55 protein-coding genes, 1 tRNA gene and 4 pseudogenes are annotated in these 57216 nt (G+C 52.1%); 31 read left to right on the top strand and 29 right to left on the bottom strand.

Annotated features, from left to right (window positions below):
• Positions 1-109 precede the first annotated feature (109 nt).
• Together proP and pmrR are read left to right on the top strand one after the other, a co-directional pair.
• Positions 110-1612, top strand: a complete 1503-nt coding sequence (gene proP, locus K8W53_RS21335) for a glycine betaine/L-proline transporter ProP (protein ID WP_000919710.1) — start codon at positions 110-112, stop codon at positions 1610-1612.
• Positions 1613-1681: 69 nt separating this feature from the next.
• A complete protein-coding gene (gene pmrR / locus K8W53_RS21330; protein ID WP_000844399.1) occupies positions 1682-1771 on the top strand; it encodes an LpxT activity modulator PmrR in 90 nt (29 codons plus the stop codon).
• A 7-nt stretch (positions 1772-1778) separates the two neighbouring features.
• Here the strand turns inward: pmrR and pmrB are convergent, their stop codons facing one another.
• From pmrB to melR, 7 genes are all read right to left on the bottom strand, one after another.
• The gene (gene pmrB, locus K8W53_RS21325; protein ID WP_001212189.1) at positions 1779-2849 is read right to left on the bottom strand and encodes a two-component system sensor histidine kinase PmrB; all 1071 of its coding nucleotides are present in this window, start codon (positions 2847-2849) and stop codon (positions 1779-1781) included.
• Between the two features lie 9 nt (positions 2850-2858).
• A complete protein-coding gene (gene pmrA / locus K8W53_RS21320) occupies positions 2859-3527 on the bottom strand; it encodes a two-component system response regulator PmrA (protein ID WP_000697899.1) in 669 nt (222 codons plus the stop codon).
• Positions 3524-5167 carry a phosphoethanolamine transferase EptA gene (eptA, locus tag K8W53_RS21315; RefSeq protein ID WP_000919290.1) on the bottom strand — a complete coding sequence of 548 codons (1644 nt, stop codon included), beginning with the start codon at positions 5165-5167 and terminating at the stop codon, positions 3524-3526. Before eptA ends, pmrA begins: the two co-directional genes overlap by 4 nt.
• Positions 5168-5300: 133 nt before the next feature.
• Positions 5301-6638 carry an arginine/agmatine antiporter gene (adiC, locus tag K8W53_RS21310; protein ID WP_000093130.1) on the bottom strand — a complete coding sequence of 446 codons (1338 nt, stop codon included), beginning with the start codon at positions 6636-6638 and terminating at the stop codon, positions 5301-5303.
• A 139-nt stretch (positions 6639-6777) separates the two neighbouring features.
• Positions 6778-7539 (bottom strand): AraC family transcriptional regulator, encoded by a 762-nt coding sequence (locus K8W53_RS21305; RefSeq protein ID WP_001217083.1) that lies wholly within the window; start codon positions 7537-7539, stop codon positions 6778-6780.
• 297 nt (positions 7540-7836) lie between these two features.
• Positions 7837-10104, bottom strand: a complete 2268-nt coding sequence (gene adiA / locus K8W53_RS21300; protein WP_001538051.1) for an arginine decarboxylase — start codon at positions 10102-10104, stop codon at positions 7837-7839.
• Between the two features lie 232 nt (positions 10105-10336).
• Positions 10337-11269 carry a transcriptional regulator MelR gene (gene melR, locus K8W53_RS21295; protein WP_000106992.1) on the bottom strand — a complete coding sequence of 311 codons (933 nt, stop codon included), beginning with the start codon at positions 11267-11269 and terminating at the stop codon, positions 10337-10339.
• Positions 11270-11537: 268 nt separating this feature from the next.
• Here melR and melA point away from each other — a divergent pair, with 268 nt between their 5' ends.
• Together melA and melB are read left to right on the top strand one after the other, a co-directional pair.
• The gene (gene melA / locus K8W53_RS21290) at positions 11538-12893 is read left to right on the top strand and encodes an alpha-galactosidase (protein WP_001527488.1); all 1356 of its coding nucleotides are present in this window, start codon (positions 11538-11540) and stop codon (positions 12891-12893) included.
• An 83-nt stretch (positions 12894-12976) separates the two neighbouring features.
• On the top strand, positions 12977-14407 hold the full coding sequence (gene melB, locus K8W53_RS21285; protein WP_023224115.1) for a melibiose:sodium transporter MelB: 1431 nt from the start codon (positions 12977-12979) through the stop codon (positions 14405-14407).
• A gap of 88 nt (positions 14408-14495) precedes the next feature.
• On the opposite strand, the gene fumA is transcribed toward melB, so the two are convergent.
• From fumA to K8W53_RS21260, 5 genes are all read right to left on the bottom strand, one after another.
• The gene (fumA, locus tag K8W53_RS21280) at positions 14496-16142 is read right to left on the bottom strand and encodes a class I fumarate hydratase FumA (RefSeq protein WP_000037190.1); all 1647 of its coding nucleotides are present in this window, start codon (positions 16140-16142) and stop codon (positions 14496-14498) included.
• 95 nt (positions 16143-16237) lie between these two features.
• Complete coding sequence (dcuB, locus tag K8W53_RS21275) at positions 16238-17578, bottom strand: anaerobic C4-dicarboxylate transporter DcuB (RefSeq protein WP_023205263.1); 1341 nt, start codon at positions 17576-17578, stop codon at positions 16238-16240.
• A 146-nt stretch (positions 17579-17724) separates the two neighbouring features.
• Complete coding sequence (locus K8W53_RS21270) at positions 17725-17991, bottom strand: hypothetical protein (RefSeq protein ID WP_001530565.1); 267 nt, start codon at positions 17989-17991, stop codon at positions 17725-17727.
• A gap of 316 nt (positions 17992-18307) precedes the next feature.
• Positions 18308-19027 (bottom strand): two-component system response regulator DcuR, encoded by a 720-nt coding sequence (gene dcuR, locus K8W53_RS21265; RefSeq protein ID WP_000611307.1) that lies wholly within the window; start codon positions 19025-19027, stop codon positions 18308-18310.
• Complete coding sequence (locus tag K8W53_RS21260) at positions 19024-20655, bottom strand: sensor histidine kinase (protein ID WP_000682902.1); 1632 nt, start codon at positions 20653-20655, stop codon at positions 19024-19026. The genes dcuR and K8W53_RS21260 overlap by 4 nt, the downstream gene beginning before the upstream one ends.
• A gap of 355 nt (positions 20656-21010) precedes the next feature.
• Between K8W53_RS21260 and K8W53_RS21255 the strand changes: the two genes are divergently transcribed.
• From K8W53_RS21255 to K8W53_RS21240, 4 genes are all read left to right on the top strand, one after another.
• Positions 21011-23440, top strand: coding sequence for a DMSO/selenate family reductase complex A subunit (locus K8W53_RS21255; RefSeq protein WP_023224116.1), 2430 nt, complete (start codon positions 21011-21013; stop codon positions 23438-23440).
• Positions 23441-23453: 13 nt separating this feature from the next.
• A complete protein-coding gene (locus K8W53_RS21250; RefSeq protein WP_000816143.1) occupies positions 23454-24080 on the top strand; it encodes a DMSO/selenate family reductase complex B subunit in 627 nt (208 codons plus the stop codon).
• Positions 24073-24846 carry a dimethyl sulfoxide reductase anchor subunit family protein gene (locus K8W53_RS21245; protein ID WP_017441232.1) on the top strand — a complete coding sequence of 258 codons (774 nt, stop codon included), beginning with the start codon at positions 24073-24075 and terminating at the stop codon, positions 24844-24846. The genes K8W53_RS21250 and K8W53_RS21245 overlap by 8 nt, the downstream gene beginning before the upstream one ends.
• Positions 24847-24920: 74 nt before the next feature.
• Positions 24921-25514: a molecular chaperone gene (locus K8W53_RS21240; protein ID WP_017441231.1), complete on the top strand. Its 594-nt coding sequence runs from the start codon at positions 24921-24923 to the stop codon at positions 25512-25514.
• A gap of 83 nt (positions 25515-25597) precedes the next feature.
• Here K8W53_RS21240 and K8W53_RS21235 read toward each other — a convergent pair whose 3' ends face one another.
• Positions 25598-26998 carry a DUF1996 domain-containing protein gene (locus K8W53_RS21235; protein ID WP_058654954.1) on the bottom strand — a complete coding sequence of 467 codons (1401 nt, stop codon included), beginning with the start codon at positions 26996-26998 and terminating at the stop codon, positions 25598-25600.
• A gap of 303 nt (positions 26999-27301) precedes the next feature.
• Here K8W53_RS21235 and K8W53_RS21230 point away from each other — a divergent pair, with 303 nt between their 5' ends.
• Positions 27302-28207, top strand: a complete 906-nt coding sequence (locus tag K8W53_RS21230) for an SdiA-regulated domain-containing protein (RefSeq protein ID WP_001268192.1) — start codon at positions 27302-27304, stop codon at positions 28205-28207.
• A gap of 294 nt (positions 28208-28501) precedes the next feature.
• On the opposite strand, the pseudogene K8W53_RS21225 reads toward K8W53_RS21230, so the two are convergent.
• The 3 pseudogenes from K8W53_RS21225 to K8W53_RS21220 all read right to left on the bottom strand — a co-directional run.
• Positions 28502-28639: pseudogene (locus tag K8W53_RS21225) on the bottom strand (hypothetical protein); the annotation flags it as partial.
• Positions 28640-28675: 36 nt separating this feature from the next.
• A pseudogene (locus K8W53_RS24075) lies at positions 28676-28774 on the bottom strand (hypothetical protein); the annotation flags it as partial.
• Positions 28744-28843: pseudogene (locus tag K8W53_RS21220) on the bottom strand (hypothetical protein); the annotation flags it as partial. The pseudogenes K8W53_RS21220 and K8W53_RS24075, both read right to left, overlap by 31 nt.
• Positions 28844-28862: 19 nt before the next feature.
• Here K8W53_RS21220 and K8W53_RS21215 point away from each other — a divergent pair.
• Positions 28863-29045 carry an ATP-binding cassette domain-containing protein gene (locus tag K8W53_RS21215; RefSeq protein WP_072106065.1) on the top strand — a complete coding sequence of 61 codons (183 nt, stop codon included), beginning with the start codon at positions 28863-28865 and terminating at the stop codon, positions 29043-29045.
• Here the strand turns inward: K8W53_RS21215 and rtsB are convergent.
• From rtsB to K8W53_RS21200, 3 genes are all read right to left on the bottom strand, one after another.
• The gene (gene rtsB / locus K8W53_RS21210; protein WP_072103482.1) at positions 29038-29325 is read right to left on the bottom strand and encodes a transcriptional regulator RtsB; all 288 of its coding nucleotides are present in this window, start codon (positions 29323-29325) and stop codon (positions 29038-29040) included. The genes K8W53_RS21215 and rtsB overlap by 8 nt on opposite strands.
• Positions 29322-30197, bottom strand: coding sequence for an AraC family transcriptional regulator (locus K8W53_RS21205; protein WP_023205266.1), 876 nt, complete (start codon positions 30195-30197; stop codon positions 29322-29324). The genes rtsB and K8W53_RS21205 overlap by 4 nt, the downstream gene beginning before the upstream one ends.
• A 265-nt stretch (positions 30198-30462) precedes the next feature.
• A complete protein-coding gene (locus tag K8W53_RS21200; RefSeq protein ID WP_052939504.1) occupies positions 30463-30684 on the bottom strand; it encodes a hypothetical protein in 222 nt (73 codons plus the stop codon).
• Positions 30685-31001: 317 nt separating this feature from the next.
• Between K8W53_RS21200 and K8W53_RS21195 the strand changes: the two genes are divergently transcribed.
• From K8W53_RS21195 to K8W53_RS21185, 3 genes and pseudogenes are all read left to right on the top strand, one after another.
• Positions 31002-31295, top strand: coding sequence for a DUF1778 domain-containing protein (locus tag K8W53_RS21195; protein ID WP_001271379.1), 294 nt, complete (start codon positions 31002-31004; stop codon positions 31293-31295).
• Complete coding sequence (locus K8W53_RS21190) at positions 31292-31783, top strand: GNAT family N-acetyltransferase (RefSeq protein ID WP_000625911.1); 492 nt, start codon at positions 31292-31294, stop codon at positions 31781-31783. The genes K8W53_RS21195 and K8W53_RS21190 overlap by 4 nt, the downstream gene beginning before the upstream one ends.
• Before the next feature lie 214 nt (positions 31784-31997).
• Positions 31998-32246, top strand: a pseudogene (locus K8W53_RS21185) (IS481 family transposase); the annotation flags it as partial.
• A gap of 274 nt (positions 32247-32520) precedes the next feature.
• Here the strand turns inward: K8W53_RS21185 and K8W53_RS21180 are convergent.
• Positions 32521-32748 carry a hypothetical protein gene (locus K8W53_RS21180; protein WP_001112992.1) on the bottom strand — a complete coding sequence of 76 codons (228 nt, stop codon included), beginning with the start codon at positions 32746-32748 and terminating at the stop codon, positions 32521-32523.
• Between the two features lie 586 nt (positions 32749-33334).
• Here K8W53_RS21180 and K8W53_RS21175 point away from each other — a divergent pair.
• From K8W53_RS21175 to K8W53_RS21115, 13 genes are all read left to right on the top strand, one after another.
• Positions 33335-33625, top strand: coding sequence for a PapB/FocB family fimbrial expression transcriptional regulator (locus K8W53_RS21175; RefSeq protein ID WP_000773469.1), 291 nt, complete (start codon positions 33335-33337; stop codon positions 33623-33625).
• 34 nt (positions 33626-33659) lie between these two features.
• A complete protein-coding gene (locus tag K8W53_RS21170; protein WP_000721295.1) occupies positions 33660-34199 on the top strand; it encodes a fimbrial protein in 540 nt (179 codons plus the stop codon).
• 9 nt (positions 34200-34208) lie between these two features.
• Positions 34209-36647 carry a F4 (K88) fimbrial usher FaeD gene (gene faeD, locus K8W53_RS21165; RefSeq protein WP_023224120.1) on the top strand — a complete coding sequence of 813 codons (2439 nt, stop codon included), beginning with the start codon at positions 34209-34211 and terminating at the stop codon, positions 36645-36647.
• A 22-nt stretch (positions 36648-36669) separates the two neighbouring features.
• Entirely contained in the window at positions 36670-37461 is a 792-nt protein-coding gene (locus tag K8W53_RS21160) for a fimbria/pilus periplasmic chaperone (RefSeq protein WP_024137307.1), read from the top strand.
• Between the two features lie 35 nt (positions 37462-37496).
• The gene (locus K8W53_RS21155; RefSeq protein ID WP_000709797.1) at positions 37497-37988 is read left to right on the top strand and encodes a DUF5462 family protein; all 492 of its coding nucleotides are present in this window, start codon (positions 37497-37499) and stop codon (positions 37986-37988) included.
• Positions 37989-38210: 222 nt separating this feature from the next.
• Positions 38211-38981, top strand: coding sequence for a hypothetical protein (locus K8W53_RS21150; protein WP_017441224.1), 771 nt, complete (start codon positions 38211-38213; stop codon positions 38979-38981).
• A 232-nt stretch (positions 38982-39213) separates the two neighbouring features.
• Complete coding sequence (faeH, locus tag K8W53_RS21145; protein WP_017441223.1) at positions 39214-40011, top strand: F4 (K88) fimbria minor subunit FaeH; 798 nt, start codon at positions 39214-39216, stop codon at positions 40009-40011.
• 27 nt (positions 40012-40038) lie between these two features.
• On the top strand, positions 40039-40803 hold the full coding sequence (locus K8W53_RS21140; protein ID WP_017441222.1) for a K88 minor fimbrial subunit faeI: 765 nt from the start codon (positions 40039-40041) through the stop codon (positions 40801-40803).
• The gene (locus tag K8W53_RS21135; RefSeq protein WP_023205270.1) at positions 40790-41065 is read left to right on the top strand and encodes a hypothetical protein; all 276 of its coding nucleotides are present in this window, start codon (positions 40790-40792) and stop codon (positions 41063-41065) included. Before K8W53_RS21140 ends, K8W53_RS21135 begins: the two co-directional genes overlap by 14 nt.
• Positions 41065-41778 carry a hypothetical protein gene (locus K8W53_RS21130; protein ID WP_023224122.1) on the top strand — a complete coding sequence of 238 codons (714 nt, stop codon included), beginning with the start codon at positions 41065-41067 and terminating at the stop codon, positions 41776-41778. The genes K8W53_RS21135 and K8W53_RS21130 overlap by 1 nt, the downstream gene beginning before the upstream one ends.
• A gap of 125 nt (positions 41779-41903) precedes the next feature.
• A complete protein-coding gene (locus K8W53_RS21125) occupies positions 41904-42488 on the top strand; it encodes a hypothetical protein (protein WP_024147934.1) in 585 nt (194 codons plus the stop codon).
• A gap of 72 nt (positions 42489-42560) precedes the next feature.
• Entirely contained in the window at positions 42561-42773 is a 213-nt protein-coding gene (locus tag K8W53_RS21120) for a FaeA/PapI family transcriptional regulator (RefSeq protein WP_000063793.1), read from the top strand.
• 284 nt (positions 42774-43057) lie between these two features.
• Positions 43058-43906 carry an SdiA-regulated domain-containing protein gene (locus tag K8W53_RS21115; RefSeq protein WP_023224123.1) on the top strand — a complete coding sequence of 283 codons (849 nt, stop codon included), beginning with the start codon at positions 43058-43060 and terminating at the stop codon, positions 43904-43906.
• 146 nt (positions 43907-44052) lie between these two features.
• Here the strand turns inward: K8W53_RS21115 and K8W53_RS21110 are convergent, their stop codons facing one another.
• Positions 44053-44805 carry a non-specific acid phosphatase gene (locus K8W53_RS21110; RefSeq protein ID WP_023205271.1) on the bottom strand — a complete coding sequence of 251 codons (753 nt, stop codon included), beginning with the start codon at positions 44803-44805 and terminating at the stop codon, positions 44053-44055.
• A 571-nt stretch (positions 44806-45376) separates the two neighbouring features.
• On the opposite strand from K8W53_RS21110, the gene K8W53_RS24070 reads away from it, so the two are divergent.
• Positions 45377-45436, top strand: coding sequence for a hypothetical protein (locus K8W53_RS24070; protein ID WP_077944498.1), 60 nt, complete (start codon positions 45377-45379; stop codon positions 45434-45436).
• Positions 45437-45515: 79 nt separating this feature from the next.
• Here K8W53_RS24070 and K8W53_RS21095 read toward each other — a convergent pair.
• The 6 genes from K8W53_RS21095 to aspA all read right to left on the bottom strand — a co-directional run bounded on the left by K8W53_RS21095 (position 45516) and on the right by aspA (position 51318).
• Positions 45516-45591: transfer RNA gene (locus tag K8W53_RS21095), tRNA-Phe, on the bottom strand.
• Between the two features lie 115 nt (positions 45592-45706).
• Positions 45707-46282, bottom strand: coding sequence for a transcriptional regulator (locus K8W53_RS21090; RefSeq protein ID WP_001188509.1), 576 nt, complete (start codon positions 46280-46282; stop codon positions 45707-45709).
• A 36-nt stretch (positions 46283-46318) separates the two neighbouring features.
• On the bottom strand, positions 46319-48022 hold the full coding sequence (locus K8W53_RS21085; RefSeq protein WP_023224124.1) for a protein-disulfide reductase DsbD: 1704 nt from the start codon (positions 48020-48022) through the stop codon (positions 46319-46321).
• Complete coding sequence (gene cutA, locus K8W53_RS21080; protein WP_000887832.1) at positions 47998-48345, bottom strand: divalent cation tolerance protein CutA; 348 nt, start codon at positions 48343-48345, stop codon at positions 47998-48000. Before cutA ends, K8W53_RS21085 begins: the two co-directional genes overlap by 25 nt.
• 120 nt (positions 48346-48465) lie before the next feature.
• A complete protein-coding gene (dcuA, locus tag K8W53_RS21075; protein ID WP_000637595.1) occupies positions 48466-49767 on the bottom strand; it encodes an anaerobic C4-dicarboxylate transporter DcuA in 1302 nt (433 codons plus the stop codon).
• A 114-nt stretch (positions 49768-49881) separates the two neighbouring features.
• On the bottom strand, positions 49882-51318 hold the full coding sequence (gene aspA, locus K8W53_RS21070; protein WP_000069440.1) for an aspartate ammonia-lyase: 1437 nt from the start codon (positions 51316-51318) through the stop codon (positions 49882-49884).
• A gap of 340 nt (positions 51319-51658) precedes the next feature.
• Between aspA and K8W53_RS21065 the strand changes: the two genes are divergently transcribed.
• A complete protein-coding gene (locus K8W53_RS21065; RefSeq protein WP_001267291.1) occupies positions 51659-52135 on the top strand; it encodes an FxsA family protein in 477 nt (158 codons plus the stop codon).
• 58 nt (positions 52136-52193) lie between these two features.
• Here the strand turns inward: K8W53_RS21065 and yjeH are convergent, their stop codons facing one another.
• Complete coding sequence (gene yjeH / locus K8W53_RS21060) at positions 52194-53435, bottom strand: L-methionine/branched-chain amino acid transporter (RefSeq protein ID WP_023216535.1); 1242 nt, start codon at positions 53433-53435, stop codon at positions 52194-52196.
• 275 nt (positions 53436-53710) lie between these two features.
• Between yjeH and K8W53_RS21055 the strand changes: the two genes are divergently transcribed.
• From K8W53_RS21055 to K8W53_RS21045, 3 genes are all read left to right on the top strand, one after another.
• Positions 53711-54004, top strand: a complete 294-nt coding sequence (locus K8W53_RS21055; protein ID WP_000027827.1) for a co-chaperone GroES — start codon at positions 53711-53713, stop codon at positions 54002-54004.
• Between the two features lie 43 nt (positions 54005-54047).
• A complete protein-coding gene (gene groL, locus K8W53_RS21050) occupies positions 54048-55694 on the top strand; it encodes a chaperonin GroEL (RefSeq protein WP_000729126.1) in 1647 nt (548 codons plus the stop codon).
• Between the two features lie 243 nt (positions 55695-55937).
• The gene (locus tag K8W53_RS21045; protein ID WP_000558210.1) at positions 55938-56291 is read left to right on the top strand and encodes a DUF4156 domain-containing protein; all 354 of its coding nucleotides are present in this window, start codon (positions 55938-55940) and stop codon (positions 56289-56291) included.
• 47 nt (positions 56292-56338) lie between these two features.
• Here the strand turns inward: K8W53_RS21045 and K8W53_RS21040 are convergent, their stop codons facing one another.
• Positions 56339-57196 carry a YjeJ family protein gene (locus K8W53_RS21040; RefSeq protein ID WP_001229227.1) on the bottom strand — a complete coding sequence of 286 codons (858 nt, stop codon included), beginning with the start codon at positions 57194-57196 and terminating at the stop codon, positions 56339-56341.
• Positions 57197-57216: the final 20 nt, after the last annotated feature.

Genomic DNA, 57216 nt, shown 5'->3' with positions numbered 1-57216 from the left:
GTATGAGGGATAGCGTTCGCGCCCCTCCCTCCGCTCGACGGCGACGCTGGCGCGGTATGCCAGTGCCCGCCGTATATAGCGCTACAGGGCTTAGCCTATGAGGACAGCTATGCTGAAAAGGAAAAAAATAAAACCGATTACACTGGGCGATGTGACCATCATTGATGATGGTAAACTTCGCAAAGCGATTACCGCCGCCTCGCTGGGCAACGCGATGGAGTGGTTTGATTTTGGTGTTTATGGATTTGTTGCCTACGCGTTGGGTAAAGTCTTTTTCCCCGGCGCCGATCCCAGCGTCCAGATGATTGCCGCGCTGGCCACCTTTTCCGTTCCCTTCCTGATTCGTCCGCTCGGCGGGTTATTCTTTGGTATGCTCGGCGATAAATACGGGCGCCAGAAGATCCTGGCGATCACGATTGTGATTATGTCGATCAGTACCTTCTGTATCGGGTTAATCCCCTCTTACGCGACGATCGGTATCTGGGCGCCAATACTGTTGTTGCTGTGTAAAATGGCGCAGGGCTTCTCGGTTGGCGGGGAATATACCGGCGCGTCGATCTTTGTCGCGGAATATTCGCCGGATCGTAAACGCGGATTTATGGGAAGCTGGCTGGATTTTGGTTCCATCGCCGGGTTCGTGCTGGGCGCGGGCGTGGTGGTCTTAATCTCAACGATTGTCGGCGAGGAGAATTTCCTTGAGTGGGGCTGGCGTATTCCGTTCTTTATCGCCCTGCCATTGGGGATTATTGGTCTCTACTTACGCCATGCGCTGGAGGAGACGCCAGCGTTTCAGCAGCACGTAGATAAACTGGAGCAGGGCGACCGCGAAGGGTTGCAGGATGGGCCGAAAGTCTCCTTTAAAGAGATTGCCACCAAACACTGGCGTAGCCTGTTGTCGTGTATCGGTCTGGTGATTGCCACCAACGTGACCTACTACATGCTGCTCACCTACATGCCGAGCTACCTGTCGCATAACCTGCACTATTCTGAAGATCACGGCGTGTTGATTATCATCGCCATTATGATCGGGATGCTGTTTGTGCAGCCGGTGATGGGGCTGCTGAGCGATCGTTTCGGTCGTCGTCCGTTTGTGATTATGGGCAGCATTGCGCTGTTTGCGCTGGCGATCCCGGCCTTCATCCTGATTAACAGTAACGTTATTGGCCTGATTTTTGCCGGTTTGTTGATGCTGGCGGTGATTCTGAACTGCTTTACCGGGGTGATGGCCTCGACGTTGCCGGCGATGTTTCCGACGCATATTCGTTACAGCGCGCTGGCGGCGGCTTTTAATATCTCTGTATTGATTGCCGGTCTGACGCCAACGCTGGCGGCCTGGCTGGTGGAAAGCTCGCAGGATCTGATGATGCCGGCGTATTATTTGATGGTCATCGCGGTGATAGGTTTGATTACCGGTATTTCCATGAAAGAGACGGCCAATCGCCCGCTAAAAGGCGCAACGCCAGCAGCGTCGGACATCCAGGAAGCGAAGGAAATTCTGGGCGAGCATTACGATAATATTGAGCAGAAAATCGACGACATCGATCAGGAAATTGCGGAGCTGCAGGTCAAACGTTCGCGTCTGGTACAGCAACATCCGCGTATCGATGAATAATTTTCGCGCTTAAGGTTCGCTTAATCTCTCGCGGGCATACTCTCCTCCATACCTTTGGAGGAGAGCGTCATGAAAAGCTATATTTATAAAAGTTTGACGACCCTGTGTAGTGTGCTGATTGTCAGCAGTTTTATCTATGTGTGGGTCACGACGTATTAAACGCCTGTTATGCCTTTTTCAACAGTACCCAGGCACGGGTGCCTGTTCTTTCCGTACGGTTTTGCAGGAAAAACTGTCCCTGATGTAGCTGGGTGATGCGGCTGACGATACTCAGCCCCAGGCCAATTCCGCCATAACGGCTGTCCATCCGCACGAACGCTTCGCTTAGCTTCCCGCATTTGCTTTCATCAATACCCGGCCCCTCGTCTTCGACCGCCATAATAGCGTCGGGGTCGGCGCTAATGTGGATAGTGATATGGGTTCCTTCAGGGCTATAGCGATGCGCGTTTTCCACCAGATTTCGCAACAGCATACGCAGTAACGTCGCGTCACCGCGCACCACCACGTCCGCCGCGCTTTCCGGCAGCAACAGAGTTTGCTGGCGCGTTTCCAGCATAGTGTTCAGCTCATCGTAGGAGGGGAGGATCACATCTTCCAGCAGTTTTACTTCCTGATAATTCCCGGAAGAGAATGACTGGCCCACGCGCGCCAGTTGCAGAAGCTGGGAGACGCTATCCATCATCTGGTCAAGACGGGCGATAAGCGGCGCGACATCAACATTGTGGGTTTTTGACAATAATTCCAGATGCAAACGCACCCCCGACAGCGGCGTGCGTAGCTCATGGGCCACATCGGCGGTAAAAAGGCGTTCATTGTCGAGCGTGGTGGTCAAACGCGTAACCAGTTGATTGATCGCCGAGACGACGGACTCAATCTCAAGCGTGGAGCTGTGAATGGCGATCGGCGCCAGATTATCCGCCGTCCGCGCTTCCAGCTCTTTTTGCAGTTCGGCGAGCGGACGGGTAATACGCCGTACCGCCTGGTAACAAATTAGCAGCGTCAGGCTAACCATAAATACGCCGGGGACGATCAGGCTGGCGACCGCCTCGCGAATTTCGTGCATGATATGGCGATCGTTATTGCGATTATCCCGCAGCGCCTGCTCGAACAATTGGATTTGCTCAGTGCTTTCATGCCATAACCAGAAGGTACTGATTAACTGGAACACCAGCAGAATAAGACCAATTGTCAGCATTAAACGCTGGCGAAGGGTCATCGCTCTTCGCTGAAAACGCATCAGGCTCACTTAGCTTTCCTCAGTGGCAACCAGCATGTAGCCAAACCCGCGAACCGTGCGAATGCGCGACTTGCCGACTTTGTCGCGCAAATTATGTATATGCACTTCCAGAGTGTTGGTCGAGGGTTCGTTATCCCAGTTGTAGATATCGTTATAAAGAATTTCCCGGTGCACCGGACTGCCTGCCTTGAGCATCAACCGTGAGAGCAACGCGTACTCCTTAGGCGTCAGGGTCAGTTCCTGTCCATCCCTCCATGCCTGATGGCGGCCTATATTGAGCGTCAGATTGCCAACCGTCAGTTCACTTTCACCCTGATTATTATGGCGGCGCAGCAGCGCGCGGATGCGGGCGTGCAACTCCTCCAGGGCGAAGGGTTTAACCAGATAATCATCTGCGCCGACATCCAGCCCGGTAATGCGATCGTTGAGCGTATCGCGGGCGGTCAGAATGAGTACCGGCAGGGTGTATTTTTTCTGTCGGATTCGCGTCAGGAAATGCAGGCCATCCTCATCGGGCAGCCCTAAATCCAGCACCATCAGACTGTAATGACCAGACTCCAGACTATGCTCGGCGGCACGCGCTGTCGAAACGCCATCACACGCATAGCCTTCGGTTTGCGCGGCGAGTATTAACCCCTGTAATAATAGCGTGTCGTCTTCAACAATCAGTATCTTCATTCGCTTAGTCTCCTGCACGGTTGCAGAATATCATCTGCGGCCTGGTAATACGTCGTTTGTACGCCGGTTAATCCCAGCATGGTTGAGAAAAGATTGTCCTGTGAATAATCCAGCGTGCTCGCCCGTTTTTGCAGGCAGGCCTGATCCACCTGATAACGCTGTTGATAATCTTTAGAAAGCCAAATGAGCATCGGGACATGTTTTTGCGTATCCGGCGCAATGGAATACGGCAAACCGTGTAAATAAACGCCATTTTCACCCAATGATTCGCCGTGATCGGAAAGATAGACCAGGCTGGTGGTGAATTTATCCTGATGAGATTTCAGCAGGTTAATAGCTTTATCTACAATATAGTCCACGTACAGCACGGTATTATCATAGGTGTTGATCAACTGCTGTTGGGAACAGTTCTGAATTTCGTTAGTGTCACAGGTTGGGGTAAATTTTTTAAACTGCGGTGGATAACGGTTGTAATAGGTTGGGCCGTGGCTGCCGATGGTATGTAATACAATAACGCCATCGCCTTTCAAATGGTCGATATAGTCTTCCAGACCGTGAAATAACACTTCATCGTAGCACTCGCCGTCGATACATTGTCCGGGCAGGTTTAGCTCGGTGACATTTTGATGCGGAACGCGATCGCATGCGCCTTTACAGCCGCCGTCATTATCATTCCACAGTACGTTAATCCCCGCGCGCTGGATAATATCCAGCAGCCCTTCCTGGTGATGCGCCAGCTCTTCGTCATAATGTTTGCGCGGCATATCAGAAAACATGCAGGGAACGGAGATCGCGGTCGCCGTACCGCAAGAGGTGGTATGCGGGAAGTAGATCACATCGTCTTTCGCCAGCCGCGGATTGGTGTCGCGCGGATAGCCGCCAAGAGAGAAATCATCGCCGCGCGAGGTTTCGCCAACGATGAGAATCGTCAGGTTTTTGCGATCGCCTTTCAGCATTAATGGATTGCGATGGGCATCCTCGCCAATGCGTACCAGCGGCAAATTCGCCAGCCGTTGATGCGAATACCATGACCAACTGGCGACAATACTGTTCGATGGGCTTAACGCTTTGATCAACTGTTTATTATTTCGAAATAGCGAGGCGTAATCTTTATAGAAAAAGGCGGCGACCAGAATAACTAATAAAATAGAGATCAGGACGCTGGCCAGGCGGTAAAGCCCGCTACGTAAGCGCGGCGTCGCCGGACGGATTTTGACCCAGAAGGCAATCACGGCTGCCAGAACGCCGCTTAATCCCAGCGTCAGCACCATTTGCGGCGTCATCAGCGCAAAGGTTTCCGCGGGCGTGGTATCCATCATATTGGCGATCATGGAGCGATCGATGATGATGCCGTAAGTCAAAATAAAATACTGCGCGGCAGCGCCGACCAGAATAAAAACGCAGGCCAGCAGTCGGTTTAGCCAAATAAATGAGGCCAGCGTCAGCACACTATTGACCACGCTAAACGCGACGACCGGCATGGAAATAAACACCAGCACATTGCGCAGCGAGTTTAACGGTAGGTCTTGTAGTACCTGCTTGTAGAACGCGATGTTCAGGCAGACGGCAATATAAAAGGAAAAAAGCAGAAGCCAGGCGATTTGCCCAAGAACAGGTCTTTTAAGAAAGCGCTTTAACATGTTGATGCGTCCATCGATTCGGTGACGCTAATCGTGACAAAATAAAATTAAGTGAACCTTAAGAACTTAATGTTGGTGATGGCCGGATAACCTGCGCTATCCGGCCTGTTGCGATAACATTAACTACACGTGGTCAATCCTGTTTAACCGGCGCATCCAGCGGATACGGGTTTTTGTGAATGCGGTTGTAGTTCAACGCATACAGCGCGGTGATCACCATCAACGTGACGAACGACCACATCACTTCTTTGGCGCCGGAACCGATGACCGCCCAGATGCAATACACAAACGCGACGAAGGTAATCAGCAGATACAGCGGGCGCGCTTTACCAAAGTGACCGTGGCCCAACAGCAACAGCGCGGCACAGGTGTAAAGATAAGGCACCAGGGTGAAGATAACCGACACGGAGGAGACCAGACCAAACTCTTTCGCGGCGTTCGGCGACATACTGCTGAACTGGAAGATAGTCATCAGCACGCCGACGATAAGCAACCCAGCCACTGGCGTACCGGCTTTATTAACCCGCGCGAAGATCGGCGGGAAGAGACCATCGTCCGCCGCCGCTTTTGCGGTTTGACCGGCAAGCAGCGTCCAGCCGCCGAGAGAGCCCAGGCAACCCGCTGCCGCACAGAAGGAAACAATAGCCCCTGCGGTATCGCCCAGCGCCATACGCGCCGCGTCACCGAAAGGCGATGCCGACACACGCAGCGCCGCGTTGGGGATCATCCCCATAATCGCCGTTGTGGAGAGCACATAGCAGACGGCGGCGATCAGTACCCCGCCGATGGTGGCGATAGGCACGTTGCGTTTCGGGTTTTTGACCACCCCGGCCGCAACGGAGGCGCTTTCTACCCCGATGAATGACCATAGCGTGACGTTCAACGTGCTTTGAATCGCCCCGAAAGTATTCATGCCGCTCACGTTCCAGGCCGCCATATAGGTTTCGCCTTTAAACCAGAACCAGCCGAAGACCGCAATCCCTACGATAGGCACCAGCGCCAGTACGGTGGCGACGGCCTGTACGCGGGTAATCATTTTCGGCCCGACGATGTTCAGCAGAACAAAAATCCACAGCACCGCGACGCAGGTAAGCGTTAATACCAGCGGATCTTTCAGAATCGGGAAGAAATAGCTCAGATAGCCGACGCCGATAACGACCATCGCGATATTACCGATCCAGCATGCCAGCCAGTACAGCACGTTCGTTTGATAGCCCAAAAACGGCCCGAAGCAGCGGCGTGCGTAGGCATAGGAACCGCCGGGACTGGGATCTAAGGACGACATTTTGGCATAAACCATCGACAGCGCCAGGGCGCCGATGATAGTGACCAGCCATCCGTAGATTGCAATCCCGCCAGTGGCCGCCAGGTTGGCAGGGAGTAAGAATACCCCTGAACCCATAATATTCCCCGATACCATTAAGGTGACGGGGATTAGGCCCACTTTGTGAGCATCAGCATCCGAAGACATAATTTGGACTCCTGAAAAGGTGACTTCGTTACGATAAATTACGTCGTATCATACCCCCTCAGAATGCCGCTGAATTATGTCGGAGACGGGTTATCGCCAATGCTGTTATTATCGTGTCTTATCGTTGAGTGTAGAAAAATTAGGCAGCCGATCGTTCCCGATGTTGGCTAACATAATGCAGGGGGGTCATACCATAAAACTCTTTAAACACGGAAATAAAGTACGATGTGCTGTTATACCCACACAGCTGTGAGACTTGAGAGATATTCTTTCCGTCCATTAATAATTGGTTTACGGCATAACGCATTCGGCAGGTCGTGATTATTTGGCTATAACTGGTATTCTCGTTTTTGAGCTTTTTCTTTAACAAGCTTGGACTCAGGCACAGGCAGCTGGCAACGGCGCTCAGATTCCAGTCTTTATGAATATCGCTCTGAATGATGTGGTAAACGCTGTCACTGATGCGGCTGCGCAGCATGTGCATTAACAAAGAAATAAATTTTTTGTGGTCAAGAAAGCGGGATAAAACGGTGAAAAGGAGCGCACGGGTACGTTCACTAACAATTTCATCTGGTGTTTCCATCGCGCTGTAGCGGGCGGCGACCCTGAAGATATCCGGCGTCAGACAGTTGGCGGTCAATAAGGGATCGGCGTTGCGTTGCCAGACGGGAAGGTGTGAGAGATCTTTATTCAGGAATTGTAAATAGTCTTTAATATTATTGCGACTCACTTGTATTACTAGCACGCTATTTAATGATGAAATGTCAATAACGTTATTTTCACAAGCCAGAATGGCCATATAATTCGCTTTTAAACTGATTGGCTCCTTACCATTTACTCGTAACCATGTATCTTTTTCGGTTAATAACACTATGCAAGGCTCGTTGCTGCAAATCCTCATACCCGAACTCCTGGAATATGAACATAAAAGACCGGATCTCGCCAAACGGGAGAGATAACGGGGACTGAGTCAATTGTGTGATGAATTGAAACTGCACTAAAATAACTTTCCTGAATAATATTACAATATTTGTACGATGAATTAGGGTGTACAAAAAGTTGTACGCGAGTGGCAACTTGTCATTTTTGTATAAAAAAAGCGCGGGATGGGGCCCGCGCAAAAAGGTATGACAGTATTATTGTTTTGCAGCAATACTCAGGGAATACATGCCATCCTCAAAAAAAAGACTCTTTGTGATTAGGCTTTCACGCACATAACGTGATATACGCCATCAATAATTTCCGTGCCTTCGGTTTCATGCTCAAAGCCAGGGAAGTGATGATCCCAGGATTGCAGTGAGCGTAAGTAACCCACCTGCGGACTGTTTTCATCGCCAAAGTTTTCACCGGAGAGCAGCATCGGGATGCCTGGCGGGTAAGGAATAACGGAGTTCGCCGCAATGCGACCCGGTAGATTTTCAATCGCCACCATTTCAATATTGTCGTTCACGATCGCGTTGTAGGCGTCGCGCGGGGTAATCTCCGCAACCGGCAGGGTGGAATAGGCGGCGTTGAGACGGGCGCCCGGGTTATTTTCACGTAGCCAGGCAAACATTTTATCGCCCAGGTCATGAATACCCATGTTCGCGTAAGTGTCAGGATAATCCTGCACCAGTTCCGGCATCACCTGCGCCAGCGGCGTATTCGCGTCGTAATGATGTTTGAAGGAGCACAGCGTGTTGATCAGCGTTCCCCATTTCCCGCGAGTTACCCCCATAGAGAACAGGAACATAATCTGGAAGTCGGTGGTGCGGGTCGGCACGATACCGTGGCGGCCAAGCCATGCTGTGACCAGCGCAGCAGGTACGCCGGATGCTTCCAGTTCGCCATCGTCGCCCATACCCGGCGCCAGGATACTGACTTTAATCGGGTCCAGCATACTCCAGTTATCCGGCAGGTCTTTAAAGCCGTGCCAGGTTTCTCCGGGGCGCATGACCCAGCAGTTCTGGTCGGTGGCCAGCAGTTTTGCCGGCGCGTCGGCGAAGTCATATGTTTTACCGGTTTGTGGATCGGTGACGACGTCTTTATTCCACGGTTTAAAGAACCAGTCGCCTTCATCGGTAAACTCTTTATAAAGACGCGCCATCGCCTGACGGAAATCAACCGCTTCGTCAATCACCTCTTGAGTCAGGGACAGGCCGCTGTTACCGTCCATCATCGATACCGCCACATCGTTGGATGCGCAGATGGCATATAACGGAGAGGTGGTGGCATGCATCATATAGGCCTGGTTGAAGCGGGAGAAATTCACCGCGCCACGGCCTTCACGGACGTGAATGTAGGAAGCTTGTGAAAGCGCATTCAGTAGTTTGTGCGTGGAGTGGGTGGCAAACACGGTCGGACCGTTATGGTCGCCTGGCTCGCCGCGCATCGCGTAGTGATCGCAATAAATCGGGTTGAAGCGCGCATAGCCGTACCATGCTTCGTCGAAGTGAATGCGATCGCTGGTTTTTGCCAGCAGATCCTGCGCCTCTTTGGCGTTATAGCATACGCCGTCATAGGTACAGTTGGTCACTACGCTGTAAGACGGTTTCTGTCCGGCTTTAGTTTTGGTCAGCGGGCTGGCGCTGATTTTTTTCTGCAAGGTTTCAGGCTGCATTTCCTGCGGGTAGATTGGCCCGATAATGCCGTAACGGTTACGGCTTGGCACCATATATACCGGTTTGGCCCCAGTGAGGATCAGCCCCTGCTCGATGGATTTATGGCAGTTACGATCCAGTACAACGACATCATTATCCGTCATACAGGCCTGCATAATAGTACGGTTAGAACCGGAGGTCCCGACAACCACGGACCAGGAGCGGTCAGCACCGAATACGCGGGCGGCGTTTTTCTCGCTTTCGCCAAACGCGCCGGTATGGTCGAGGAGTGAACCGAGCGTGGTACGCTCAATCCCCATATCGCTGCGGAACAGGTTTTCGCCATAATAATCGTGATAAAAGCGACCGGCAGGCGTTTTAGTGAAACCGACGCCGCCCTGGTGTCCCGGCGCCGCCCATGAATATTCATGAATGTCGCTGTATTTCATCAACGCGTTAAACAGCGGCGGTAACAGTTGCTGGCGATACCGGGTCATGGCGGCAACGGCGCGTCCGGCGATAAAGTCAGCGGTGTCTTCCAGAATCCAGGCGAATTCATCGACAAGCTCCAGCAGGTCGCGGTCCAGCGATGCCGTCGCTTTTTCCCTGTCGCCTAACAGGAAAACGGGCACGTTTTGCTGACGCTCGTGAAGCTTACCGATCAATTGCCTGACGCTCAGGTGCTCATCCGGTTGTTCCATTTGGTAGCTAAACATCAGACAGTCAATGGCTTCGTTCGCGGACAAGATGGCATAGCCGTCATCGAAGGATGTCGATTTAATGACGGTAACATTTTGTTGGCTCAAGGCATCCGCCAGACGCTCAACCGCGTTGCCAACCCAGGTGTCCTGATGCAGAAACTCACTTTCAACAATTAATACTTTCATCATCTTTTACCCGGTTGTGGAGGCCGTGCAATTTACGCCTTGCCGACCCGCCGTATGAATGTGACGTGGGCAAGTATTACCCCGTCAAATAGGGGGTGTAAAGTGATGGAATAATGGTCAGTTATTGATATTTATTTTTAATAAACAATGGGTTAATTATTGATGGCGAGCGATTTCACCCGCGGTTTATCGACAGGTGAATTATTTTTTTGGCTGATAGTGGTATCCGGCTTTAGCCGGGCATCGTCTGGCGTCGTTGCTGACTTAGCTTGCGGTATTGTTGCGGCGACATACCGACAAATTTGCTAAAAGTACTGTAAAAACGGCTGCTGGATCGGAACCCGGCTGTCAGAGCGACATCGAGGATCGTTTTGTCAGTATCGCTCAATAAGGCACGTACGTGATTGATGCGCATCGCCGTGATGTACTGCTTCATCGTCAATTGCATAACCCGCTGGAATATTCCCATCGCGTAATTAGCATTGAGTTTGACATGCTCCGCGACGTCGTTAATGGTGAGCGCCTGATCGTAGTTATCGGCAATAAATCCCAGCATCTGGCTTACGTAAAACTGCGCATGGCGTGAGACGCTATTCTTGTGGGTGCGTGATGTTTTATTGAGCAAAATGGGCTGCCAGCCGGAAAGGCTAAAGCGTTTAAGCATCAGGCCGATTTCATCGATCGCCAACTGGCGAATTTGCTCATTCGGGCTGCTTGTTTCCTGCTGCCAGCGCAACACTTCAAAGGTGCTAAGCTGCTGGGTCGCCAGTGATTTAACCACCATCCCGTGCGTGACATGGTTGATAAGATCGCGATCCAGCGGCCAGGAGAGAAACAGGTGCATCGGCAAACTGAAAATCGCCATCTGGCGGCAGTTGCCGGGGCGGGTAAGCTGGTGTGGCGTACAGGCCCAAAACAGGGTGATATGCCCCTGCTTTATCTGCACGACTTCATTGTTGATTAAATACTCCACATCGCCGTCAAACGGAACATTCACTTCTACTTGCCCATGCCAGTGACTGCTGGCCATTCTGTGTGGCGGCCTCAGTTCAACGTCCAGTCGTTGATATTCGGAATAGAGCGACAGCGGGCTACGGGTTTGCTTTTCATCGCCGTTGCACATGTGCGGGTCGGGCGGGAGGAGGGATATTGCTTGCGTACTCATCGTCACTCCATTTCCTGAATTATCAGAATTATGCCCCTTTAGCCGGGAGGAAACCGGGAATCCGGACACAGAATCCGTCGATATTGTAGAGCGTAGCCTGACTATCAGGCCGAATACTCTGCTTTTTACGCCATTTTGTCCCAAAAACTCAGATCTTCCGCGCGCCAGCATACGATCTGAGTTTTCGGGAATGCTCATCGGGGAAGACGGAGGTTTTCACCGGGAACGCGTGCCACCATGAAGGTGTTCACTACTGTTCTGGAGAGTCATGATGACGGCACCCAAAATTACCTTTATCGGCGCAGGTTCTACGATTTTCGTTAAAAATATCCTCGGCGATGTGTTTCATCGCGAGGCGCTAAAATCAGCGCATGTCGCCCTGATGGATATTGACGAAACCCGGCTGGAAGAGTCGCACATTGTGGTACGGAAACTGATGGACTCAGCGGGCGCTTCTGGCCGGATTACCTGCCATACCAACCAGAAAGCGGCGCTACAGGATGCGGATTTCGTGGTGGTCGCCTTTCAGATTGGCGGCTATGAACCCTGCACCGTGACCGATTTTGAGGTTTGTAAGCGTCATGGCCTGGAACAGACGATCGCCGATACGCTGGGGCCGGGCGGCATCATGCGCGCGCTGCGGACCATCCCGCATCTGTGGCGGATTTGCGAAGACATGACGGAAGTCTGTCCGAAGGCCACCATGCTCAATTACGTCAACCCGATGGCGATGAATACCTGGGCGATGTATGCCCGCTATCCGCATATCAAACAGGTCGGCCTGTGCCATTCGGTACAGGGAACGGCGGAAGAACTGGCGCGCGACCTGAATATCGATCCCGCCTCGTTGCGCTACCGCTGCGCCGGCATTAACCACATGGCGTTTTACCTCGAACTGGAGCGCAAAACGGCTGACGGGACTTATGTCGATCTCTATCCTGAATTGCTGGCGGCCTATGACGCCGGACAGGCGCCGAAGCCCAATATTCACGGCAATGAACGCTGCCAGAACATCGTGCGCTACGAGATGTTCAAAAAGTTGGGCTACTTTGTCACCGAGTCATCAGAGCATTTTGCCGAGTACACGCCGTGGTTTATTAAACCGGGACGCGAAGATCTGATTGCGCGCTACAAGGTGCCGCTGGATGAATATCCGAAACGCTGCGTAGAACAACTGGCGAACTGGCATAAAGAACTGGAGGAGTATAAAACCGCCGAGCGTATCGACATCAAACCGTCCCGCGAGTACGCCAGCACCATTATGAACGCTCTGTGGACCGGCGAGCCGAGCGTGATTTACGGCAATGTGCGTAATGAGGGGCTGATTGATAACCTGCCGCAGGGAAGCTGCGTGGAAGTGGCTTGTCTGGTGGATGCCAACGGCATTCAACCGACGAAGGTGGGGACGATCCCTTCTCATCTGGCGGCGATGATGCAGACCAACATCAACGTGCAAACGCTGTTGACCGAAGCCATCCTCACGGAAAACCGCGATCGCGTGTATCACGCGGCGATGATGGACCCTCATACCGCAGCGGTGCTGGGTATCGAAGAAATCTATGCGTTGGTTGACGATCTGATCGCCGCGCATGGCGACTGGCTTCCGGCCTGGTTACGCCGTTAATCTCCAGCCGCGCTGGACGGCAGATCCGGCGTTTAACCTCTACTAACAGAAGGCGGGCGCTGGTAACAGCGACCCGGTACCCTATGAGCATCTCTCTGACAACAAAGCTGAGTTACGGGTTTGGTGCGTTTGGTAAGGATTTCGCCATCGGCATTGTGTATATGTACCTGATGTATTACTACACCGATGTGGTGGGACTCTCGGTCGGCCTCGTCGGCACCCTCTTTCTGGTCGCGCGAATCTGGGATGCGATAAACGATCCCATCATGGGCTGGATTGTCAACGCCACGCGTTCGCGGTGGGGGAAATTTAAGCCGTGGATATTGATCGGCACCTTAACCAATTCGCTGGTGCTTTTCCTGCTGTTCAGCGCCCATCTTTTTGAGGGAACCGCGCAGGTTGTATTTGTCTGCGTAACTTACATCCTGTGGGGCATGACGTATACCATTATGGATATCCCATTTTGGTCGCTGGTGCCGACCATTACACTTGATAAACGAGAACGCGAACAACTGGTGCCGTTCCCGCGTTTCTTCGCCAGTCTGGCTGGCTTCGTCACTGCCGGTATAACGCTGCCGTTTGTGAACTACGTTGGCGGAGCGGATCGTGGGTTCGGCTTTCAGATGTTTACGCTGGTACTGATTGCGTTTTTTATCGCCTCGACTATCGTGACATTACGCAACGTACATGAGGTGTACTCCTCCGACAACGGTGTAACGGCGAGCCGCCCACATCTGACGTTAAAAACGATCGTTGGATTGATATACAAAAACGAGCAGCTCTCTTGCCTGTTGGGAATGGCGCTGGCGTATAACATTGCCTCCAATATGATCAATGGCTTTGCGATCTACTACTTCACCTATGTGATTGGCGATGCCGATCTTTTTCCCTATTACCTTTCTTACGCCGGCGCGGCGAATCTGTTGACGCTGATTGTCTTCCCCCGGCTGGTGAAAATGTTATCGCGGCGGATATTGTGGGCGGGCGCCTCCGTGATGCCCGTTCTGAGTTGCGCAGGGCTCTTCGCGATGGCGTTGGCGGATGTCCATAATGCCGCTTTAATCGTGGCGGCGGGTATTTTCCTGAATATCGGGACCGCGCTCTTTTGGGTGCTTCAGGTAATCATGGTGGCGGATACGGTCGATTATGGGGAATTTAAGCTCAATATTCGCTGCGAGAGTATCGCTTATTCCGTACAGACGATGGTTGTGAAGGGCGGCTCGGCGTTTGCGGCGTTCTTTATCGCTCTGGTGCTGGGGCTGATTGGCTACACGCCGAACGTGGCGCAGTCTGCGCAAACCCTGCAGGGGATGCAGTTTATTATGATTGTCCTGCCGGTACTGTTTTTCATGATGACGTTGGTTCTCTACTTCCGCTACTACCGTTTGAACGGCGATATGCTGCGCAAGATTCAGATCCACCTGCTGGATAAATACCGGAAAACGCCGCCATTCGTCGAACAGCCGGATAGCCCGGCGATTTCTGTGGTAGCGACCAGCGATGTAAAAGCGTGAGCATGGTCTCTCGTGCAGGCCGGATAAGCGTAGCGCCATCCGGCAATTAACCGATAACGCGGCCCGGGAGAACGCCGGGCCTGCCAGGTTATTTCGCGCAGTTAGCGCACTGTTTGCTGACAATCTGCTGGAAGAAATCGTTGCCTTTGTCATCCACCAGGATAAAGGCCGGGAAATCTTCTACTTCAATTTTCCAGATAGCTTCCATGCCGAGTTCCGGATACTCGACGCACTCCAGATGCTTAATGCTCTGCTGTGCCAGTACCGCCGCCGGGCCGCCGATACTGCCCAAATAAAAGCCGCCATGTTTTTTACAGGCATCCGTGACCTGCTGACTACGGTTGCCTTTCGCCAGCATGATCATACTGCCGCCGTGGGATTGCAGTAGATCGACATAAGAGTCCATTCGGCCTGCGGTGGTGGGGCCTAATGAGCCAGATGGATAACCTGCCGGGGTTTTTGCCGGACCTGCGTAATAGATGGGATGGTCTTTAATATACTGCGGCAGGTCTTCGCCGGATTCAATACGCTCTTTTAGCTTCGCGTGGGCGATATCGCGACCTACGATAATGGTGCCCGTCAGCGACAGACGAGTCGAGACCGGGTACTGCGATAGCTGGGCGAGGATCTCTTTCATCGGACGGTTGAGATCGACTTTCACCGCGTCGCCTTCGCCCGCCTGACGCAGCGCTGGCGGAATATACTGGCCCGGATTGTGTTCCAGTTTTTCGATCCAGATGCCTTCGCGGTTGATTTTCGCTTTGATGTTACGGTCGGCCGAGCAGGAGACACCCATCCCCACCGGACAGGAAGCGCCGTGACGCGGCAGGCGAATTACGCGAATATCGTGGGCGAAATATTTCCCGCCGAACTGGGCGCCGAGGCCAAGTTTTTGCGCTTCTTCCAGCAGTTCCTGTTCCAGGTGGAGATCGCGGAATGCCTGGCCGTGCTCGTTACCTTCCGTCGGCAGCGCGTCGTAATAGTGGGTGCTGGCGAGTTTAACGGTTTTCAGCGTGCTTTCCGCCGAGGTGCCGCCAATGACAAAGGCGATATGGTATGGCGGACAGGCCGCGGTGCCCAGCGTGCGCATTTTCTCAACGAGGAAGTTTTTCAGCTTGCCTGGGGTGAGCAGCGCTTTGGTCTCCTGATAGAGATACGTTTTGTTTGCTGAACCGCCGCCTTTCGCCACGCAAAGGAACTTGTACTCGTCGCCATCGACGGCATAGAGATCGATTTGCGCTGGCAGGTTGCTGCCGGTATTGACCTCTTTGTACATATCCAGCGGCGCGTTCTGCGAGTAGCGCAGGTTATCTTCGATATAGGTATTAAACACGCCTTTGGATAGCGCGGCTTCATCGCCGCCGCCCGTCCAGACGCGTTGGCCTTTTTTACCCATGATAATCGCCGTGCCGGTATCCTGGCAGGTCGGCAGAATGCCTTTGGCGGCGATCTCGGAGTTTCTCAGGAATTGCAACGCCACATATTTGTCGTTTTCGCTGGCTTCGGGGTCATGGAGAATGGCGGCGACTTGCTGCTGGTGTTCAGGACGGAGCATAAAAGACGCATCATGGAAGGCCTGCTGAGCCAGCAACGTTAACGCCTGCGGCTCAACGTTGAGGATAGATTCTCCGTTGAATTCACTGACGCTGACATAATCGGAGGTGAGCAGATAATACTCTGTTTTGTCCTCTCCCATCGGGAAAGGCGCCTGATAGATAAACTCTTTTTTCGACATGTGCTTCCAGCCTAATAGTAAGAAAATGTATTAAGAGCCTCATGGGCCAGACTCTAAGTCGCGCGCCGCGCATAACCGGGCGGCGCGCGCGGCCATTACAGGAATCCGTACATTGCGGCAAAGATCCAGCCAAAGACGCAGGAGACGCTCACGCCAATCAAACCCGGCAGAATGAAGCTGTGGTTAATGACGAAGCGGCCAATACGGGTTGTGCCGGAACGGTCAAACTGAATCGCCGCCAGATCGCTTGGGTAGGTCGGCAGGATATAGTAGCCATAACATGCCGGCGCAGAGGCCACGATATACGCCGGATCGACACCGATAGCCAGCGCGACGGGAACAATCGCCGCCAGCGCCGCTGCCTGGGAGTTAACAAACTTGGAGACCAGCAGCAGAACGATGGCATAGGCCCACGGATACTCTTTGACCATTTCGCCCAGCACGCCCTGAATTTCCGACATATGCGCGCCGAACATGGTTTCCGCCATCCAGGCGATCCCGTATACCGCGACAATCGCAATCATACCGGAACGAAAAACTTCGTTTTTTGAGATAGACGCAGGATTGGTTTTGGTCAGAATGATAATGAGCGCCCCGGTCAGCAGCATGAACATCTGAATGACCAGCACCATCGACAACGGTTTGCCGCCGAAGGTTGGGCGTAAGTCGGAGTCCGCGCCCAGGAGAGCGACCACGGCAATCGCCGCCAGGAAGATCCACATCGCCAGCCAGTTGCTTTTCGGCAGTTTTTTATCCAGCAGCGTCGCGGTATCGCCGTACACGTACTGACGGTTTTCCGGTACGGAAATAAATTTCTGAAACGCTTCGTCTTTATCCAGATCTTTACCGCGGAACCAACTAAAAATACCGATTGCCAGGATACCGAGCAGGGTAGACGGGATGGTGATCGACAGCAGATCGAGGAACTCCAGATGTTTTCCGGCAAATGTCACGTTGCCCAGCATCGCTACCAGAGAAACCACGGCGACGGAAACCGGACTGGCGATGATGCCCATTTGCGCGCCGATAGAACTGGCCGCCATTGGACGTTCCGGACGGATATTATTCTTGATCGCCACGTCATAGATAATCGGCAAAATGGTGTAGACCACGTGGCCTGTCCCACACAGAATCGTCAGGGTACAGGTGACGAACGGCGCCACAATAGAGACGTATTTGGGGTTGCGACGCAGCAGCTTTTCGGCAATCTGCAGCATCACATCCAGCCCGCCTGACGCCTGCAACGTTGCCGACGCGGCGACTACCGCGATAATGACCAGCATTACGTCAACGGGCGGTTTACCTGGCTGGAGATGGAAAACAAACACCAGAATGACCAGACCAATACCGCCCAACAACCCGAGCGCGATCCCGCCCTTTCGGGCGCCATAAAACAGACATATTAATATTATGAGAAGCTGTATACTAAATAACATTTTTATTTATCCTCGCGATAAACCCAGTCAATTTTGATAAATGGATCACAGTCATCTTCTGATTTGTGTGAATGAGCATCAGGAAATGGCGAATATTCAATGCGCCAGTGGCGACGATTAACGATTAAGCTTTTTACAGAGTTGCTTTAAGTAATTATTTTCTTGCGATGGTGATGTTCAGAGGGGAGTACCCTCTGGCGATGGGCAGGTGGAGTCAGCGAGAGCAGTAAATTATGATTTGTCTGTTTTAAAAACAGGCGTTTATTCTTTAATTTTTGTGTCTCGCCATCAGGTAAATCACGAGATAAAGCGAACAGAATGTGACTTATGTGATCATTGTCACGCCATTTTTTTAAATTATTAGTATGGCGTGTGGAGACGCGTATCTGCTCACCAATATACGTATTGTCCATAGGCGTAGCACAAGCTCCATTGCTACAAACATAATTTTATTTAAGTGTCAGGAAAATTCCGGACAAATCCCTTTTTTAATAAAAATACACACTCTCGGCATGGGATAATACTTAATTAACTTTTGTTAGCGTTTTGAAATTAAAAACAGCGCAGAGCGCTGTAATAATAGAAAATAACGTTAACAGGCCTGGGTTGAGTATATTTGATCTGACACAATTTCCCAGGTTTGTTATTAATGTGATAGCGTTTTTATTGGCATTGTTATAATAAATGTTACCAGGATATAACGCTTCGCGTCGGCTTTATGCGGTATCCTTACTGACAATATTGTTTCAGTAAAGAGTAATGTTCCGGCTGAACGCGGTAGCGGTAAACCGGCCTGCCGGTCACGCCGTAATGAATACTGGTAAACAAGATATGGCAATTCACCAGCCAGATGAGATATTTACGGCAGGAGACGCGCGAGATATTCACTTCGTTGGCCAACTCGTCGGTAGAAAATTCCTGCTCCTGATGCGCATCAATCCACTGGCATAAGGTGCGTAGCGTTTGCTGCGTCAGCCCTTTTGGTAGCCGACGAGGCTCCTGCTCGCTGGATGAATTACCGTGAATGAGCAGGTCAAGCTCAGACTGTTCGTAATACTGGCGTTTTTCCATCGCCGTTTTCTTACGTAGCCAGCCGGTCAGCGCTTCTTCAAAGCGCGTGGCCTGAAAAGGCTTGATCAGATAATCCACCACGCCGTAGTGAAGCGAATCTTTAATGGTAGCGGCGTCAGCGGCAGAAGAAATGACAATAACGTCGCTTTTGCAGCCTGCGCTGTGTAGGACAGGCAGCAGATCCAATCCGTTTTCCTGCTGCATATAGATATCCAGCAGGATTAGGTCAATGTGATTTTCACTGTTGAAGATAAACTCTTTCGCTTTTTCCAGCGTCGAAGCGGTTCCACAACAATGAAAACCGGAGATTTGCGCGACATAGCGGCGATTTAACTCCGCGACCATCGCATCGTCATCGACAATTAATACATTGATCATAGGCTGGTCCTTTCTCCATCCCAGGGTAACTGTACAAAAAATTGTGTGAAGATCCCAGGCTCGGACTCCACGGAAATTACGCCGCCAAGCGCTTCAACCTGCTGTTTAACCAGCGCTAAACCGACGCCGCGTTCGGCGCCTTTCGACGAGACGCCTTTTTCAAAAATCGCCTCGATGCGCTCAGGTTCGATACCCGGACCGTCATCGCTCACTTCGCAATGCAGCCAGCCATGACGGTAGTGTAACGAGACGCTGATTTCGCCGCCGGATTCCTGGCTCAACGCTTCCAGCGCGTTTTCAATCAAATTGCCCAGCGCCGTAATCAGCACCGTAACCTGATCTTCATTGTTATTATCCGGTAACTGGCTGTCGCTGCTTATCACCAGGCTGTGCCCGAAATCAGAGGCGCGAGTAATTTTACTGAGCAAAAAGCCAGCGATAATCGGCGACTTTATTTTACCCAGCAGCAAACCGATCTCTTCCTGATAGTTATTGGCCGTCTTGATAATATACGCTTCAAGCTGCTTATAACTCTTCAGGTGCAATAATCCCAGAATCACATGTAATTTGTTCATGAATTCGTGGGATCGTTCACGGAGCGCATCCGCGTAGTTCACCATCCCGTCTAACCGCTGCATCAGTTGGCGAACTTCTGTTTTATCCCTGAAGGTGGATATCGCGCCGATAATTTCGCCGTTGCTGCGCACCGGAACGGTATTCACCAGCAGCAGGCGGCCTTTGACGATGATCTCTTCATCGCGGCGCGGCGTACCGTCACGCAACACTTCGCTAATGTCCACCACCTGCGACCAGGCATGACTCAGGGTGGATAATCTGGCGTCATCCTGCGTTTTTCGATAATCGAGCAGCGCCTGCGCCGCATGGTTAATTAACGTGACTTCGCCGCTATCATCCACGGCGATAACGCCCTCTTTGATTGACTGCAGCATTGCCTGGCGTTGTTCAAACAGGGTTGAGATCTCATAGGGTTCGAGGCCAAACAGGATACGTTTTAGCACCTTGACCAGCGCATACGTGCCTAATAACCCCACCAGAGCGCCGAACAGAATGGACCAGATAATACTGCCGCGGCTATTGTTGATCTGCTGCGTAACGTGACTGAGTTCCAGGCCAATCGCTACCACACCGATCTGCCGGTGGCGTTCATCATAAACCGGTGTGAAAACGCGCAGCGCTTTGGCAAGAAAGCCGCGATTAATGGCAACGTTTTCCTTTCCCTGCAGTGCGAGCAGAATGTCATCGCCTTTGAACGGTTGACCGATTCGCTGCGTTTCTGGGTGCGAATAACGGATGCCCTGCATATTGGTCACCACAATAAACAAAAAGCCATTATGCTGGCTCACCGCTTCGGCGAGCGTCTGAATGCCGCTTTCCGCAGGCGGTTTTTTCAGCCCCTCGCGAATTGCCGGAGAGTCCGCCAGCGAGCGAGCCACCGCCAGCGCTTTATCTGCCAGCGCGTCGCGCGTCATGCTGCTGATTTGCGAAAAATAGATCAGATGGACCACAACGAGCACCGAAAACAAAACGGCGCTGACCATCAGAATGACGGTAGTGCCGAGTTTCATGGGGCGTTTGCGTAACGCCCGGCATGGCAGGGAGTGTTTCATAGTGGACCTGAGCGGACGAATCGTAAGGTTATTATCCCTGATGAGGCGTCTAATTCAAAGGCATAGGCGATGTTGCTCCAGTGTTGAAAAGCCCGTCTGGTCTTGCAGGGCGCGCTACCTGCTCATGTCGTTAATTAATATCGCCGGATACCGTGATGGGTAATTTATTTTCATCAGAATTACATAAAATAATTTTTCATTAATTTTTATAATAACGTATGCGGTATCACATTTTATTTTTACTGACGTTCAGAATGCGTTTGATCACAATCAATCAGCGCTAATATTTAATCTATTATGATTAGTTTTCATTACATATTATGAATAATTATGGAAGCAATGTGAGAAATAAAAAATGGAAATAAAAAAATGGCTGAACACAACCATAACCCGACGTGATGCTATTGTCGCTACCGCAAAAGTAGGGGCGGCGGTGACGCTAAGCCAGGCGATTACGCTGCCTTTTGCTACCACTGCCCAGGCGCAGGATACCCCGACACCGAAGGATGCCAACGGCGAAACCGTCAGGCACAGCGCCTGTCTGGTCAACTGTGGCAGTCGATGCCCGCTTAAGGTTATCGTGAAAAATGATCGCATTGTGCGTATTGAACCGGAAGACGCGAAAGATGACGCGGTATTCGGCGAGCATCAGATTCGTCCCTGCCTGCGCGGGCGTTCCAGTCGCTGGCGCGTTTATAGCCCGGATCGCATTAAGTATCCGATGAAAAGAGTGGGAAAACGCGGCGAAGGAAAATTTAAACGTATTTCATGGGATGAGGCCACAGCCTTTATTGCGGCGGAATTAACGCGCGTTAGCGAACAATATGGCCGGGAAGCTATTTATTATAATTATCAATCCGGCGCGTATTATCACACGCAAGGCAGACCCGCCTGGATAAGATTACTAAATCTCACCGGCGGTTATTTAAATTATCACAACACCTATTCCACGGCGCAAATCGCCACCGCCACGCCTTATACCCACGGTGATTATGTCGGTAGCCATTTTACGCAGATCGCGCATTCCGATCTGGTGGTGCTATTTGGCCTGAATCTCTCAGAAACGCGGATGTCCGGCGGCGGCCAGGTTGAAGAGCTGCGCCGGGCGCTGGAGACCTCGAAAGCCCGGGTCATTATTATCGATCCGCGCTATACCGATTCGGTGATTACCGAACACGCCGAATGGCTACCGATTCGCCCAACCACGGACGCTGCGTTAGTCGCCGGCATAGCGCATACGCTGATTACCGAACAGCTTCTCGACGAGGCGCTGGTAAACCGCTATTGCGTCGGTTATGACCGTAGCACCTTGCCGGACACGGCTGCGCCTAACGCCAGCTATAAAGATTATGTTCTTGGCACGGGCGATGACGGTATCGCGAAAACCCCGGAATGGGCGGCGGATATCACCGGAATTCCGGCAACGCGTATTCGCCAACTGGCGCGCGAAATCGCCTCGGCGCGCGCCTGCTATATTTGCCAGGGCTGGGGTCCGCAGCGTCATGCCAACGGCGAACAAACCGTGCGTGCTATTCAGACGCTGCCAGCGTTAACCGGCCACTTCGGGCGGCCCGGCACCAACAATGGCAACTGGCCTTACGGTACGCCGTATGGCGTGCCATTGTTGCCCGTCGGTAAGAATCCGATCACAACCTCTATTCCTTGCTATCTGTGGACGGACGCCATTCAGCATCCGGAGAAAATGACCGCGACGACAATGGGCGTGAAAGGCGCGGACAGGCTAAAAACCGGGATTAAGCTGTTTTTCAACCAGGCCGGTAATACCTTGCTGAATCAGCACGGCGAAACGAACCGCACCCGACAAATTCTCGCGGATGAATCGCTGTGTGAAACCATTATCGTGATTGAAAACCATATGACGCCCAGCGCGATGTATGCGGATCTGCTGTTGCCGGAGACCAGCTATCTTGAGGCGGAAGACCTGGTGGACAGCTCCTATGCGGCGGGATCGCATAACTATATGATTGCGATTCAGAAAACCGTTAAACCGATGTGGGAAGTGCGCAGCACGTATGACATCTGCGCGGATATCGCCGGGCATCTTGGACTGCGCGAGCAATATACCGAGGGCCGAACTCAGGCGCAGTGGGCGGAGATGCACTATCAGCAGATCCGTGAGAAACGCCCATACCTGCCGGAGTGGAGCGTGGCGAAAGAGATGGGCGTGATTGACCAGCGTATCGCGACCGAGCAGCAGAGCCTTGCGTTTGCCGATTTCCGCGCCGACGCCGAGGCTAATCCACTCTCCACACCGTCGGGCAAAATTGAAATTTACTCCCAGGCGCTGGCGGATCTGGCGCAAGCGTGGACGTTGCCAGAAGGCGAGCGAATTCCCGCATTGCCGGAATTTTGTCCGGCGAAAGAGTCGCACCTTAACAAAACGCTGACGGCGAAGTATCCGTTGCAGTTAAGCGGCTTCCATACCAAAGGGCATACCCACTCGACCTACAGCAATGTGCTGATGCTGCATGAGGCGGTGCCGGATGAAGTCTGGATTAACCCGATTGACGCCAGCGCCCGCCAATTGAAGTCCGGCGATCGGGTGCATGTATTCAATGACCGCGGCGTGGTGGAGCTTCCCTGTAAAGTGACCCAGCGCATTTTACCCGGCGTGGCGGCGATGCCACAGGGCGCGTGGACGCGGCTTGACGGCAACGGCGTTGATGTCGGCGGCTGTATCAATACGCTGACCAGCCACCATCCTTCGCCGCTGGCGAAAGGCAATCCGCAGCATACCAATCTGGTTGAAATTAAACGCGCTTAAGGAGTGATGTACGATGAAACAGTATGGCTTTTATGTTGACTCCTCGCGCTGTTCAGGCTGTAAAACCTGCCAGGTAAGCTGCAAGGATAATAAAGATCTGGATGTCGGTCCGAAACTGCGCCGCGTCTATGAATATGGCGGCGGAAGCTGGGTGAAAGAGGGGGAAAGCTGGCATCACGACACCTTTACCTACTACCTCTCTATTGCTTGTAACCATTGCGATGAGCCGGTATGTGTCTCCGGCTGTCCGACCGGGGCGATGCATAAACGCAAAGAAGATGGTCTGGTCGTGGTGGATGACAGCGTATGCGTCGGCTGTCGCTATTGTGAAATGCGTTGCCCCTACGGCGCGCCGCAGTTTGATACGCAGGCGAACGTGATGCGTAAATGCGACGGTTGTCTTGACCGACTGGAGAACAATCTGCGCCCTATTTGTGTGGATTCTTGCCCGCAGCGAGCGCTGGATTTTGGCCCTGTCGATGAATTACGGGCAAAATATGGCACGGAGAATCAAATTGCGCCGCTGCCTTCGGCGTCGTTCACCCATCCTAACCTCATTATTAAACCGCATCCGAAAGCGAGACCCACAGGTGATACGGAAGGCGCAATCATGAACATTCGGGAGGTGCGCCATGCATGAGTTACCGCTGGTCTTTTTTACGGTCTTTACCCAGAGCGCGGTCGGCGCGTTTATTCTGCTGCTGATTGGCGGCGCAATGGGGCTGGTCGCGCCGCGGCGTAAGGCTATTGGTCTGTTCTCGGTGATGTGCCTGTTTGGGCTGGGCGTCATTGTCGGCACCTTCCACGTCGGGCAACCGCTGCGTGCGCTGAATATGCTGCTGCGCGTCGGACATTCGCCGATGAGTAACGAGATTGTCTTGTCGGCGGCTTTTGCGGCGCTCGGCGGGCTGGGGGCGCTCGGTTTGTTGCTGAACCGGGCGACGCCGCTGTGTAACGCGTTGGTCTGGTTGGCGGCGATAGTCGGAGTAGTCTTCTTATACGCCGTTCCGCAGATTTACCAACTGCCGACGGTGGCGACCTGGCGTTCATCTTACACCACGGCAATGATGATATTGACGCCGTTGATTGGCGGCGGCGCGTTGGCGGCACTGTTTGGCGTGCGCCGTCTGGGGCTACTGGTCAGCGTGTTGGCGATTTTGGTGAGCTTTTGTCTGCGCCCGGGCTATATGGCGACGCTGATGAGCGCCGATAGCGCCCTGACCGCCGCGCAGCATAGCTGGTTTACCGCCCAGGCGGTATTGCTGGCGGCGGGCGTGGTCGGGGTGGTGGTCTGCGCGCGCCTGAAATCGAGCGCTGCGGTGCTGGCCATGACGGCTGTGGTGGTTATCGCGGCGGAGTTGGCGGGTAGGATTGCGTTTTACAATCTGTGGACGCTGCCAATGTAGTTTTTGCCCGGCTTATGCCATGTAAGCCTGATCAGCGTAGCGTCATCAGGCGAGATATTTCAGGAGCTATTGCTATGCTTTCCCGTGCTGTTTTGCCGCGTATCCTCGGCGCACTGTTTTACTACTCCCCTGCGAGGCCGGAGGTGAAAGCGTTGTTCGGTTGTTTGCCAACGTTGCCTGAGCTTTACCCCTGGCGCGATCGCGGACCTATTGAATCACTGTGTGCGTCATGGTCGCTACCGGATGATGATGCGCTTACATGGCAATTTTCTGTGTTGTTTGAAGGCCAGGGAAAGATGCCCGTCCCGCCCTGGGGATCGGTCTATCTGGAAAAAGATAATTTGCTGATGGGGGAAACCACCGCCGATTATCGAGCTTTTTTACAGTCGCAGGGAATGGTATTCACTGACCGTGAACGCGAGCCGGAAGATCAGTTTGGCCTGATGCTATTAGCCTGTAGCGATCTGCTGGCACGAGGCGACAACGTGGCGGCCAACCGGTTACTGGAGGCGCATCTGCTGCCCTGGGGATTCCGCTATCTGGAATTGCTGCAACGCAATACCGTTAGCGCCTTCTATGCCCGGCTTGCCGTCGTAGCGACCTGTTATCTGCAGGATGTTCAGCAGCAACAGGGACTACAGCCTGAGAATAAACGGTTGTTTTTTTGAGGTATTGGTCGGGTTTTGATGGCGTGCCGTAATACTTGTGCCGCCATCGTGCCCGCTGTTGCGTCAGCGGGCACAGTTTACTATTACAGCTCCGGCGTCTTTTTGAAACCGGTCAGCATCAGCACCAGGCTCTGTTTTGAGTCCGCTGGCGTGAAGTCGTAGTGATTTCCCTGACGGTCGCCGCCGATATACCAGGATATTTCCGTTTTCCCTTCCGCCAGCGCTTTGCGCACCGCTTTATCGACATCAACCATGCGATACTCATGTGAATGGTCCAGATATAACACGGCATCGGAACGGTAGTTGATCGCCGGTTTATTGTTCCAGGACACGGTACTGACGTGCCAGTCACTGCTGGTCGGGTAAAAGAAAATTTGATCGGCGCCGTTCGTTTCCGTTTTGCCGCCAAAAAGGCGAATACGGTATTTGAATAGCGAAGCGTCCATATTGGCAGGCAGGGGCGGGATCTTAAATTTCACCAGCGTGAGCGTTTCCGGGTGCTGCGTGCGTCCGCCATTTGTCCAGTCATCCTGTACGTACAAGGTATCGACGCTGGCATGAGGCTTGTCGTCTTCGCTACTTACCCAGGTATTTTCTTCCGCTTTACTGTAGGCGTAAGGAACCGTAGTGCCGCAATCCAGTCCCTGATTCATACACAGATCCGTCATAAACTGCGCGCCATCTTCCGTCCAGCCATTCATAAAATCGGCATGGGCGGTATAAAGACTTCCCCAGCGCTCTTCCCGGGTTTCGCCATGCATTACCGGGTCCATCGACAATTCCACTTTGGACGTATCCAGCGAGGAGATCTGCGGGAGTACCCAGGCGATGTTCATATTAACCGTCGGGATTTTGACCGGATAGTCTGCGGAACATTTCCCGTGGTCGGCATAGATAGCGTTATTGTGGCTATGGGTTGGTTTCAGGTTGACGCCATCCCAACAGTTGGGGAAAGCGATCCCGATATTAAACTGGACGGCATCGCCCGCTTTACGTAGGCCGCATATTTCGCCTATCTTGTTGGTGTAACCTTTGCCGTTGGCACATAAAAAGGTGATTGCGGAACTGGGGCCAGTACCGTGATGATCGCCTGCCAGTAACTCCAGCCCGGCCGGGAATGGATGGAGCGGATATTGCGCTACATTTGTGGATTGATAATAGGTCTTTTGGTAGGCCGGATTTACGATTTCACCATCAGGTAATTTCATGGACGGCGCCCAGTAAGCGGAGCTGTCGGCTTTATTATCACAGGTGGTATCGGGTTGCGCGCGCAACGTCTGGTAGGTAGAGACCGCGTCGGTGTGGGTGTTGCCAAAAAAGTCATGCCACATCGCCTGATTCGCTTTACCAAACATCATAATCGCGTCATCGCCCAGCGTGTGGTGATAGCCGCACACGACATGTGCCTGAGGACCGGCATGGGCCGGGAATGCGCCAGCGGCAACGAGCGTAGCCAGGCTGACGGTAATAAGGTTGAGTTTCATTTTTTTGCTGCCCGGTTGAATAGAAGTGGGAGCAGCAATAGCAGATCAGATTGCGGTGTTACATCTCATTAATTATCACTTTTTGTCATTTGCCCTGCATACAGGGGCGAATTTGCAGACGTACTATTTAAATAATTAGCCGAAACTACCCTCCTCTTGATTATGTCAATTTACAAAAAGGGTACGTTAGTGATTAAAATCGGGCTTTTTGTGATAACCCTCACTATTTCATTTTGCCTATGCTAATGGCGCTCGCCATAACCGAATAACGATTCTATCGGACATCGGCTTTATTTTTAAGAAATGCGTTACGACATCAGTCGTGACGCGATCTGCTATGGATTTTTTATGAGATTACTAAAACGCGTTATTGTGGTTGTACTCTTGGGCGTGATTTTATTTATGGTCAGGGACGATATACGCTATGTTTATCAACTGATCCTCAAATATGGTGATAAACCCTCGGCGCTGGCACTGAGTAGCTATAAAGCGGTTATTCAGCAAAAACCAGTCGCAGGAGTTAAGAATAACCTTTCAGGTTTGACCTACTCCGCCGAAGACAGGATGCTTTTCGCCGTTATTAATAATCCCCCTGAACTGGTCTGGTTAACGACAGAAGGGCAGCTGGTAGGGCGGATGCCGCTGCAGGGCATCCACGACCCGGAGTCTATTGCATGGAGTGGGGGTAACCAGTTCCAGATAGGCAGTGAGAAAGATGGCGCGGTCTATAAAACACAGGTGGATATTCAGCGCGGTACCATGCAGATAATCTCCATGGTGAAGCTTGAGGGCTATGACAAAGCAAAAAATAAAGGGCTGGAAGGTACGGCATGGGATGCGAAAAATGAGAGATTATATGCCGCAAAAGAAAGAAAACCCATAATGATCAAAGAAGTAGAGATGAGCAAAAATGGTATCACCAGAGCGTTGCCTTCTGCCATCACTGCAAGTGTGAGCGATGTCTCCGGACTTGAATACCATGCCCCAACGGATTCGCTGCTGGTGTTGTCGGACGAGTCAAAAATGATCCTTGAGGTCAGTTCCGAGTGGCGGGTGCGCGATCGATTGTTCCTGACGGCGGAGTGGTCAGGGCTCAGAGACGATATCCCCCAACCAGAAGGGATAGCCATGGATAATGAAAATAATTTGTATATTGTGAGTGAACCAAATCTGTTTTATAAATTTTCGTGTGATATACAGAATGACTAAAATCTATTTTTACTGTCACAGTATGCTAAAACAGAACAAGGTTATTAATACCATGATTTGACGATTGCTTGATTCGTTGATTCATTGTTGGGGATATTTATGTTTTACTTACCTCAGTAACGGATTACTTTGTGGTGTAGCGTAACGGTAATTGTCCTCCTCATATTTGCGGCAGCGTAGTCTGCCGCTTTTTTTTATAAATTAACTCTCCATGTAATAATTAACAGACAATAAATATTACTCTGTTTTTTTCAGGAGGCCTCCGAAGAGACCTCGCAGGGTGATGTTTAGTTATCAGGCATAATATTCTTCATCAACACTTACCGAATGCCATGTCGCCTCGCTAAGCGAAATCATTTCATCTACGCCGGAACTCTTGTTAACCGGGTTTTCCGTCGGCGATGTGCCTGTAAATGTTCCACTGGCTGTGGCGCTATTACCGGCGGGATCGGTGGCCGTTATGGTGTACTGATTCGCCCCCGACAGAATAGCGGATTGCGGAACAGAAACATGCCAGTTACCGGTATCGTTATCAACACTGGCGGAGTAGAGTCGCTCGTCAGCCAGCCGATAGACAGCGAAGAATTACCCCATAGCGTTTGCGGAACGAACACTGATTGAACAGCTTTCATTCACTGCTGTTCCCGGAGATTTTATGGGTATTATCGGTACATCAGGTTCAGGTAAATCTTCTTTAATCAAAGCACTATCAAATTCCAGTCATTGCTATACGGGAACAGTTAAATTATACAATTTTGATATCACACCGATCTCTGAAGATGATAGCCAGAATTGCCTTGCCTACCACTCTGGCAACATTTTAGGAAAAATTACGTAATATCGACTGATATGTAAAACTCATTCAGCATCAAATGCATTAATTCAACATCAGTAGTAATATCCATTTTTTTATAGGCTGATCTCTTTTGTGTTGAAATCGTTTTTATATTTCGATCTAATAAATTTGAGCAACTTTTAACAGATAATCCTGCTGCCACGTAATAAATAACTTTTTTCTCGCTCAATGTTAGATCGAATTTTTTAGCGAGCAACAGAATCCCATCTCTTATATTAATATGTTTTGCTTTGTTCTTATACTGCATTGTCAGATATCTCAATTAACATATTGATGACGAGAGGAAGATAAAAACGCTAAAAATTCCGATGGTGTAGTTTTGAAATGTTTTTTAAAAACGCATGTAAAATAAGAAGCACTATCATAACCACACATATAAGCCACTCGAGTAATATTATATTCACTATTGCGTAGAAGTTTTGTCGCTTTATTCATTCGCGCATTAAGATAAACTTCGCTGAATGAGGTGTGCTCTTGTTTCAATTTCCTTTTTAATGTGGAGCAACTCATATAGAGTGAGTCAGAAATATCCTTGAGCGCCCATTTTCGACTTATGTCGCTTATAATAATATTATAGATGTTTTCGGCTAATGTATTTTGCGATAGTTCTCTGAAGAGAGCAAATGCTTCGGGTTCATAGATGAATTCTGAAAGTAGAAATCTTATTAAATATTCCTTTTTATCTTGGGATAGTTTTTGGCTTTTATTTGAAGAGTGTAAGAGGTTGAATACTCTTGCTACGCCTGTTTCTATTGGCGCTAACAGATGTTTTGTCATCGGTTTTGTTAATGGGGCCGAAAAGTCTGCATGTTCATACAGAAAAAAATTATAAGCATTTTTTATTGACGCTGAATCTAATTCAATTAAATTATAATTTAACTGTTCATGAGTCTCTTCCATAGTGATATGAATAGTTTGATCTTTAGCTAAAAATATTAACATTGGCCCTGATGCCGTAATATACTCCCCGGACGATGTCGTAATTGAAATTTTACCCGTGGTGAGCTTGATGAGTACGGACTGCAGTAAATTTAATCCCTGGAGTGATAAGGATTTCCTCTGCCAGTTTTGCGCTGATTGTAAACATTCAATGCTCCCCACCTGGACAGGTGAGGGATTAAATACTTTTAGCATGATAATTTCCTTTTATTAAATGTGCGTGTAAATCAAAAATTATTCTGAAAAATATTTCAAAAGAAAACTAATATATAGCTATATAATTATTTGCGAACTTAAGGTATCAGGTGGCGATCTTTTCATTTTCTATGGAAAATGCTATTTTATATTGCATTTCTACATATTATAGTATCGTTAAAAAACTATGTCGCGTATAAAAAAAAGATGGAAATTTACAAGAATTGGCTCATGTTATTATCAATTTATCTCTTTAAAATTTGAATTAAGTAATAATTGCCTTTAATCTTTTAGAGAATAGCTCTTTAATTTCATGGGGGTGGTTAGCATGAGGTCTAAGATCTGATGTTAATTTGTGATAAGGTTTATCCTGGAGGTAAATATTAACGCTCTCGGCCAGGAAAGGCATACAACGCGGTAAATATATACGGCGGCGGGTAGATGGCGTAGCGATATCCGGAAGTTTTAGGGGAGGGGAAGCATTCAATCGAATGGTTGGCTTTATGAAAAACGGTATAACACGTTATTGAGGTTCTTACTGTGCGTATCCGTTAGGTTTATGCTTTCTGGATTGTATAATGTTGCGTGTTTTGGCGCGGCAGTATTGAATCTTTTGCTGCGTCGGCCCCGAGGAGGAATCACTCACAGCGAATGCCAGCGCACAGCCTGGTCCTGAATCTCTAAATGAGTAGAAAACCTTTCGGTTCGATACTCCGGTTCTATTCCTTCTAAATTTATCGTAATGACATCTGCGTTACGCGTGTTGTATACTTAATATCCGCAGAAGTACAAGAGGACAACACTATGTCAGCCGCAAACAGTATGGCGATGAAACGCGAAACCCTGAACCTGCGTATCAAACCCGCCGAGCGCGATCTTATCGATCGGGCGGCGAAAGCCAGAGGGAAAAACCGCACAGACTTTGTGCTGGAAGCTGCCCGCGCTGCCGCAGAGGAAGCGCTGATCGAACAACGCATCATTATGGCCGATCCACAGGCTTATCAGGAATTTCTGGCTCGTTTGGATCAAACACCTTCACCTAATGCCGCACTGCGTAAAACCATGCAGACCCCTGCGCCGTGGGAGCAGGAAAAATGATCTCCTCCCCTGAGCCGCTTCATGCCGGACATATTCTTACTCCGTTTTGCTGCGGTGTGGATTCTATGGATAACTGGCTGAAACAGCGGGCGATGAAAAATCAGACCACTGGTGCGTCCCGTACCTTTGTGTGTTGTGGCAGCGATTCGAACGTACTGGCCTATTACTCGCTGGCGTCCAGCGCGGTCACGACGAATACCGCCCCCGGTCGCTTTCGTCGCAATATGCCTGACCCGATTCCGATTGTGGTATTGGGGCGTCTGGCGGTGGATAAATCGCTTCATGGGCAGGGCGTTGGTCGGGCGCTGGTACGCGACGCAGGGCTGCGGGTTATTCAGGTGGCGGAGACTATCGGCATTCGCGGGATGCTGGTTCACGCCCTGTCGGATGAAGCGCGGGAATTTTACCAGCGGGTGGGGTTTGAACCATCGCCGATGGATCCGATGATGTTGATGGTGACGTTGGGGGATTTGGTGGAGAGTGTTTAAACTCCAGAACGCATCCATTAACCTCACAGACACTTCAAGTTACGGATGAAAATTGCCCCTGAAATAAAAAACGAATTCAGTTTTGAACATTTTCCATCAAATTAAGTGGGTTTTCGTCGATATGCAGCGTCAAGTTGTACAAAAAATAGTTACGAAACACACCCTGGTCCTACGTTACTTATAAGAGTTATCGCTTGTTATTATGCAGCAGCGAGGTCAGCACAGAACCAGTAATGAGTTACGTAAACAGAGAGTCTTTATCTCCGGAAGCGGTGTCCGTTCTGTTTGGTTTCGCCATAACCTTGAGAACTTCAAAAAGCGCCTGAAAGCGCTGGAGCGTAGAGCCAGTGACGACGAGGCGTGTGGAGAAATCGAAACGGCGCATCCCGGTTATCTGGGGTCACAGGACATATTCTATGTTGGCAACCTGAAAGGCGTTGGGCGTATTTACCAGCAGACATTCTCGGCCAGACTGTGTGTTCTGTTCTTTTTGACGATCGGATGTCCGAAGATGATGGCTGCCGCCAGACTGACGATGTCTGTCCTGCTGCTCAATATCCCGTCCGGGGGCGTGATGATGCTGTCAGGTCTGCTGCCCGGTGGCCGCTGGTTTGCGCAACTTTGTGTCCTGCACCTGACCGTTATCGGAGCCGTGTTATATCTCCCCTGATCATTCCTTTCCTGTCGAAAATTACACTGTCTGTTGTTTAATTATGTATTAACCCGGAGAGACTCTTTTAGCTCCAGCAGTCAGGCATTGCGGGTTGTTTATCTGCTGACTGAACGTTTTCTCTGTGTGTAAACACCTTCCCTTCTTCCACCTGATCCATGTTTAAGAATGGAACGGATGTTATTTTATTACGGCAACCATGTCCGTTTTTTTTATTTATTTCCCTTTTTTTAATATCTGAACATAATTTAATACTCTCCCAGCCTGTTTTCTGAACGTTGTTTTTATCCGGCATTAATGGTTCTGTATTTTATATACCCTGTTCATCGGGCCCTTTAATTCTCGGTTACTGTTTTGCGTTTTGTTGAAAAACAGGAAGATACTTGCGTGGTGAATAATATCCTGCGGTACTTGTTCGGGGCTGGGAAACCTCTTTGTTTGCGGTCGATTCCGGCTTAACTATAAATCAACGTCTTTTTTAAGTGCTGCGAGGTTGCTGTGTATCCATTTGATTTAAATGTATTTTATATCGTGATATTCAGTTTTATTACATGAAGTTCTGTCTTTTTCGTTATTATTTTCTGTTTTTGATTCTGGTTAATTAATTCTTTATTTTTTAATGGAGTGGAATGCATGGTGGACTGGTTATTTGGCGATCTTTTGTATTGGCTTAATGCTATTTTATGGTGTATTAATCTATTATTTGTTTGTTTTTTGGTTTTTAGTGTTACATATTGGCTTTGATATGGATTAAAAGATCGTTAAAAATGGCCTTTTCAGCATTAATCTCTTAAATATAATAAGCGAAAAGATTAGTTATCTTCCCTTTACATGTTTTCCTTGCCGGGAAGGTTAAGGAAAAGTTAAGGAAGGAAGTTCCGTTGAAACTGAATAAAAAATCATTTTCCGGCGTCAGGATAGTGAGGGCCGGGGAACTCGAACCGGGGGCAGTGTCCGAAGAGCAGTTCTGGCTACTTGTTGATATATCCCCGATACACAGTGAAAAGATTATTCTGGCCCTGAAAGATTATTTCGTTTCCGGGTATTCCAGAAAGGTTGTGTGCGAACGCCACGGTATGAGTGGCGGGTATCTCAGCACCAGTGTTAACCGGCTGAATTTTATCAGCAGGAATGTGCATAAACTGGCGGGTTATTACAGCCATCATGAATGATAAAGCAGACTGAACCGTCTGCTCCGGATTTGCGATGAAAAAAATAAAGATACTTTTCCTTCTGCTGCTGGCAGGGGGCGGGCTTTCTCACGCTTCCGTTCAGAAAACCCTGTTCAGTGCTGATGTGGTGGCCTCTGCCTGTCATGTGGTGGTGGATGCTGACGGTACCGGCAGCAGCCGTCTGACGTTCGGGACATACCGTAAGTCGTCCGCTGCACCCGTGCCGCCGCGTGATTTCACCGTGCGTCTGTATGAGACCGGCGCCACCGTTCAGGGCTGTTCGGCCTTTCTGGCCGGGCAGATCGCCACCCTGAATTTCGGCAACCCGGGCCAGCTGGACGGACAGGGTGTGGTCACCCGTGGCGCCGGCGACGGTATCCGTATCGATGTGCGGGCCGCGGATACGCAGGCGGACTTCCGGGGGCGCATCACGCAGGCAAATCATGAGGTGAAGTACCCGGTGGATTTTGCCGCGAAGGGGCAGTTCCGGTTTCGTGCGCAGCCGGTGTTTCCGGCGGACGTGAAGGCGGGTGAGTACAACGGCGCCCTGACCTTTGTGGTCACCTACCAGTAAGGAATGCTGATGAACGGGAATAACGTAAGACAGCCAGCCTGCCAGATGTCTTTTCGCCATGCCGTGCTGGCATTTGCGATAGCGGTTGCCCTGGGCAGCGGTACCGCAAGTGCCGGAGAGAAACTGGACATGTCCTTTATTCAGGGCGGGGCGGGGATTAACCCTGAGGTCTGGGCGGCGCTGAACGGAGATTATGCGCCGGGGCGCTACCTGGTGGACCTGTCCCTGAACGGGAAGGATATCGGGAAGCGGATCCTGGACGTAACACCACAGGACAGCGAAGCGCTGTGTCTGTCAGAAGCGTGGCTGGCAAAGGCCGGGATTTATGTCAGCGCGGAGTACTTCCGTAAGGGATATGACGCCACGCGGCAGTGCTGGGTGCTGGCGAAAGCGCCGGCGGTGAAGGTGGACTTTGATGTCGCCACCCAGAGCCTGTCGCTGGCCATTCCGCAGAAAGGACTGGTGAAAATGCCGGAGAACGTGGAGTGGGACTACGGCACGGAGGCGTTCCGGATGAACTACAACGCGAACGCCAACAGCGGGCGGTACAACACGTCGGCGTTCGGCTCAGCAGACCTGAAGGCCAACATCGGTCGCTGGGTGGTGAGCTCGTCAGCCACGGCCAGCACCGGGGATGGCGGGAGCAACGAGGCCACGATAAACATGTTCACGGCCACCCGGGCCATCCGCTCCCTGAGTGCGGACCTGGCGGTCGGGAAGACCTCGACCGGTGACAGCCTGCTGGGCAGTACCGGCACGTACGGGGTGTCCCTGTCGCGGAACAACAGCATGAAGCCGGGCAACCTGGGGTATACCCCGGTGTTCAGCGGCATTGCGAACGGTCCCTCAAGGGTGACCCTGACCCAGAACGGCAGGATGCTGTACTCGGGGATGATGCCGTCCGGGCCGTTCTCCGTCACGGATGTGCCGCTGTACAGCAGCGGGGACGTGACGATGACCGTCACCGGGGATGACGGGCGGGTGCAGACGCAGGTCTTCCCGCTGTCGGTAATGGCCGGGCAGCTGAGTCCGGGGCAGCACGAGTTCAGCGTGGCGGCCGGGATACCGGACGACGACAGCGACCTGGAGGGCGGGGTGTTTGCCGCGTCATACGGATATGGTCTGGACGGGCTGACGCTGCGCACGGGGGGCGTGTTCAACCAGGACTGGCAGGGCGCCAGTGCCGGTGCGGTTCTGGGGCTGGGGTATCTGGGGGCGCTCTCCGCTGACGGCGCTTATGCCACGGCGAAGTACCGGGACGGCAGCCGCAGCGGGAATAAGGTGAAACTGGCCTGGAGCAAACAGCTGGCGCTGACGAACACCGGACTGCGGGTGAGCTGGTCACATCAGAGTGAGGAATATGAGGACATGTCCTCCTTTAACCCGGCTGAAACATGGCTGCAGCAGAACCAGGGGCGCCGGACCCGGGATGAGTGGAATGCGGGCATCAGCCAGCCGGTGGGAGGGCTGTTCAGCCTGTCGGCGTCGGGATGGCAGCGGAGCTATTACCCGGCCTCCACGACCGGCAGTTACCGGTACGCTGATGACAACGGTAAGGAGACAGGAATTACCGGTACCCTGAGCACACAGATAAAAAGCGTCAGCCTGAATCTGGGCTGGTCCGGGTCCCGGAACATGAACGGGGAGAACACCTGGTCGGCCTCCGCGTCGGTGTCTGTGCCGTTCACCCTGTTTGAGCGGAAGTACAGCAGCAGCACCACGGTGAGCACCGGTAAAGATGGCGGCACCGGCGTCAGTACCGGTATCTCCGGGGCCCTGAACGACCGGTTCAGCTACGGTCTGGGCGGCGGCCGTGACAGTGACGGCGGTATCAGCAGTTACCTGAACGCCGCCTACAGCGGCGACCGGGCGAACCTGAACGGCACGGTGAACCACTCGTCCGGTTCGGGCACCAGTGGTTCGGTGTCAGCCAGCGGTTCGGTACTGGCGGTGCCGGCGGCGCGGGACATCATGTTCAGCCGGACCACCGGGGACACGGTGGCGGTGGTGAGCGTGAAGGACACGCCGGGGGTGAAGGTGATGTCCGGCAATGAAACGTCGGACAGTGACGGAAACCTGGTAGTGCCGCTGAACAGCTATGACTGGAATACGGTGACCATAGATGCGGGCACGCTGCCGCTGGACACGGAGCTGTCCACGACCAGCCGGAAGGTGGTGCCGACGGACAACGCGGTGGTGTGGATGCCGTTTGATGCGCTGAAGGTGCACCGTTACCTGCTGCAGGTGAGGATGCCGGACGGGGCCTTTGTGCCGGGCGGCACGTGGGCACGGGACAGCAATAACACGCCGCTGGGCTTTGTGGCGAACAACGGCGTGCTGATGATTAACGCGGTGGACCGCCCCGGCGATATCACGCTGGGACAGTGCCGGATACCTGCGGCGAAACTGCAGGAGACGGCGAAACTACAGGAAATTACGTGCGAATAAGCATAACCGGACAATGATGACGATGAAACAGACCCAGAAAATGCGTTCTTTTTTCCGTAACAGAGTGACGAAGGCGCTGGGAATGACCCTGGCCCTGATGATGGCGAGCCAGAGTGCGCTGGCTTCCCTGGCGGCGGACCAGACCCGCTATATTTTTCGCGGCGACAAGGACGCGCTGACCATCACGGTGACCAACAATGACAAGGAGCGTACTTTCGGCGGCCAGGCGTGGGTGGACAATATTGTGGAGAAAGACACCCGCCCGACGTTTGTGGTGACGCCCTCCTTCTTTAAGGTGAAACCGCAGGGGCAGCAGACGCTGCGTATCATCATGGCCTCTGACCACCTGCCGAAGGATAAAGAGTCAGTGTACTGGCTGAACCTGCAGGATATTCCGCCGGCGCTGAAGGGCAGCGGAATTGCCATTGCCCTGCGCACGAAGCTGAAGCTGTTCTACCGCCCGGAGGCGCTGCTGAAGGACCGTAAAGGCGCCGAGGAAGGCATCAGCCTGCAGGTCCGTCCGGACGGGCGGACGATGCTGGTCAACACCACGCCGTATATCTACGCCATCGGCAGCCTGCTGGATGCGAACGGTAAAAAAGTTGCGGTGGACAACGACACTGCTCAGAAACTGCTGATGTTTATGCCGGGGGATGAGGTGCAGGTGAAGGGGAATGTGGTGAAGGTGGATTCCCTGAACGATTACGGCGAGCTGCAGACCTGGACCATCAACCAGAAAAAAACGGCGACTTCTCCCAGGCAGAAGACATCTGATACGGCGGTTAATTCGTCTGATAAAGCAGGTAAAAAATAACCCTTTCCGGTCCTGCGGAATAAAGAGAAACCATGATGAAAAAAGCACTGATGGCGGTGGCCCTCTTCAGCGCCCTGCCGGTCCTGGCGGCGGATTACAGCGAGAAGACGCAGTACCTGGGCGTGGTGAACGGTCAGGTGGTGGGCAACAGCGTGGTGAAGGTGACGCGCACCCCGGCGGACCCGGTGCTGTACCGGACGGAGAGCAACGGTCCGCTGCCGGAGACGCTGGTCATCCGTAATGCCGAAAGTCGCCCGGCATCCGGAAACATGGCGTATATCACGGTGAAACGGACACTGGGAGACGGCCGGGACGCACGGCTCACGCTGAAGACCACCCTGATGGTGGACGGGCAGCGGGCGGCCCTCTCGGCCAGCCAGCGGGGAGAGGATGTGGTTATCACGGTGCCGGCGGCAATCCGGCAGGTGGAGCTGAGAAGTGACGCGCCGGCGGAGCTGGAGGTACCGGCGAACTACCGGGGGAATGTGCAGGTGCCGGTGGAAGTGGAAGGTATCAGCGCCGGTTAAAAAGAACGGCAGGGCACCACGAATTACCTGAGTGAATGACGCACAGTTATTTACGGCAATAACGTAAAGCCATTCTGTATTACAGGGATAAATATCTCAGTGATGCCACCTGAATAAGGTGGCAGGGGATGGCTTTGCGGTAAGACCGGGTAACAGACGGAATTACTATTTAATAACAAAATAGTTCTTTAATTGTTTTATAAAACTGAAAGGAATAAATTCATGAAAAAAACACTGATTGCACTGGCAGTGGCTGCATCTGCAGTGGTATCCGGCTCGGCTATGGCTGCGTGGACAGCAAACGGCGGCGGTGGTCAGGTTGAGATTGGCGGGTCACTGACACCAGTGACGAAAGCGACTCCGTGGGAAACTGCAGTCGGTGCTGCTGTCACAAACCTTAACGGTCAAGTTCAGAAAAATGACACAAAACTTGAGATTACTGTTCCAAAAACCCTCCCTATCCTGGCCATTCGCTCTACTGCGCAGTTTACAGGTCGGGCTGGCATTGTTCCAACTATTAAGTATGGCTGGATCGGTGATGACTGGAATAATAGTTCTGTAACAGCTTCAGCAGCAGTACGGAACGAAGCGGGACAGGTAATAGGTAAGGCTGTTTTCCCTTTAACTGCTCAGGGAATCGTGGCCGCAGCCAAGCTTGATGGTAGCCGTCCTTATCAGAGGTTGCTGGCTGCAAATGAGGGGCAGGGGTACTTCGGTGGTCTTCCAACAGCACCTAGTAGTGTTGCGGATGTTCGCAGTGTCATTTTTGAGGGGTGGCCTGATATTACAAAGAACTTTGTTATCCCCGAAGGTGGCTCAATGGGAAATACTTGGTCAGAGACATTTAGTGAATCTGACTGGAAATTCTCTTCCTATTATGGTTCTGTAATTGCTAAAAATAGTATAGTTAAAATGACCATGAATGCTCCCGTTAGTGCCGATGCTTCATTTAAATGGAAAATTGGTTTGCCTGCTACGGTTACCTATCAATAATACATCAGGTTGTCAGGCATAACAGAAAGTAATTTGCCTGATTATTAAAAACGGTGTTCTGCTTTACGGCCGCTCACCGGTAATAAACCCGGTATTCCGGCATAGTTATTTCCTGCTTCTCTGTCAGCCAGGAAATGTCCGCGTACGCCGGTGCCGGGTTTATTATTTTCAGCTTGTCTGAATGCTCGTTGTTTATTAATTATGACCAACGGATAAAACAGAGTGAATAACGATGAAAATAACGCATCATTATAAATCTATTATTTCCGCCCTGGCCGCGCTGGCCCTGTTTTATTCCGCAGCACCCCGGGCCGGAATTCTTGACGGCGGGGAAATACAGTTTCACGGTCTGGTCACTGACGAGGCTCCGAAATGGACCTGGCAGGTGGGCTCCCCTGACCAGACATGGGCGGTGGATACCGCTGATGCCCGTACAGCGAACGGACAACTGGTTTTTGATTTACGCGGCAAGGGCTCCCTGCCGTTTCTGGAAGGCCATCTGTATGAGGTGGCAGAGCGCGGTGGTCCCGGCTTCACCCCTTTTATCTCCTTCAGCAGTAACGGGCAGCCGTTTTCCGTGACGGATGGCGGCAGCACGACGGCGCAACACTTCCGCGCCTCTGTCCCGGTACGTAACCCGGAGAACGGTCACGTGGCGGGACAGCTTTCTTTCACCCTTGACCAGGGAATGGCCGTCAGCGCCGGACACCAGGAAGACGGGGCGGTTCTGCCGGCAGGCATGTCGCTCGTAAACGGGCAGAGCGTGAGCGGTGTGCAGGCCGGCACCCTGCCGCAGTGGCTCAAAAGCCGTCTGCCTTCCCTGCTGATGCTGAACCGGGGCTTCGGTAACGGAATGAGCACGGCAGATAACGGTCAGGTTATCAGTCAGGGCGTGCTGGCTGACGGCCGGGTGACCCGGCTGGCGGCGGCCTATGCGTCCGCCGTCTCGGATTTTGAGCTGCGCCTGCCGACAGAAAACACGCCGGCGCAGTGGCAGGCCGGGCTGAGTGTGACGGTGACGGTCCAGTAAAGAACGGGCAGGGAGAGGAAGAACACAATGAAACGAATGACGATTTTACTGCTGGCCGCCAGTCTGCTGCCGTCCTGTGTGCTGGCGTGGAACACGCCGGGGGAAGACTTCAGCGGAGAGCTGAAGCTGGGCGGGCCGGTGACCAGCACCCGTAATCCCTGGGTCTGGAAGGTCGGGGAAGGGAACACACAGATAAACACGAAAGCTGTCTCTGTCCTGCGCAGTGGGGAGCAGGTAATACCGGTTCCCCTGCCGGCCATGACGGTCCTGCTGGGAAAAACTATCCTGACCACCCCGGCCGGCCGGGAGGGGCTTGCGCCGCAGGTGACGTACGGTAAGGAAACCGAGGGTTTTGCACTGACGTGGACGGCACCGGGTATGGCATCGGTGACACTGCCTGTGACGGGGGAGGGAAATGTCCGTACCGGGACATTCACCTTCCGGATGCAGGCGGCGGGTGTGCTGCGCCATGTCCTGGGGGACCGGGCGGAGTATGCCGGGCTGTATGGCGACCTGCAGGGCAACGGCTTGCCGCCACAGACGCAGGTGATGCCGGCAGGGCAGACGCCGGGTGTGCTGCAGACCCTGTTTGACAGTGAAGGCCCGGTCTGGCTCCGGGAGATGACGGTCAGCAGCGTGTCCGGACTGAGCCGGTTCAGTGACGCCGCCCTGCGCCAGGTTGACGGGGTATACGGCGCACAGACGGTGGCGGACAGCGGTGAGCTGCGTTTTAAGGGGGCGGTACCGTCCCGCTGGCACACCTCCCTGGCGGTGAGCATTGAATACCGGTAAGGCTGCAGGCCCCCGGTCACCCGTTCCGGACCCCGCCGTTTTTGTGGGGCTGGAGCGGGCTGACGGCGTGTTTTTCTTTGTGAGTGTCCGGGATATCCGGCAGGCGCAGGAACATAACGGCCGGGTCAGGCTGGTATTCGGGGAAGGCACGACATTCATGACCAGAATGTCGCTGTCTGAGTTTTCTGCTGCTTTATATGAGGCCGGTGGCCGCTCTTTTTTTGACAGTTCCGCAGGAAAGGTAACCGGGGGAGAAGTGTAATGAAAAACTATTATCTGTTGCTGATGCTGGCATCCGCATCCGTGAGCAGCCAGCCGCTGACAGTCGTACAGGCCCACTGGCAGGAAGGCATGGCCGTGGGCGTGACTGAACTCAGCGGCACACTGTATATCCGGGATACGGCCTGGCAGTGGCAGCCCGTCCCGCTGGAGATGAGCCGGCAGGAGGGCATGGTGAGTGAAAGCCGTCCGGGGAGACGTTATTACATTCTTAAAGGGTATACCACGACCCTGACATCAGCCCGTCCCGGGCTGCAGCCGTCGGTAAGCCTGCTGCATGCCGGACATGGCGTCGTCCGCCTTGAGGCCCGGGGCAAACTGGCGAAGGGGCAGGTGCGGTATGGCGAAATTACCTTTACTGCCAGCCATGTACTGGCCTGGCAGGACAGTACCACCGCAGAGAAGGGCTGGAGCGTGGTCAGCGGCAACGTCACGCCGGATGCGGCACAGGAGATAAAACGCCTGCTGTGGCAGGTAAGAGATTACCGGTGGAACCCGTCTTACTCGGGTCTGAAGACCCGGCCGGACGCCTTTACGGTAATGCCCGGCAGTTTCCTGCCGGATAACGGCACAAAAAATCAAATTGCCGGGGCCCGGGTGACATCCCTGGAGGGTATCCGGGTTCGTTTTCCCGGTGCGGAGGAGCCCGTGACGCGCTGGCAGGGCAACCTGACGCCGGTAGTGAACTATTTCTGAGCAGGGATCGTAATGAAAATATCTGTACGTGTACTGGTCACGGTTTATCTGCTGGTTCTTGTGGGACTGGCAGCCATGCTGGCAGGGCTGATAAGCCCGGCGTTAAGTTAGCGGGGGCAGGATAAATGGAAAATGCCATGTCCCGTCGGAAACGCATACTGCTGACGGGGAACTGTGAATATGAACTGCTGGGGCTGTCACATCTGCTTGCCGGTATGGGATATGCCGTGGTGCGACCGGAGATGTCACCTCCCGGGGCATATGACCTGGCCCTGGTGGCACTGAGTGCGGAGCCGCTGGCCGGCTGGGGACGGCATCTGCAGGGCATCAGAATGCTGCACGCGGCCAGTCCGGTTCCCATGGTTGTTCTGGTACCTTCGCGGCTGCAGGAAATGCGACTCCTGAGAGGAACTGCGCAGGTTATCAGTGGCCGGGACAGCCTCCTCCGGCTGCGTGACATGCTGCGTCAGGCGCTTAAGGGAAGTGCCGGGCCGGAAAGCTCAGGTGAACTGACTGACTTGCGAAAGCGGACTCTGATATCCCTGTGTACGGCCATAACCAGGAATGCCTCACTGAAGGCGGCATCACGCAAGGATTATTACCTCCGCGCCTGCCTGGTGGAGTATGCAGGCGTGGAGAACCTGCATGTACTGTGCACGAGCGGCCTGTTACCCGGGGTGATTACAGATGAGACCGGACAACGGTTCTGATATGTGAAGACCCGGGGCAGGTATTTCAGCTTCCGGGACAGCATTGCTTCCCCGTAGTCACAGGAGAACAAAATGAGTAATGACGCTTGCGACAAAATTCTGTCTTTTATGCAGTCACAGGCAAACGGCAGGATAAATATACCGGTCAGAACCCGGAGTATTGCGGATGCGGCCGGGCTGACAATATACCAGGCCAGGGCTTATCTGGTTACGCTTGAGGACGCCGGCGTGGTGGAGAAAATGAATGCAGGTAAAGGCGTGTCCGGCCGATGGCGGCTGGTCTGACGGATATCCGGTAAAACAGGGGCATGGAGAGAACAAGTGGCCGGAACAGATATTGCGGTAACTGACTGATGAACTTTCTGAAGGTGATTTATTACATCTGTATTTCTTTTGTCGTCATGATGTCACTGGTGTTTTTTGTATCAGTATTTCTGTTACTGAATATTGAATGAATATAATCCGGGGCCGCATGACAGGCCTTACGGGAATATGATTTTACTGCTGCCGGTCAGTACTCTGGTTTGTCATTGACTGCATGTAATGCGATGAACTGAACATCCGGAACCATGACTCTGAGACGTTTACTTAAACAAAAACCGGCACTGCTGGCTGGCGCTCTTCTGATGGTGGCCGGTGCGGCCACACTGTATTTTCCGGAAACCTGGTACCCGGAGGAAACGCAGTGGCAGCTTGCGACAGAAAAAGACATTCCCGGTATACAGGGCGGTCTCTCCGGCCTGACGTGGAACCCGGACAGCGGAACGCTGTTTGCCGTGACCGACCATCCGTCGTCGGTGGTGGAGCTGGACACGGACGGGAACGTGCTGCGGGTGATACCATCGGATGGCGACCATGATTTTGAGGCCATTGAGTACCTCGGCCGGAACCGCTATGTCCTGTCCCGGGAGCGGGAACGGATGCTCACCACCCACCACATTGGCAGGAACACGTCTGTCCTGCCGCCGACGTTATACACCCTGACCCTGGATGTGGACAGAAAAAGCGACAATGCCGGTTTTGAAGGCCTTGCCCGTGGACGGGGAGAGAATGCCCTGATAGTGGCGCAGGAAAAGAAACCGCTTCGTTTTTTAGAAACGGACCACAGCCATGACTCTCTGTCGGTCAGTGATTCACTGACGCACTGGTTGTCCCTGCCGTGGTTCCTGAAGGATATCTCCGGCCTGCATTACGACAGGAAAAACAGGCGGCTGTATGTGCTTTCCCATGAATCAGCCCTGGTAATGGTGTCAGACTCCGAGGGCGGCTGGAGGGTGATGCCGCTGCGCCGGGGACACAGTGGTCTGGAGCGGGACATTCCACAGGCGGAGGGGATAGCTTCTGATGGCCGGAATTCGCTGTGGATAGTCAGTGAGCCAGACCGGTTTTACCGCTTCAGCCGGACAACGACGTCATGACGGTCTGGACGGACTGCAAACGGGGGAAGGGGGCGTTGAATTCATGCGAATCGGGGAAACCAAAGGCATTCTCCACGCCCGGTCGCCCCTACGCAGTTGCACTTCCTTTCATTTGCTGTGGCCAGTTTGCGGGAAGACTTTCACCTTCAGTAATTAAGTTCGGGGCGTTCTTCTTTACTCAATAAATTATTTTTGTCGTTCAGCTCCTCACGGACTTTTGCCAGTGACTTCTGAAAAGCCGGGATTGTTTGCAGCCTTGCAAACTCTACTGCTCCCACATAACGGCCAGCATCAACATCGCTTTGCCAGTGAGCACCGCATATCACTCTGCTTTGCCCGAACTCCCATCCTCGTCTGGCGAGCTCCTGCGCGCGTTCCGGTCTGGCCTGGGATAATACTAATGCCAGAAGTGTACCATAAGCAGTATGCCCGGAAGGGTAAGAGCCATCTTTTCGCAAAGTATCCTCATCTTCAGGACGGCAGGTAGAATGATTAAATAAGACAAAGGGACGAGTACGCATATAATATTTTTTTGCCGAAGCAGTAGCGTAGTAGCCGCCCATTTTCAGAAGATTCTGTAACATATTCCAGGTTTCTGGCGTATCTTTGGGATTAATTTTAGCACCCACTACTGGCGAGAATATTCTGGCTATATTTTCCACGCTTACATCTGCATCCTCAGCAGCTTGTTTCCATCGTGGGGAACCCTTTATCGCATAGCCCTTAAAATAAGCCTCCTTATCATAGCGGAAAGCCGGATCATCATTACCTGGCGGTGGTGGTAAGTAGAACTGACTGTTCACTGATTCTTCAGGAGAATGAAAGGGTTGCACTGTTTCTGCTGATGTATATTTAGCTACGATCAGTGGTAGAAAAAATAGTAAATAACGACTTTTCATAAAGACTCACTCCGGATCAGGAAATAATAAACAGATGTAATCCTATAATGATTTATTGCAATGGTTATTCAACATACAGGTAAAAAAGCAGGACGCTGTACTGGCATTATCGTCTGTCCATACCGGACTGACTGCAGCGGACAACAGAACAATACTGGTACTTCCTGCTAACAGCATTTTGTTTGACTTTTCTCCCCGGTTGTTTTTTATCTGCGTGCCTGACTGACACGCATTAGGTTAAAATGTTTACGTAATAACAAACTATGAATAAGTATTTTAAACTATGTGCCCTGTTACCCCGACAACTACCACCAGTCATGATGTGCTGAGTATTAATTTATGATTATGAACAAGAGTCGTAAACAATATTTAAGAATAAAGAAACCGAAAAAGAAAAAATGCCAAAATTGGCGAAGGGATTATTGTTTTCAGTGATGAAAAAGTTCATGGCGGAGATATTGGATTCACTTGTCGGGGTTAGCGAACCGTCAGATGAAGTGATAGGCGTTATTACTGGTAATAATCTCCCTGTAGCTAAGTAAGCTTTTGACCCTGGCCCAAAGGGGAAAAGCTGAGCGACGAAGCGCTGGGCGTTGCGCCAGAGAAAATCTGGCCTTCTCGTTATAGCTAGTCAGGCCAGAGATGGGAGCTACGGATTTCCATTCCCAGAAAAGCAAAAACCCAGCCATAGGCTGGGTTTTCTGAATAAGTGGTGCCCGGACTCGGAATCGAACCAAGGACACGGGGATTTTCAATCCCCTGCTCTACCGACTGAGCTATCCGGGCAACGGGGCGCATTAAACCGTAAAGGGGCGCGGTCGTCAACGGCTTTACACGAAAAAAGTGATAAAAGCGCGCTGACTGCCTGCTTTTCAGGCAAAATGCATAAAATCAGTACCCGTCAGGTGAGCGCTCCACCCTGACGGCACTGTGCAAAACGCAGAATATCTTCCGCCAACCGCTGAGCGGTATCTACATCAGCCTGACTGCGGTTGACCAGCATTCGGCTGAGACAACCTTCCAGCACCAGCTCCATCTGCCTTGCAACCATCGCCGGATCGTCAATTTCCAGCGTGGTCAGTAGTTCATGGGTAAAATCATGTGCCGCGCGTTTTTGTTGATTAGCCAGTTGGTGAATAGGATGGGTTGGGTCGGGATAAAACGTACAGGCGGCAATGAACAAGCAACCAGGATAACGGTTATTACTGACACATTCCGAAAGCGCGCTGTAGCGTGCCAGTAGCTTTTGTTCAGCAGAAAGCGTCTCATCAAGAAGAAGCTGGCGTCGCCAGATATCTACCTGCTGACTCAAATAACGTAGCGCGTCATATAAAATGGCTTCTTTATCTGGCCAGAAACGCTGTAATGTGTCGAGTGGACGATTTACGCGCTCCGCCACCATTTCCAGCGTAGTGTCGGCTATCCCTTGCGTCTCCAGTAATTTCAGGGCTTCTCCCAGAATATCTTCACGTTGCACGGTATTCTCCTCCGTCTTTGCTTTTGCAAGTGTCGCTCACGGTTGGCGATCGTGCAAATGCGCGCTAAAGGTGGCGGCGTCCATAAAGCCGGTGACTCGCGCTTGCGGCTGTTCCTGGCCTTGGGCATCAAAGAACAGAATGGTGGGCAGCCCGAGGACTTGCAGATGCTTTAACAGCGCGACGTCCTGCGCATTGTTAGCGGTGACGTTAGCCTGCAAGAGCACCGTGTCGCCGAGCGCCTGCTGGACCCGCGGATCGCTGAAGGTATACTTTTCAAACTCTTTACAGGCCACGCACCAGTCGGCGTAGAAATCCAGCATAACGGGTTTGCCTTTGGCCTGCGCCAGCGCCTGATTGAGTTCGTCCACGGTAGAAATAGCCGTGAAATTGAGGTGCGCTGGAGCTTGCGCGGATGGCGATCCGAACGCCCAATCTTGTAGAGGCCGCACGCTAATGAGCGCTGCCGCCAGCAGGATAATCTGTACGATACGCATCCACGCTCGTCTGGCCTGAAGGCTGGTGATAAAGGCCCAACCAAAGAAAGCGACGCCCAGCAGCGACCACAGACGTAAACCCCAAGCCTCGCCAATAATCCGCTCCAGTAAAAAGACCGGTAACGCGAGGATCACGAAACCAAAAGCGGTTTTGACATGCGCCATCCACGGGCCGCTTTTCGGTAGCAGACGGTTGCCAAACACGGTGACCAGAATTAGCGGCAGACCCATACCTAATGCATACAAATACAGCGTACCGCCGCCCAGCCACATGTTGCCGCTCTGAGCGATATAAAGCAGGATCGCGCTTAACGGCGCTGTGGTACAGGGCGAGCAAATTAATCCGGCAATCGCCCCCATAACAAAAACACCGCCGGGCGAGCCGCCTTGCTGACGATTACTCATTAATGTCAGCCGGGTTTGCAGTGAGGAGGGGAGCTGTAGTGTGAACAGGCCAAACATCGACAACGCAAGCAGGGTGAACACGATGGCAAGGCCGATTAACACATAAGGGTGCTGCAGCGCCGCCTGAAACTGTAATCCCGCCGCGGCGACGACCAGACCCAGTGCGGTATAGGTCAGCGCCATCCCTTGTACATAGATAAAGGCCAGCAGCAGTGCGCGCCCCGTCGACAAACGTTGCCTTCCCCCCAGGACAATACCGGAAATCAGCGGATACATGGGTAAAACGCAGGGCGTAAAGGCGATGCCTATGCCGATCAGCAGCGCCCAGAGCGCGGAAAAAGGTAGCTGGGCGGCGGGTTTTGACGTCTCACTCGTCTGGGTGACAGCAGGCGTCGGCGTGGCGTCTATTGCCGCGGCGACTTCACTTAGCGGCACCGTTTTCGTTTCCGGCGGATAACAGAATCCCGCATCGGCGCACCCCTGGTACGTTACCGTTAATGTCGCGCCAGCCGCCGCCTGGTTAACCGTTACCGGAACGTTTAGCCGCTTACGGTAGATTTCGCTTTTTCCGTAGAACTCATCTTCATGCCAGACGCCTGCCGGGAGTTGGACTGCGGCGATATCCGCTTTCGTCGGCGTGATACTGATTTGTTTACGGTAAAGGTAGTAACCCTCTTTTACCTGCCAGGAGAGGGTAAGATCGTGTTGATTTTGCTGAAAATCAAAAACAAACGCCCGGTCTGCCGGGACGAACTGCGAGCGACCCGGCGCGTCGAATAATCCGGCGAAGGCGGATGTGCTGCACAGCAGCAGGATCAGCGTAAAGATGCGTTGAGCCATGAGAGGTAATCAGTATCTCCGTGAGTAACAGGTAAAACCAGAAGTTCAGGCGTTTGATACGGGTGATGAGACTTCAGGCAGTCGATAAGCGCTTGCTGATGTGAAACGGTGGTTTTTAAGATCATTTGAACTTCATACTCCTGCTCCAGTTTGCCTTCCCAGTAGTACAGCGATGTCGCGCCGGGGAGGAGGGTGGCGCAGGCGGCCAGTTTTTCCGCCAGCACTTTGGCGGCCAGATCCTGGGCGGTAGCTTCATCCGGGGCGGTACAAAGCACCACAACGGCCTCGGGGATGGAAATATCCTGACTCTTAACATCAAGCATAAACACCTCGAAAGAACAAAAAGACCCGCAAGTGAACGGTCACTATACAACGGACGAGGGCAGGATGTTAGTCAAAGGGCGGGAGAATGCGGGGCGTGATACGCCCCGCGGGTGAAACACTTACAGCATAAAGCTGCCCAGCAGGAAGCCGAAGCAGACAGCCAGAACGACGCCCAGGGTGCCTGGGATGAAGAACGGGTGGTTAAAGACGAATTTACCGATACGGGTTGTACCGGTGTCATCCATCTGTACCGCCGCAACCAGAGTCGGGTAGGTCGGCAAAATGAACAGGCCGGAAACGGCGGCGAAGGAAGCGACTGCCGTCAACGGAGAGACGTTCAGCGCCAGCGCCATCGGCATCAGCGCTTTCGCCGTTGCCGCCTGAGAGTAGAGCAGCGCGGAAGCAAAGAAGAAGATGACGGCCAGCAGCCACGGATGACCCTGGATGACGCTACCCGCAGTGTCTTTGATCCAGTCGATGTTAGCGGATACGAAGGTATCGCCCAGCCACGCCACGCCCAGAATACAGATACAGGCGCTCATCCCTGCTTTAAAGGTGCTGGAGTTGAGGATGGCGTCAGTTTCCACTTTACACAGGATGGTGGTCAGCGTTGCGACGCTCAACATGATGATCAAAATAGCGTTGGTGGTGTTCATCAGCGGTTTCTCAACCAGGCCGAGGCTCGGACTGTTGACAATCGCATAAACAACCACGCAAATAACGCCCAGCAGGAACAGCCAGACGGAATTTTTTGCCATCGGTTTGATTTCAATCTGCTTTTCACCACGCAGTTCAATCAGCCCTTCTTCCAGACGCTTGCGGTAAATCGGGTCGTCCGACAGTTTGGAGTTGAACAGCATCGTGACCAGGAAGGACATCACCAGCACCGCCAGCAGCGTAGAGGGGATAACCACGGACAGCAGGTGAATGTAGCTAATGCCATGACCTTCCATAACAGAAGACATATACACCACGGCCGCAGAAATCGGCGAGGCGGTAATCGCAATCTGCGCGGATACCACGGCGGTCGAGAGCGGACGGCAAGGTTTGATTCCCTGCTCCTTCGCGACTTCAGCAATAACCGGCAGCGTTGCCAGGGAAATGTTCCCGGTACCAGCAAAAATAGTCAGGAAATAGGTCACAATCGGTGCGAGGATAGTGATGTATTTCGGGTTCTTACGCAGCAGTTTTTCTGTCTGGTTTACCAAATAATCCAGACCGCCCGCGACCTGCATAGCAGAGATCGCGGCGATAACCGCCATGATGATGGAAATGACATCGAATGGAATTGTCCCTGGCTTCACGCCGATGGCGGCAAGTACCAGAACACCCAGCCCACCTGCGAATCCAATACCGATGCCCCCAAGTCTGGCGCCCAAAAAGATTGCCAGCAAAACAATGATAAGTTCGACAACTATCATATTAGCCTTCCTTGTTGTTTAACAAGTTGATATTAAATTGTTGTTATTTGGTAACTTCTTGTAAGAAAAAAGGCACGTCATCGTGACGTGCCTCTTTGGTACTACCCTGTACGATTACTGTTCGCTTTCATCAGTATAACGTTTAGCTTTATAAGCCGGGTGCATCAAGTTCTGTACGGAGAAAATATCGTCCAGCTCGGCTTCCGTTAACAGGCCGCGCTCCAGCACAACTTCACGTACGCTCTTACCGGTTTCAGCACAGATTTTACCGACGATGTCGCCGTTGTGGTGGCCGATGAACGGGTTGAGGTAAGTGACGATACCGATGGAGTTATAAACGTACCCTTCGCACACTTCTTTATTCGCGGTAATGCCGTTAACGCATTTTTCCAGCAGGTTGTAGCACGCGTTGCTCAGAATGTGGATGGATTCGAACATCGCCTGACCGATAACCGGCTCCATAACGTTCAACTGCAACTGACCGGCTTCCGCCGCCATCGTAACGGTGGTGTCGTTACCGATGACTTTAAAGCATACCTGGTTTACGACTTCCGGTACTACCGGGTTCACTTTGGCTGGCATGATGGAAGAGCCCGCCTGCAGTTCCGGCAGGTTGATCTCGTTCAGGCCGGCACGAGGACCAGAAGAGAGCAAGCGCAGGTCGTTACAGATTTTGGACATCTTCACTGCCAGACGTTTCAGCGCGCTGTGAACCATAACATACGCGCCACAGTCAGATGTCGCCTCAATCAGATCTTCCGCCGGAACACAGGCGAAACCAGTGACTTCAGCCAGTTTTTTCACCGCCAGCGGAGAGTATTCTTTCGGCGTGTTCAGACCGGTGCCGATTGCCGTTGCGCCAAGGTTGACTTCCAGCAGCAGCTCAGCAGTACGCTCGATGCTTTTCACTTCTTCTTTCAGCAGGATGCTGAACGCACGGAATTCTTGACCAAGCGTCATCGGTACGGCGTCCTGCAACTGGGTACGACCCATTTTCAGGATGTCCTGGAATTCAACCGCTTTACGTTCGAAACCTTCACGTAACTGGTTGATGGCATCGATCAGTTTGACGATAGAGGCGTAAACCGCTACACGGAAGCCTGTCGGATAGGCGTCGTTAGTGGATTGACATTTATTCACGTGGTCGTTCGGGTTCAGGTACTGATATTCACCTTTCTGATGACCCATCAGTTCCAGCCCGATGTTGGCCAGCACTTCGTTGGTATTCATGTTGACGGAAGTGCCCGCGCCGCCCTGGTAGACATCTACCGGGAACTGGTCCATGCACTTACCGTTGTTAAGGACTTCATCACATGCGGCAATGATGGCATTCGCCACACTCTTAGGAATGGTTTGCAGCTCTTTGTTGGCCAGCGCCGCCGCTTTTTTTACCATAACCATGCCACGCACAAATTCAGGGATGTCGCTGATTTTGTTATTGCTAATGTAGAAGTTTTCAATCGCTCTCAGAGTGTGAACACCATAGTAGGCTTCAGCTGGAACTTCCCTGGTACCCAACAGATCTTCTTCGATACGAATGTTGTTTGACATGTGAACCTTCTTTTTCAAGCTGCCAATGATTTTTACTTTAAAACACACAGGATATATGTGATTTCGAATGTTTTCTGACCGACGATTATCCCCTCCATCGGCCTGATAAACGAGATCATATGCTGCTTCAGAATTCCTACCGTAATCTGGATCACTTAAAGTGTGGGAATTTACCCCTTATTTATTATTTTGTGAAATAGGTCACCGCTTTAGTATTACTACCTAAAATAGGTGTACAAACCACTTGAAATTTTGCTACGCACCACCATATCGAATCGATGCGAATCGCAACCCCATTCAAATGGTCGTCGCAGACGGCCATGACTTACAGGAGAGTCCTTTGCGCTGGATACCCTTTTTAGCTGTCTTTCTCTATGTTTACATTGAGATTTCTATCTTTATCCAGGTCGCCCATGTGCTTGGTGTCCTGATGACGCTAATCCTGGTGATTTTTACGTCTGTTATCGGTATGTCGCTGGTACGTAACCAGGGTTTTAAAAACTTTTTGCTGATGCAACAAAAAATGGCGGCCGGTGAGAGCCCGGCGGCAGAAATGATTAAGAGTGTATCGCTGATCATCGCTGGCTTACTGCTCCTGTTGCCGGGATTTTTCACCGATTTTCTCGGCCTTCTCCTTTTGTTACCGCCAGTGCAAAAACATTTGACGCTGAAGTTGCTGCCGCATTTACGTTTTTCCCGGATGCCGGGCGGCGGGTTTAGCGCGGGTACTGGCGGTGGCGAAACATTTGACGGCGAGTATCAGCGTAAAGATGACGATCGCGATCGTATTGAACATAAAGACGATCGTCGGGATTAAAGGTAGAGATGTTGGTCGGATAAGTCGCGTGAGGCGCTATCCGGCCAGCGGATGCGTCTTACGCCATGCGTTTTCGCTTCGGTAAAAATAGCCATAATGCAGCCAGCATGATAATGGCATATAAGCTTTTCCACCCCAGCATTGCCAGCAATAACAGGCACAGTAGACAACCCGTCACCGCCAGTGCATAGCAACGCCCTTTCAACAGTCGACAGCCCGCCAGCATACAAAGCAGATAGAGCATAATAAAAATACCGTTAGCATAGACGATCAGCGCATTGAGGTTAATCTTCAGGGCGTAGACGACCAGGGAACTCACGCAACAACAGACCAGAATAACGTTTAACGCGTGCAAGGGAAGGCGCCCGGGAGAGAGTTGAGCCAGATAGTGATCGGGCTGATATTGCATTTGCGTCCATATCAGACGCGCAAAACTCTGAGCATACACATTCAGGCTGGCAAAGCAGGTGAGATAACCAATAATGCAGGCTACCCACAACGCCTGGATACCGAAGAGATGAACAATAATAAGCGGTAGCGAGGCTGTTGCCGCTATCTTGTCGCTATAGACGCCAAAATGCAGCACCACGGCGGTACAGGTCCAATAAATGGCGCCGGCCAGCATCAGGCCAATGATCAATGCGCGCGGAAAATCACGTTCAGGATTTTTAAATTCAGACGACAAATGCGTAAAAGCCTCAATTCCCACAAATCCCCAGAACATGATCGCCAGGGCGGTACACAGCCGGGAAAAGGTGATTTCGTTTGCGGCTGGGAAGGTGATATCCGCAGGTTTAATCGCGCCTTTCCACAGAATGGCGGCAATAAGCGCGATAATTAATCCAGCGATAATGGCTTGCAGGTTGGCGCTGGAGCTGGCGCCGCGCGATCCCATAAACCATAGTAAACCTAGAGTACCCAGCTCCCCAAATAAGAGCTGTTCGCTTTGCCAGCCAAACAGCGCCTGGCCGAAACCCACCGCAATATGCAAGGCTGCGGGAAAACTAACAGGAATGACTGATAAAAACAGCCAACTGATCACTCGTTGCAGACGCGGGCCAAATGCCATCCCGACAAAATGCGCTACGCCGCCAGCGTGTGGAAAATGACGCCCCAGCACAGCAAAGACAATCGCAATAGGGAAAATCAAAATAATGAGCAGCGGCCATGCCCAAAGGCTGATGTCGCCTGCCGCCAGCGCAGCCAGCTCCGGAAGCGCAAAAACGCCAGTCCCTAATAATGATGTGGTTAACAAGATAACGCCCTGAACCAATCCAAGCTCTTTTTTTAGTTCATTCATCAGCTCATTATCCGGCGGCATTGTAACGTCAGGTGACGACAGACATTTTTAAGCGTATCACACACGCCTTTTCTTATAGCAGGATGTTCTAAACCTTGGGTAAACGTGAGATAAGTAGCGTTTTTACCGCTTTTTTCGCTCAGAAGAATTTTTTTTCATCTCCCCCCTTGAAGGGGCAAAACCCCATCCCCATCTCTCTGGTCACCAGCCGGGAAACCGTTTACGGGCCGGCGTCACCCATAACTGATAATGACTTTCTCAAAGGAGAGCTATCAATGAGTATTCGTCCGTTACATGATCGTGTGATCGTCAAACGTAAAGAAGTTGAGTCCAAATCTGCTGGCGGCATCGTACTGACCGGTTCCGCAGCGGGTAAATCAACTCGTGGCGAAATCATCGCTGTCGGTAAGGGTCGCATCCTGGACAACGGTACTGTACAGCCGCTGGACGTGAAAGTTGGCGACATCGTTATTTTTAACGATGGCTACGGTGTGAAATCTGAAAAGATCGACAATGAAGAAGTGTTGATCATGTCTGAAAGCGACATTCTGGCAATTGTTGAAGCGTAATCCGCGAACGACACTGAACATACGAATTTAAGGGAAAGAGAAAATGGCAGCTAAAGACGTAAAATTCGGTAACGACGCTCGTGTGAAAATGCTGCGCGGCGTAAACGTACTGGCAGATGCAGTGAAAGTAACCCTCGGTCCGAAAGGCCGTAACGTGGTTCTGGATAAATCTTTCGGTGCGCCGACTATCACTAAAGATGGTGTTTCCGTAGCGCGTGAAATCGAACTGGAAGACAAGTTTGAAAACATGGGCGCGCAGATGGTGAAAGAAGTTGCCTCTAAAGCGAACGACGCTGCAGGCGACGGCACCACCACCGCGACCGTACTGGCGCAGTCCATCATTACTGAAGGCCTGAAAGCCGTTGCTGCGGGCATGAACCCGATGGACCTGAAACGTGGTATCGACAAAGCGGTTGCTGCTGCGGTTGAAGAGCTGAAAGCCCTGTCCGTACCGTGCTCCGACTCCAAAGCGATTGCTCAGGTAGGTACTATCTCCGCTAACTCCGACGAAACCGTAGGTAAACTGATCGCGGAAGCAATGGATAAAGTCGGTAAAGAAGGCGTCATCACCGTTGAAGACGGTACCGGTCTGCAGGACGAACTGGACGTGGTTGAAGGTATGCAGTTTGACCGCGGCTACCTGTCTCCTTACTTCATCAACAAGCCGGAAACTGGCGCAGTAGAGCTGGAAAGCCCGTTCATCCTGCTGGCTGATAAGAAAATCTCCAACATCCGCGAAATGCTGCCGGTTCTGGAAGCCGTTGCAAAAGCAGGCAAACCGCTGCTGATCATCGCTGAAGATGTTGAAGGCGAAGCGCTGGCTACCCTGGTTGTTAACACTATGCGTGGCATCGTGAAAGTGGCTGCTGTTAAGGCACCGGGCTTCGGCGATCGTCGTAAGGCGATGCTGCAGGATATCGCTACCCTGACCGGCGGTACCGTAATCTCTGAAGAGATCGGTATGGAGCTGGAAAAAGCAACCCTGGAAGACCTGGGTCAGGCGAAACGCGTTGTGATCAACAAAGACACCACCACCATCATCGATGGCGTGGGTGAAGAAGCTGCCATCCAGGGCCGTGTTGCTCAGATCCGTCAGCAGATTGAAGAAGCGACCTCCGACTACGATCGTGAAAAACTGCAGGAGCGCGTAGCGAAACTGGCAGGCGGCGTTGCGGTAATCAAAGTTGGCGCTGCGACCGAAGTTGAAATGAAAGAGAAGAAAGCCCGCGTTGAAGATGCCCTGCACGCGACCCGTGCTGCGGTAGAAGAAGGCGTGGTTGCTGGTGGTGGCGTTGCGCTGATCCGCGTTGCTTCTAAAATTGCTGACCTGAAAGGCCAGAACGAAGACCAGAACGTGGGTATCAAAGTTGCGCTGCGCGCAATGGAAGCTCCGCTGCGTCAGATCGTGCTGAACTGCGGCGAAGAGCCGTCTGTTGTCGCTAACACCGTTAAAGGCGGCGACGGTAACTACGGTTACAACGCAGCAACTGAAGAATACGGCAACATGATCGATATGGGTATCCTGGACCCAACCAAAGTTACCCGTTCTGCGCTGCAGTACGCGGCTTCTGTGGCTGGTCTGATGATCACTACCGAGTGCATGGTGACCGACCTGCCGAAAAGCGATGCTCCTGATTTAGGCGCTGCTGGCGGCATGGGTGGTATGGGTGGTATGGGCGGCATGATGTAATTGCCCACCCCCTGCATCCTTCAGGCTGCAGATGCGTTGGCTAACCCCAGTCACTTCCTTGAGTAAGTGACTGGGGATTAACAAACTGGCCGCCTTCCTGCAACCAGAATGATTTGGGTGCTTATCTCCCAGAATTGAGAAACCCCCGGGCAGAAATGACCGGGGGTTTTTCTTTTAGTCATCTTTTTAGTATAAGATTCAGATACGGACAAAACGTCCAGCTCATTGATTATGGGGAATAACATGCACGTGAAATATTTAGCAGGGATCGTTGGCGCCGCGCTGCTGATGGCGGGTTGTAGCTCCAGCAACGAACTCACCGCTGCCGGCCAAAATGTACGCTTTGTCGAAGATAAGCCAGGCGCGGAATGCCAGCTAATTGGTACGGCAACCGGTAAACAGAGTAACTGGTTTTCAGGCCAGCACGGCGAAGAGGGTGGCTCAATGCGTGGCGCAGCGAACGATCTGCGTAATCAGGCGGCCGCGATGGGTGGAAACGTGCTGTATGGCGTAAGTAGTCCGTCGCAGGGCATGTTGTCCAGTTTTGTCCCGACGGCCAGCGAGATGAACGGCCAGGTTTATAAATGTCCGAACTGATATGTCTGAATCGTAACGCCCTCTGAAAGATTCAGAGGGCGATATGGTTAGCGTTTTTCCTGCGATGACGCCATGCGTAGATTATGCAACGCGCGCATACATTGATCTTGCGTCAGACGCGCTGCTTTACCGGTTCCAAGCGTTCTGACAAAAACCTTACACGGTTTTCCTTCCAGCTTTTTAAGACGCGGGCTGAAATTCAGCAAGCGGCGTGATATTGCTTCAGCTTCTTTAGAGCCTGACTGACTGCGGGTCTTAATGATGGTGCCGCAATCATGCGATTGTCCTGCCTCATCCGTATAACGATAAACGAGCGCTAAATAATGGTTATACAGATTATGTTTCCAGTCAGGCTGGTTATAGGTATCGAATTCGATATTACCGTTTTCCAGGCAGTCAGCATCGTATAAGGGTAAAAAGTCCAGCATTGAAGAAATACGCAATGCGAGCTCACGCATTTCGGCATTATTAATGGCGTGAATAATAGCCATCACCAGAACTTCAACCTGCCACTCACCGACCTGTAAATCAAGATGGCTACCATTGTGCAGCTTTAACGTAAAGGTTAATACTTTTTCTGTATTATCGCTCAACGCTAAAGATTCAACACGCTGATTAACATCGGCATTTTCCAGCTCTTCACGGAGTATTGCCGGAATATTCTCATGCATTTTAAGCACATGACTGCTTTTGGCTTTCTGGCGTTTTTCCTGCTCTTGTTCCGGAAGCGAGTGTTGTAAATAAAGCCGGTGTTCAAGGCCGATCAACAAGTCTCGCAGCGCGAGCACAGGAAAGAAAAGCAGTGTTTCTTTATTTCTCAGTGACTTCACCTTAAGCGCCAGCGCGATAAACTTATCATTGTGACGAATAACGCCGGTATTTAGTCCCTTAATCGTTAAGGCCATGTCAATTCTCCACAAATATA

It is taken from the genome of Salmonella sp. A29-2 (assembly GCF_020150755.1).
Taxonomy (GTDB): Bacteria; Pseudomonadota; Gammaproteobacteria; order Enterobacterales; family Enterobacteriaceae; genus Salmonella; species Salmonella enterica.
Note: the sequence above shows the minus strand (reverse complement) of the source record. Positions and strands in the feature narration are given on the sequence as shown.

Excerpts from the sequence above, each read along its gene's own strand:
- proP (WP_000919710.1), top strand. The coding sequence starts at position 110 with ATGCTGAAAAGGAAAAAAATAAAACCGATTACACTGGGCGATGTGACC.
- pmrR (WP_000844399.1), top strand. The coding sequence starts at position 1,682 with ATGAAAAGCTATATTTATAAAAGTTTGACGACCCTGTGTAGTGTGCTG.
- pmrB (WP_001212189.1), bottom strand. The coding sequence starts at position 2,849 with ATGCGTTTTCAGCGAAGAGCGATGACCCTTCGCCAGCGTTTAATGCTG.
- pmrA (WP_000697899.1), bottom strand. The coding sequence starts at position 3,527 with ATGAAGATACTGATTGTTGAAGACGACACGCTATTATTACAGGGGTTA.
- eptA (WP_000919290.1), bottom strand. The coding sequence starts at position 5,167 with ATGTTAAAGCGCTTTCTTAAAAGACCTGTTCTTGGGCAAATCGCCTGG.
- adiC (WP_000093130.1), bottom strand. The coding sequence starts at position 6,638 with ATGTCTTCGGATGCTGATGCTCACAAAGTGGGCCTAATCCCCGTCACC.
- K8W53_RS21305 (WP_001217083.1), bottom strand. The coding sequence starts at position 7,539 with ATGAGGATTTGCAGCAACGAGCCTTGCATAGTGTTATTAACCGAAAAA.
- adiA (WP_001538051.1), bottom strand. The coding sequence starts at position 10,104 with ATGAAAGTATTAATTGTTGAAAGTGAGTTTCTGCATCAGGACACCTGG.
- melR (WP_000106992.1), bottom strand. The coding sequence starts at position 11,269 with ATGAGTACGCAAGCAATATCCCTCCTCCCGCCCGACCCGCACATGTGC.
- melA (WP_001527488.1), top strand. The coding sequence starts at position 11,538 with ATGATGACGGCACCCAAAATTACCTTTATCGGCGCAGGTTCTACGATT.
- melB (WP_023224115.1), top strand. The coding sequence starts at position 12,977 with ATGAGCATCTCTCTGACAACAAAGCTGAGTTACGGGTTTGGTGCGTTT.
- fumA (WP_000037190.1), bottom strand. The coding sequence starts at position 16,142 with ATGTCGAAAAAAGAGTTTATCTATCAGGCGCCTTTCCCGATGGGAGAG.
- dcuB (WP_023205263.1), bottom strand. The coding sequence starts at position 17,578 with ATGTTATTTAGTATACAGCTTCTCATAATATTAATATGTCTGTTTTAT.
- K8W53_RS21270 (WP_001530565.1), bottom strand. The coding sequence starts at position 17,991 with ATGGACAATACGTATATTGGTGAGCAGATACGCGTCTCCACACGCCAT.
- dcuR (WP_000611307.1), bottom strand. The coding sequence starts at position 19,027 with ATGATCAATGTATTAATTGTCGATGACGATGCGATGGTCGCGGAGTTA.
- K8W53_RS21260 (WP_000682902.1), bottom strand. The coding sequence starts at position 20,655 with ATGAAACACTCCCTGCCATGCCGGGCGTTACGCAAACGCCCCATGAAA.
- K8W53_RS21255 (WP_023224116.1), top strand. The coding sequence starts at position 21,011 with ATGGAAATAAAAAAATGGCTGAACACAACCATAACCCGACGTGATGCT.
- K8W53_RS21250 (WP_000816143.1), top strand. The coding sequence starts at position 23,454 with ATGAAACAGTATGGCTTTTATGTTGACTCCTCGCGCTGTTCAGGCTGT.
- K8W53_RS21245 (WP_017441232.1), top strand. The coding sequence starts at position 24,073 with ATGCATGAGTTACCGCTGGTCTTTTTTACGGTCTTTACCCAGAGCGCG.
- K8W53_RS21240 (WP_017441231.1), top strand. The coding sequence starts at position 24,921 with ATGCTTTCCCGTGCTGTTTTGCCGCGTATCCTCGGCGCACTGTTTTAC.
- K8W53_RS21235 (WP_058654954.1), bottom strand. The coding sequence starts at position 26,998 with ATGAAACTCAACCTTATTACCGTCAGCCTGGCTACGCTCGTTGCCGCT.
- K8W53_RS21230 (WP_001268192.1), top strand. The coding sequence starts at position 27,302 with ATGCGTTACGACATCAGTCGTGACGCGATCTGCTATGGATTTTTTATG.
- K8W53_RS21215 (WP_072106065.1), top strand. The coding sequence starts at position 28,863 with ATGGGTATTATCGGTACATCAGGTTCAGGTAAATCTTCTTTAATCAAA.
- K8W53_RS21205 (WP_023205266.1), bottom strand. The coding sequence starts at position 30,197 with ATGCTAAAAGTATTTAATCCCTCACCTGTCCAGGTGGGGAGCATTGAA.
- K8W53_RS21195 (WP_001271379.1), top strand. The coding sequence starts at position 31,002 with ATGTCAGCCGCAAACAGTATGGCGATGAAACGCGAAACCCTGAACCTG.
- K8W53_RS21190 (WP_000625911.1), top strand. The coding sequence starts at position 31,292 with ATGATCTCCTCCCCTGAGCCGCTTCATGCCGGACATATTCTTACTCCG.
- K8W53_RS21180 (WP_001112992.1), bottom strand. The coding sequence starts at position 32,748 with ATGCCGGATAAAAACAACGTTCAGAAAACAGGCTGGGAGAGTATTAAA.
- K8W53_RS21170 (WP_000721295.1), top strand. The coding sequence starts at position 33,660 with ATGAAAAAAATAAAGATACTTTTCCTTCTGCTGCTGGCAGGGGGCGGG.
- faeD (WP_023224120.1), top strand. The coding sequence starts at position 34,209 with ATGAACGGGAATAACGTAAGACAGCCAGCCTGCCAGATGTCTTTTCGC.
- K8W53_RS21160 (WP_024137307.1), top strand. The coding sequence starts at position 36,670 with ATGAAACAGACCCAGAAAATGCGTTCTTTTTTCCGTAACAGAGTGACG.
- K8W53_RS21155 (WP_000709797.1), top strand. The coding sequence starts at position 37,497 with ATGAAAAAAGCACTGATGGCGGTGGCCCTCTTCAGCGCCCTGCCGGTC.
- K8W53_RS21150 (WP_017441224.1), top strand. The coding sequence starts at position 38,211 with ATGAAAAAAACACTGATTGCACTGGCAGTGGCTGCATCTGCAGTGGTA.
- faeH (WP_017441223.1), top strand. The coding sequence starts at position 39,214 with ATGAAAATAACGCATCATTATAAATCTATTATTTCCGCCCTGGCCGCG.
- K8W53_RS21140 (WP_017441222.1), top strand. The coding sequence starts at position 40,039 with ATGAAACGAATGACGATTTTACTGCTGGCCGCCAGTCTGCTGCCGTCC.
- K8W53_RS21130 (WP_023224122.1), top strand. The coding sequence starts at position 41,065 with ATGAAAAACTATTATCTGTTGCTGATGCTGGCATCCGCATCCGTGAGC.
- K8W53_RS21125 (WP_024147934.1), top strand. The coding sequence starts at position 41,904 with ATGGAAAATGCCATGTCCCGTCGGAAACGCATACTGCTGACGGGGAAC.
- K8W53_RS21120 (WP_000063793.1), top strand. The coding sequence starts at position 42,561 with ATGAGTAATGACGCTTGCGACAAAATTCTGTCTTTTATGCAGTCACAG.
- K8W53_RS21115 (WP_023224123.1), top strand. The coding sequence starts at position 43,058 with ATGACTCTGAGACGTTTACTTAAACAAAAACCGGCACTGCTGGCTGGC.
- K8W53_RS21110 (WP_023205271.1), bottom strand. The coding sequence starts at position 44,805 with ATGAAAAGTCGTTATTTACTATTTTTTCTACCACTGATCGTAGCTAAA.
- K8W53_RS21085 (WP_023224124.1), bottom strand. The coding sequence starts at position 48,022 with ATGGCTCAACGCATCTTTACGCTGATCCTGCTGCTGTGCAGCACATCC.
- cutA (WP_000887832.1), bottom strand. The coding sequence starts at position 48,345 with ATGCTTGATGTTAAGAGTCAGGATATTTCCATCCCCGAGGCCGTTGTG.
- dcuA (WP_000637595.1), bottom strand. The coding sequence starts at position 49,767 with ATGATAGTTGTCGAACTTATCATTGTTTTGCTGGCAATCTTTTTGGGC.
- aspA (WP_000069440.1), bottom strand. The coding sequence starts at position 51,318 with ATGTCAAACAACATTCGTATCGAAGAAGATCTGTTGGGTACCAGGGAA.
- yjeH (WP_023216535.1), bottom strand. The coding sequence starts at position 53,435 with ATGAATGAACTAAAAAAAGAGCTTGGATTGGTTCAGGGCGTTATCTTG.
- K8W53_RS21055 (WP_000027827.1), top strand. The coding sequence starts at position 53,711 with ATGAGTATTCGTCCGTTACATGATCGTGTGATCGTCAAACGTAAAGAA.
- groL (WP_000729126.1), top strand. The coding sequence starts at position 54,048 with ATGGCAGCTAAAGACGTAAAATTCGGTAACGACGCTCGTGTGAAAATG.
- K8W53_RS21045 (WP_000558210.1), top strand. The coding sequence starts at position 55,938 with ATGCACGTGAAATATTTAGCAGGGATCGTTGGCGCCGCGCTGCTGATG.
- K8W53_RS21040 (WP_001229227.1), bottom strand. The coding sequence starts at position 57,196 with ATGGCCTTAACGATTAAGGGACTAAATACCGGCGTTATTCGTCACAAT.